Raw genomic sequence first — 43,276 nt, forward strand, 5'->3', positions numbered from 1 at the left:
ATTTACCCACTACAAATATTATAGAGCCAAAATAGCATGTATCAGCATTTCTAAGAGTTTTCAAGATGTAGTAAAATTACCGAAAGGGTTTGTCTACCTACTGAGAGCCGTGTGGTTCTTTTTCTATCACATTTTATCTGCGAATTTCTTACTCAGCGCTTGTCCAATAAGGGAACCGAGTAAAGCACCAATGAGGATGCTTGCTACAAAGAGAAGGATAGTACCAGGGTTAGGCGCGACCATGATGCGGTCAATATAGTCCTGAGATTTTCCGCGAGCTACGAGGGTTGCGATATAGGCTTGAGGAGTTAGCCACATAAGTAGGATGGGACCAGTAGTACCAAAAGCAAAAACTAGGAAGGAAAGAAGGTTCTTGACCTTATCTTTGTAGTGGCCAAGATGAGCAATGCCATCTGCTGCAAGACCGCATATGATTCCTGGAAGAAAGGCACCAGCACCATGCTTGCTTCCGAGGAAAAAGAGAGCAATTACAAGTCCAATCGTAGTAATCGCTCCAAAACGAGGCACTTTTGCTAAAAGGATCATATAGACGCTACCACCCACAAGGGCAGAAAAGGCAGGGGCGTAAAACATATTTCCAGTGTGGTCGACAAGGTTCCCTAGTAGAACCCCCACTCCGATGCAGAGAAAGTAGACAAGGGCAGCTACAAGGGTCGTCAAGATATTCTTTTTCATAAATTCTCCTTCGTATATCTGATGTTATTCATTGTATCATGCCTGTGGCAGATTGTAAATGCTGGTTTGGAACTAGTATTTATTAGGAAATGTGGTAAAATAGGAAAAAATAAAAGACGAGTGGTAAGAGGATGAAGAATTTAGGAAAAGTTTTTAAAGAGTTACGAGAATCAAGAAAAATTTCCTTGAGAAAAGCAACAGGTGGACGCTTTTCAGCATCCTTATTGTCGCGTTTTGAAAATGGTCAGAGTGAAATATCTGCTCCAAAGTTAATCGCAGCTTTGGAGAATATTCATGCGAGTATGGAAGAATTGTTATTTTTGGCGAGAGGTTTTCATCAGGATGCCTATTCTGAATTTAGAAACAGAATAGTTGAGGCTATTGACCCTCAAGATTTGACATCCTTGCGCACTCTCTACCAGAGAGAGTATCAACAACTTCCTTTTTCAAAAGATAGACAGCAACACATTCTCAATGCTATTTTAATAAAATCCTATATGAAAGCCATTGATGAGATGGTTACATTGACCGCTGAGGAAGAAAGAGTCCTACATGATTATCTATTTTCTGTCGAAATTTGGGGACACTATGAACTGTTGTTCTTTTCTTCCTGCTCTCCGCTTTTATCAGTCCAGCTTTTTACAAAGTACTCTCGAGAAATGTTGCGGAAGTCAGATTTCTTGCAAGGAGTTGGGAAAAATCGAAATATGATGCATACCTTGCTCCTCAATGCTTTTATGGCCTGTATTGAAGTTGATGATTTTACCAATGCCCTCTATTTTAAAAAACAAATTGAAAAGAACTTCTTTGAAGAAAATGAAACCTATTTTCGAATAGTCTACCTATGGGCAGAAGGTTTGCTTGATAGTAAGCAAGGAAGAGTAGAGGAAGGGCAGAGAAAGATGGAGGATGCTATTCGTATTTTTGAGATGATTGGTTGTAGCAGATCTGCTGACTATTATAGAAGTGCCATGGAGTGTTGAATATCTGCAACTAGATAAAATAACTTGAAACGATAGGACTGTGAAGATACTTATTAGTAGTAGAAAATTCTAGCGTTTTCGTTATTCGTTTAGTTTGTTGCATATATTCAAAAAAGTATTCTCGAGGGATTCTTGATGCTATACTAGAACTACCATAAAAGTAGAATGTGAGAAAGAAAGGAATCTATATGAAACTATTACTAAGAAATCAAGCATACAGAGTTTTGAGCTTATCACGCTTTTTCAATGCTTTTGGTGCTTCCATTTTTAATTTAGTATTCGTGGTCTATGCCTCGACTTTGCCAGAGGCTTCTGTTGCCGTTGCTATGGCGAATGTTGTGATGATGCTTCCAACTCTTTTTACAGTTTTTGTAGGAATTCGTGCAGATTATACCAAGGACAAGGTCAAATGGATGACCTATGTCGGTTTATTTCAGGCGGTTTTATTTTTTCTAGCAGCCCTAGTTGTTCAGCAAGCTAGTTTCTTTGCCTTTTCGACCCTTTGCCTCATCAATGTCCTTAGTGATGTAGCCAGTGATTTTGCTGGTGGCTTGCGAATGCCTCTCGTTAAAGAAAAGGTAGCAGAGTCAGATCTGATGGAGGCCTATTCCTTTTCGCAGTTTATTACCTACATCTCTGCGATTGGCGGCCAAGCTTTTGGAGTTTGGCTATTAGGGGTGTCAACACAGAACTTTTCGCTCGTAGCGGTAATCAATGCCATATTTTTCCTAGTGTCAGCTCTCGTTCTCTTTTTAGGAAGGGCTGAATTAAGCTTATCAACTCCACTTGTTGATAGTAAATCACTGAAAAATGAGAAACTCTCTATCAAAGATCAATTTTTAACGATTTACCGAAATTTACGTCTCGTTTTTCTTAAAAGTGGACAGAAAAACTTTGGTTTTATGCTCTTTGCTATCTTGCTTATCAATGCTTTGGGTGGTGCCTTAGGTGGTATCTATAACATCTTCCTTTTAAATCATTCCTTACTGAATTTTTCCTACAAGGATGCATTGTTTATCTTACAATTGATTACCTTATTAGCAGTTATCATCAGTAGTCTTACGGGAAATGACTATTTTGGGAAGCAATCTTTGCCTAGATTGATGATGTGGGTTACATTAGGAGCCAGTCTAGTTGGCCTATCTAATTTGTTAAACCAAGTTTTGCTCGGGATGCTTTTCGTCTTTTTTACCATGTATGTTTCTGGGAAAATTTCTCCAAAGATTAGTGCTCTGCTCATGAAAAATCTCGCTCCAGAGGTTCTATCTCGCACTAGTAATTTTTTAGGCTTGTTGTTTACTCTATCCATACCAGTGGGGACGGCCTGTTTTTCACTGGTGGCAGTATGGGATATACAGTTAACATGGGCTCTGTTTGTTGGTCTTTCCTTGATTGCGATTCTCCTAGCTAGTCTTAATCTGAAAAATGAAATTTAGGTGTTCGTCTTCTTTTCAGACTGTCCCAATCCCTTCATTTATGGTAAAATAGGACTATTAAGTTATAAAGAGGATTCCCTATGAAATTACAAAAGCCAAAAGGAACGCAGGATATTTTACCTGCTGAGTCTGCCAAATGGCAGTACGTTGAAGGATTTGCGCGTGAAATATTCAAACGCTACAACTATGCAGAAGTACGCACGCCTATTTTTGAGCACTACGAAGTCATCAGTCGTTCGGTTGGAGACACAACTGATATCGTAACCAAGGAAATGTACGACTTTTATGACAAGGGTGACCGCCATATCACTCTCCGTCCAGAAGGAACTGCTCCAGTCGTTCGTTCTTATGTGGAAAACAAACTCTTCGCCCCAGAAGTGCAAAAGCCAAGTAAGTTCTACTACATGGGACCTATGTTCCGTTATGAGCGTCCACAGGCAGGGCGTTTACGCCAATTCCACCAGATTGGTGTGGAGTGCTTTGGCTCTAGCAATCCAGCTACCGATGTAGAAACTATCGCTATGGCAGCCCACTTCTTGAAAGAAATTGGCATACAAGGTGTTAAATTGCACCTCAACACTCTTGGAAATCCTGAGAGCCGTGCGGCTTACCGTCAGGCCTTGATTGACTACTTAACACCGCTCAAGGAGACCTTGTCTAAGGATAGCCAACGTCGCTTGGAGGAAAATCCTCTCCGTGTCTTGGACTCTAAGGAAAAAGAAGACAAGGTGGCAGTGGAGAATGCACCATCTATCTTGGATTACCTGGATGAAGAAAGTCAAGCTCACTTTGATGCTGTTTGTCAGATGTTGGAAAATCTCGGAGTAGATTATATCATCGATACCAACATGGTGCGTGGTTTGGACTACTATAACCACACGATTTTTGAGTTTATCACAGAAATCGAGGGCAATGAATTGACAGTCTGTGCAGGTGGTCGCTATGATGGCTTGGTTGCTTACTTCGGCGGTCCTGAGACTGCTGGATTTGGTTTTGGACTTGGTGTTGAGCGTCTTCTTTTAGTCCTTGAAAAACAAGGTGTAGCACTTCCTATCGAAAACGCCCTAGATGTTTATATCGCAGTTTTGGGCGAAGGGGCAAATGTCAAGGCTTTGGAATTAGTACAGGCTCTTCGCCAACAAGGATTCAAAGCAGAGCGTGATTACCTCAACCGTAAGCTCAAAGCTCAGTTCAAGTCAGCTGATGTCTTTGCGGCTAAGACCCTCATCACCCTAGGAGAGAGTGAAGTCGAAAGCGGACAAGTGACAGTTAAGAATAACCAAACTCGAGAAGAAGTGCAAGTTTCGCTTGGTGCTATCAGTCAAAACTTCACAGAAATCTTTGAAAAACTCGGATTTTAATAACAGATAAACTGGTCGGGATCTTACTCCTGACCTTTTTCTTTTGCAAAATGACAAAAATCTTAAACTTTTTGACAAATATGATTGTCAAAAAGAAAAAGATGTGTTACAATGAAATCAAGTTAAGAAATAAATAAATAGGAGGGAGCCACATGTGGGTATGGATTTTTTTTCCTTTTCTCGTCTTGATTTATAGTAGTCAATCTAAAAAAATCAAGCGGTTAGAGAAAAGGTTAAAGGTAATCGAAAGAAAAGAGAAAGGAAATATAGATATGTCAAGATTATTGAAAGAATTAATTGGGAAAAGCCCAACAATCGTTGGACAAGTGTTTGGAACAAATTTATGGGAAGTTGTGGATGTTGATGAGGAATGGGTCAAACTACGTAGTGTTGATAAAAAGGGGAAAGAAAAATTTATGTTGCAACGTATTGAGGATATCCAAACTGTTGAATTTGACGGAGAGTAGGTGTGTAACATGCAACTAAAAAATCGTTTAAAAGAGCTTCGAGCTCGCGATGGTCTCAATCAAACCGACCTGGCCAAGCTAGCAGGGGTTTCCAGACAGACCATTAGCCTATTAGAAAGGGATGAGTACACCCCATCCATTATCATTGCCCTGAAAATATCTCAAATTTTCAACGAAACAGTCGAATCGGTATTTCGCTTAGAGGAGGATGAGTGATGAACAAGTATAGAGTGCTTTATCATATGAGTGTTCTTGCCCTTTATGTGAATGCTTTTGCTATGATTGGAACATTACTGGGGTGGTTTTATTTTGATGAAAGTAAGTATTTGTTTTGGCTTAATTTAGCCCTCTTGTCCATTTTCAATCGGTTGAAGAAAAAGGAGAAAAATGATGAACAAGTATAAAGTGATTTATTATGTAGTGGCCATAGCTTTATTAGTCAGCGTATTTCTACTGATTGGGATGGACCTAGGCTGGTTTAATCCATATCAAAGCGACCAATTTATTTGGACCTACTTTGCCCTCATCCCAGTAATTGAATGGATTGAAAAGAAATCCAAAAATCTAGCAAGTGAAAAAGGAGAATGAAAATGAAAGAGTTTTTAGCAGGATTTCAAGTAGATACAGAACAAAAAGAACTTGCAGGTGTCTGTGCAGGTTTAGGAAATTATTTTAATATCAAGACTAACGTCATCCGTTTAGTAGCCATTTTGCTGTTTCTTTGGTCAACAGAGTTTGGGATTTTAACAGTCATCCTATATGCTTATCTAGCAGGTTGGCTTGGGAGAAATCCTTTAGGAGAAGGGGCGAAAAAAGCCAGAAAGCAAGCTATTCTCTTGTTTGCTGTTTGTTTGATTTTAGTATCACTTGGAACAGAGGGCTTGACAGCAATTTATGAATCAGGTAAAGTCTTTGGTCAGTGGTTAGTTGGATTAGTTTAGAGGGGGATGAATATGAAAAAGAAACGAATTTTATACTTCTTAGCGATTGGTGTTTTAGGATATTTTACAGGTATGCTTGCAGGTCGTGCTTGGGCATTGGGCACAAGTTTTAATCTGAATACTCTAGTTCCTTGGATTTCAGCTTCCTGTTTATTGATAGCTTTGATTAGCATTTTTTTAACTATCTATTTCTTAAAAAAGAGTCGGAAATTCCATGCTTTATATCAAATGGAAATAGATGACGATGTGAATGAAACTTATTATGTACAAATGTATCGAAATCTCGAGTTTGGTACGATTGCTTTTAACATTGTGTCAGTTATGACTATATTAGCTTTATTCATCTCTATGAATGAAGTGGTGATACTCCGTACAAGTTTTATCGTTCTAGGACTTTCTGTTCCAGCTCTTATTTTAGCTGCAGTACTTCAAAAATATCTTTTCAAGACGATTTCGATTGTTCGTCAGTTTGATTTGGCATTTTTCTCTATTCCAAAGGATGTGCTAGATTATGTAAATTCTTACGATGAAGGAGAACGACAAGCTAATTTGGAACAGAGTTTTCGAATTTTATTTCAATTAAACCAATATGTTTTACCAGGTTTGTATATTTTGATTGATATCGTTTCTGTACTTACGGGAGAAATTCAGTTATTAGGTCTTTTAGCTGTAGCTATAATCCATATTTATATCAATATAATGCAGATACCTATGGTGAAACGTTATTTTAAATAGAAAAGATCACTGAAACTATTTAAGGTTATTGGCTAGTTTAGATAGAGGTCAGAAAATGAAAAATAATCGTAAATGGTTGAGAGTAGTAGTGTGTATGTTAAGTGCTTTTGTAGGAGCCTTTGCTTACACTCTTAGAGGTATAGCTGAACAGATTCAAATGTCACAAGTCTTACACACTGTTTATGGACTCGCTCTCGTTATTGGAGGAATTTCCTTCATCTTAGCCATGTATTATCTTGGCAAAAGTCGTGCAGTTTATACTCTTTATCAAAGGGTGGCAGAGGAAGAAGATAGTGATCAGACCTATGTAAGAGCCTATCGTTACTTAGATTATGGTTCGGTTTCTTCAAATGTTTTGATGATAGCAATGATGATCAGTGGGATCATACTGATTTCTCCGATATTTAAGAATACCTTGCTAATTCTTCCTGCTCTTATTCTATTATGCTTATACATTATTGTTGCCAATTACTTGTTGCGAACTATTTTTATCGTTCGACACTATAAACTGTCTGTTTATTACACTCCAAAAGATATTTTAGCATATCTTAACAGTTATGATGAGGGAGAAAAGCAGGCAGAGATGGAAAGTGCCTATTTAACTCTGTTTAGGTTGAATCAGATTTTACTGCCATCACTCTATTTTTTATTGATAGTATTATCAGTTGTTTTACGAGAAATACAAGTGGTTGCCTTAGTTCTTTTAGTCGTCATTCATTTTTATATAACTATCGCACAATTAAGAAAAACAAAACGTTATTTTAAATAGGAGTCTTTTATGAAAACACTTAAAAGCATTGGCTGGTTTGTTCTAGCTTTCTTATCATTTTTGTTTATCTACGGTTTTATTCAGACTTTACCTCTGATTGCTCTTGGTTCAGGTGCACCTATAGTCGGTGTTCTTCCGCTTTATATTCTATTAGCAGGAGCTTTTACCTTCTTAACATACAAGTGGTATAAGACAGGAACTGTTACGATAGAAAAAACGGGCCTTAACAAATACATCTGGTTGCCTGCCTTGGTATGGGTCCTTATCATTGTTGTACAAAATTTCTTACCAAATGATCCATCTGTCAGTCAACAGACGGCAGAACAATTGACTCATAATCAACCTCTCTTCTCTTTCTTCATGATTGTTGTCTTTGCACCCCTGACAGAAGAGTTGACCTTTAGAGGTCTGTTAGCTCGTTATGTCTTCCCTCAGCAGGATAACGTCAAGCAGACAGTACTCTTTCTTCTTGTAAGTACTATCATTTTTGCCCTTGTTCATTTCCCTGGCACTCCTCAACAATTCCTAGTGTATGGTTCCCTCGGTTTGAGCTTGGGCTTGGCATATATCAGCAAAGGTGGTTTGGCATACAGCATTGCTTTACATGCTTTAAATAATTTAATCGGATTTTTAATGATTCTCATGCTATAATAGACTCAGGAGGAAGTCATGAAACGAGTGATATTATTAGCAGTGATTCAGGCAGTTGTACTCTTCTTCATTATTGGAGCGCTTGCCTATGCTTTTAAAGGGGATTTCTTTTATAACCATCTAGCAGTTATCTTTGCACCAATCGCAGGTATTATGCGATTTGCGACAGCCTATGCAACGGAGATTGTTCTCCCTAAAAAGGCTGCAGAGATTGCTGAAAAGCGAAAAAAATAAAGAAATACCAAGTAAAATAAGGTCCAGCGAATGATTTTGCTGGATTTTTTCATTTATAGCAGGATTCTTCTCAACTTTTCTGATGATTTTCATGAAGAGCCTGCGCTTTTATGGTAAAATAGTAACAGAATAAAAGAGGAGAGAAAACATGAAACGTAGTATGTATGCTGGTCGTGTTCGTGAGGAACACATCGGACAAGAAATTACCTTGAAAGGATGGGTAGCCCGTCGTCGTGACCTTGGTGGTTTGATCTTTATCGATCTTCGTGACCGTGAAGGAATCATGCAGTTGGTTATCAACCCAGAAAAAGTATCTGCAGAGGTGATGGCAACAGCTGAAAGCCTTCGTAGTGAATTTGTCATCGAGGTGACTGGTCAAGTTGCTGCACGTGAGCAAGCCAATGATAAGTTGGCGACTGGTGCAGTTGAATTGAATGTAACAGCTCTTTCTGTACTTAACACAGCCAAAACAACACCATTTGAAATCAAGGATGGCATTGAAGCGAACGATGATACGCGTCTACGTTACCGTTATCTTGACCTTCGTCGTCCAGAAATGTTGGAAAATCTTAAACTTCGTGCCAAAGTAACACATTCTATCCGCAACTACTTGGATGAGTTGGAATTTATTGATGTGGAAACGCCATTCCTTTCTAAGTCAACACCAGAGGGGGCGCGTGACTATTTGGTGCCTTCTCGTGTCAATAAGGGTCATTTCTATGCCCTTCCTCAAAGTCCGCAGATTACAAAACAGTTGTTAATGAATGCGGGATTTGACCGTTACTACCAAATCGTCAAATGTTTCCGCGATGAAGATTTACGTGGAGACCGTCAACCTGAGTTTACACAGGTCGACTTGGAAACTTCATTCCTTACTGAGCAAGAAATTCAAGATATCACAGAAGGTTTGATTGCGCGCGTGATGAAGGAAACAAAAGGCATCGAAGTAACACTGCCATTCCCTCGTATGAAGTATGATGATGCCATGGCTCTTTATGGTTCTGACAAGCCTGATACTCGTTTTGAGATGTTGCTTCAAGACTTGACAGATCTTGTCAAGGGTGTAGATTTCAAAGTCTTCACAGAAGCTCCTGCGGTTAAAGCAATTGTAGTTAAAGGTGCAGCAGACAACTACTCTCGTAAAGATATTGACAAGATGACAGAGGTGGCCAAGCAGTATGGTGCTAAAGGTCTTGCTTGGGTCAAGGTGGTTGATGGAGAATTAAACGGACCAGTTGCCAAGTTCTTGACTGGTATCCAAGAAGAATTGACAACAGCGCTTGCTCTTGAAGATAAAGACTTGGTTCTCTTTGTGGCTGATACGCTTGAAGTAGCCAATGCAACACTTGGGGCTCTTCGTGGACGTATTGCCAAAGAGCTTGGCTTAATTGATAACGACAAGTTTAACTTCCTCTGGGTAGTTGACTGGCCAATGTTTGAATGGTCTGAAGAAGAAGGCCGTTATATGAGTGCCCACCATCCATTTACCCTTCCTCAAGCAGAAACTACTCATGAGCTTGAAGGTGATTTGGCTAAGGTCCGTGCCATTGCCTATGATATCGTCCTAAACGGTTATGAACTTGGTGGCGGTAGCCTTCGTATCAACCAAAAAGACCTTCAAGAACGTATGTTCAAGGCTCTTGGTTTCTCAGCCGAAGAAGCAAATGACCAGTTTGGTTTCCTTTTGGAAGCTATGGACTATGGCTTCCCACCACACGGTGGTTTGGCTATCGGTCTTGACCGTTTTGTCATGTTGCTCGCTGGAGAAGAAAATATTCGTGAAGTCATCGCCTTTCCTAAGAACAACAAGGCAACTGACCCAATGACGCAAGCACCATCAACAGTAGCTCTTAAACAACTAGAGGAACTTAATCTACAAGTAGAACAAGATGAAACAAACGAAACTAACTAAAAAGTGGTACCATTATCTTCGCCGCTTTGCTTATCGAGTAAAGATTTTGCGTGTTTTACAAAGTATTTCTCGAGAAAAATACGATGAAAAAATCTCAGCTTCTCTGGTATATGGTTTTCTATCAGCAGTAGCCGTTAATTTCTTTTTCCAACCAGGGCACGTTTATTCAAGTGGTGCGACAGGTTTGGCCCAAATTATATCTGCTCTAAGTAACCACTGGTTTGGGTTTCATTTCCCAATTTCAGTAGCATTTTACGCTATCAATATCCCGCTGATGATTTTAGCCTGGTACCAAATTGGACATAAGTTTACGATTTTTACCTTTATCACGGTATCCATGAGCTCGCTCTTTATCCAGTTTGTGCCTGTGGTGGTCTTGACAGAGGATCCAATCATCAATGCCCTTTTTGGGGGAGTCGTCATGGGATTGGGGATCGGCTTTGCTTTACGACATAACATCTCCAGTGGCGGAACAGATATTGTCAGCCTAACCATTCGTAAGAAGACAGGTCGCAACGTCGGAAGTATCTCTTTCTTGGTGAACGGTACCATCATGTTGATTGCTGGAGTGACCTTTGGTTGGAAATATGCCCTTTATTCCATGATTACCATCTTTGTCTCAAGTCGTGTGACAGATGCAGTTTTCACCAAGCAAAAACGCATGCAGGCCATGATTGTTACTAGCAATCCAGATGCCGTCATTGAGAAGATCCATAATAAATTGCACCGTGGCGCAACCATGATCCATGATGCTGAAGGAACTTATAATCACCAGCGTAAGGCTGTTTTGATTACGGTTATCACTCGTGCAGAGTTCAATGATTTTAAATTAATCATGAAGCAAGTTGATCCGACGGCCTTTGTTTCTGTTTCAGAAAATGTTCATATCCTAGGACGATTTGTCGAAGTCGAAAACTAAAGATTTCAGGACATCTTCAAATTCCATTAGTGATACCTTGCTCTAGTTTACTAATAGTTATTTATAACAATGAATAGAACGAAAAAACCAACTCTTGAACATATTGTCAGAGTTGGGCTTTTTTATTTTTCAACGATTTTGTGGGCAATCAACTGGCGGTAACAAATTTGTTTGTTGTTTTTAGCATCATTGATGATCTGGAGAATAGTTTCAAAGGAAACACGACCAAGCTCCAAACTATTGATATCGACATAGGCCGCCAAGTTGAGCTTGGGATTGACTGAGTCGAAGCTGAGGACAGGGACATCCAGTTGGTGTTTTGCGATGTAATCACAGACCCCTGCAGCAAGGAGACTATCAATGGTAATAATAGCGTCAATATTTGGATTGTGTTTGAAGAGAAGTCTACTAAAGCGATAACCATTATCTTCAAGAAATTCAGTAGCAAAGTAAGTCAGATTAGTATCGAGAGGAAGTTGGTATTGTTTGAGAGCTAGCTCGTAACCTGTCAGACGGTCTAGTGTTACGAAGAGTCGCTTAGTACCTCCGATAAAGGCAATTCGCTTGCATCCTTTTTTGATGAAATACTCTGTCGCATCAAAACCAGCTTGGACATTGTCATTATCGACAAGTGGAATGAAGGGAGATAGAGATTTACCTAAGATAAGGAAAGGAAATTGCTCGTCTACTACTAACTTAACCAAAGGGTCCTCTTCTTGGGCATAGAGGAAAATCAAACCGTCTACACGCTTACCATAGACCATCTGAGAAATAGCTTTAAGACGCTCTTTGGCATCTTTACCTGTCGCAATCTGAATGGCGTAGTGGTTTTCAGAGGCGACTTGGGCGATACCACGGAGGACAGATGGGAAGAAAGGATTTTGATAGAAGGCATCTGAGTCGTCAGGAAGCACCAAGCCAATAACTTGGGTATAACTGCTTACCAAGCTACGAGCGTTGAGGTTGGGGTGGTAATTGAGCTCCTTCATAGCCTTGCGAACGCGTTTTTTTGTTTCATCGCTAATGGTTGATTTATTTTGAATAACACGGGTTACGGTTGAAGGTGAAACACCAGCAGCCTTGGCCACGTCTTTAATCGTAACAGGCATAATAATCTCCTACTTATGGTAGTCTGGATCACGGAAATGCGTTTTGTAAAAGATAGTGACCAGGTATAGAACAAATAAAATATTTTGAACAGTAATTAAAGTGGCCATATTTTGGCCTAGGAGACCTAGAATCATAGCAAGTAAGGTTGGTAATCCTAAACAGTTCAAAATGAAATGATAGCACTCTTTGTAGCTTTTAAATGAAAAGAGACGCGATTTTTTCGTGAAGTAGAGCAAGAGGCTAGCACCTAAAGCAACAATAAAAAAATTAAGTCCAAAGAGGAAGCTAGAACCTAGCACAAGAAAGAGACTAATATAGACGCGATTCTGTTGATACCAGTCTTTAGAAATGGCTTGTGTTAAGCTTTCCTTGCTTTGGAAGCTCTCAGTCGTTATCGCGTGATAGCGAATGCTGGTCAATTCTTTTCCTTGCTTACTGATGATGAGTTTCTCAGGTTCAAAGTTCAGAAGTAATTCCTCAGGGAAGTTTGAACTAGAAGGGTCTCCGATTTGGATAGAAGCTTGATGAGGAGATGAACCTGCATAGCTCAACTTACCATCTACAATCTTTGCATTGGCAGCCAAATCCTGAACCACACTATCCGTCAAAGGAGTGTAGACATCATTGATGAAAGTTTCTAAAGGATAAGTTTCCTGAGAACTGTTTTGGATAGCAATAGGGATCATCGACAAGCTAATCAAGAAGATACTGGTAAAAATCAGTTGGAACCAGTTGAGACCAAAACGTTGAGATAGGGGCTTACGGAATCCCCAGATACTATTAAAATAAGAAAATGGATATGGCAACATAATTCTCTTTCTAAGGCATTTTTCTATATGAGTATTATATAGAGAAATGTGTTTAATTTCAAGTGGGTCAGGTACAATGCTGGTTGAAAGTAGGCTTTTGCTTTAAATTGTTCACAAACAAGAAGCCTTACCTTAAACTTTTATTTCTCATCAGATTATCTAAGTAAGGACAAGTTCCAAAATGAAAAAGGGTGGCGGGGGGTATATTACCCCTTGTCGCCACCGCTTGTAAGTCCTGAAACAAAGTTCTTTTGCAAGAAGAAGAAAAGTGTACAGATTGGAAGAGCGATGAGGATAGCACCTGCTGAGAAGTAGGCAATCTTCAAGTTCTTCGCATTGCTAACGAAGGTTTGTAGACCAACGGCAACTGTAAAGTATTCTTTCTCACGAAGCAAGAAACTAGAGAGGATGTAGTCTCCGAAAGGTCCCATGAAGGCCCAGAGTGCTTGTACCGCCACCATTGGGCGAACAAGAGGGAGAACGATTTGCCAGAAGCGGCGGAAGTGTCCTGCACCATCAAGTTTTGCAGACTCATCAAGAGACATTGGCACGGTGTCAAAGTAACCTTTCATCAACCATGCATTCATAGGGATACCACCACCGACGTAGAGGAAGATGAGGAACCAGCTATGATTAAGGGCGTTCAACATGAGGGCCATAACGAAGAAGGCAGTCAAAGCGGCCATTGTTGGCACCATTTGGATAATCAAGAAGAAGACCAAACTTTGTTTACGAGCCAAGAAGTTGTAACGGCTGTAAGCATAACCAGCAAGCACGATAATACTTGTCTGAACGACCATAGTGATCAAAGCGATGATCAAAGTATTAAGGTACCAGGTACCGTACAAGGTTTCTGTAAAGAGCCCTTTGAAGTTATCAAGACTAAAGTTGACATTGCTGTCGAGTTTAAAGGCCACAACGTTACCAGCCTTGAAGGCAGACATAATCGTGATTAAAAGAGGATAGATAATGACGATTGAAAGTCCGATCAAGTAGAGGTAAGTGAGGGTTTGAGTCAGTCTACGTTTTAGTTTGATTGAGTTATTCATCTTAGACGTCCTCCATATCAAATGCGTGTAGTTTCTTGAAGGCAATCATAGAAATAGAGATGACGATGATTGAAATAATCAAGGTAACAGCTGCCGCCATAGAGTATTGTGGAGCTGTACCTGTTGTCAAACGGTAAATCCATGAGATCAAGATATCGGTTGAACCAGCTCCACCACCGACACTACCAGGACCACCACCATTGAAGAGGTACATGATAGAGAAGTTGTTGAAGTTGAAGGTGTATTGGCTAATCAAAGTAGGTGCCGCAACAGCCAAAATCATTGGGAAAGTAATGTTGCGGAATTTTTGCCAAGCGTTTGCACCGTCGATATAAGCTGCTTCATACAAGTCGTTTGGAATAGACTGTAGGATACCGAGAGTAAGGACATAGATATAAGGGAATCCAAGCCAACCTTGCATCATAATCAAGGCAACCTTAGTCCAAGTAGGGTCTGTTTTCCAAGGGATGAGTGCCCCATCGAGGAATGGAAGAACTTTAGCAAAAAGTGGTAAAACTTGAGTATTGATAGCACCAACACTATCGTTAAACATGTTTGAGAATGTCAAGATAGTGATGAAGGCTGGAACTGCCCAAGGCAGAAGGAAGATAACACCAAAGATACGTTTTCCTTTGATGAATGGTTGGTTAGCAATAATAGCTGTGAAGATACCGATTACAATCTGTAAAGTTGATGCAGACAAAGCCCAGATAATAGTCCAAGAAAGAACGGCACCAAAGGCTGAACGGAAGGTACTCAAGCTCCAGATATTTGTGAAGTTGGTCAATCCAACCCAGTCCAACAATTTATTAGGTGGTAAATGTTGGAAATCATAGTTAGTAAAGGCGATCATCAAGGTTACAATAACTGGGAAGATGATGGCAAATGTCATGGCAACGTAAGATGGGATAATGAGCAAGTATGGGAATCCATTTTCATAGATACCTTTAATCATATCCTTAAGTGTCAATGGGACAGGAATGCCATTATTGATACGTTTTGCAATGGTATGAGCATCTTTAATATTGAGAATATAAAATGCTAGATAAACAATTACAAAAATAGAGTGAAATGCACCACGAATCAACATAAAGAGAGAGTTGTCACGGCCAGGTTTTTCACCGAGTGTGATCAAGTTGCTCAATTCAGGTGCTGCAAGTACTATAAAATAGAGGACAAAAGCTAATGTTACAGCAAGGAAGATAAAACCTTTGGCTTTTTGTTTGTTATAGATTTGCCCCAACCCAGGAATCAATGAAAGCAAGGCTGCTTTTCTTGGTTGTTGTTCCATGAGTACTCCTTTCATAAGATGTGAACGTCAAGCTGAGTTCTGTTAATATCTAAAAATCAAGGGGGATAAGTTTTAAATCCCCCTTGAATCAATCAATTAGTTACCAAATTTTTGTTGGATTGTTTCTTTAATCAATGTTACAGCATCATTTGCAGCTGTTTTAGCATCTTTCTTACCGCTTACAGCGTCAAAGAGCATTGTTTTAGCTGGGTCCCAAACTGTTGACATTTGAGAGATGTTTGGCATTGGTTGAGCGTTCTTGAACTGTTTGATAACAGCAGTAGTCAACTCATCGTTTTTACCTTCAGCGTAAGTACGAGCTTCAGTGTTAGCTGGGATTTCGTTTGTTGCATCGTAGAATGCTTTTTGTTGGTCAGTTGAAACAAGGAAGTCTACGAATTTTTGAGCTCCTTCAAGGTTCTTAGTGCTTGATGGGATGATCCAAGCTTTACCACCACCAAAGGCTGCGTAGTTTTTACCGTTTGGAAGAGTTGGGATAGTTGCAACACCGTAGTTTACTTTAGCATCTTTGAATGCTTGAGCTTTCCAAGGTCCATCAATGATAGCAGCTGTTTTACCTTCTTGGAATTGAGTTTGGATCAAGTTTCCAGCACCTTCAGTATCTTGCATACCTTTAGGCCATTTGTCATACCAAGTTTTAGCATAGTTGATACCTGCAATAGCACCATCGTTAGCAAGACCAATATCTTTAGGGTCTTTACCGTTTTGTCCAAACACGTAGGCACCGTTACCAGCAAGAAGTCCATATGCGTAGTAGAAGTTAGTCCAGTCAGCTAGGAAAGCAGTAGTTTTTCCGTCTTCACCAGCGAAGGCATATTTGCTATCTTTAGCAAGTTCTTCCAAGTCAGCAAATGTCTTAGGAGCTTCTTTCACTAAGTCTTTGTTATAGTACATAACAAGTGACTCGATAACGGCTGGAGCCCCATAAACTTTACCACCAACAGTTACAAGAGATTTAGTAGTATCGTCTGTTTTAGCACCGTCACTCAAAGTAACTTCTGAAAGTTGTCCGTCAGTACCAAGGCTACCTACACGGTCGTATGGTGCCATCATGACGTCAGCAGCTTTACCTGATTGGTTATCAAGTGAAAGATTGTCAAGTCCACCTAATTGGTCCCCTGTTTTAATAGTAACTTTTACACCAGCTTCTTTTTCGTAAGCTTTGGCAGCTGATTCTGCAAAAGCTTTATATTGATCTTCAACGTAGAAAGTGATTTCTTTCGCTTCTGATGAACCAGAGTCAGCAGTTTTATCAGCAGTTTTGCTTCCACAAGCTACTAAAAGTAAGCTAGCAAGAGTAGCAGTACCAAGTACAGCTGCGCTCTTCATGAATTTAGTTGACATAGTGTATTCCTCCTAAAGAATAACAAATTTTGATTTCAAGGAAACGCAAACGTTTTCTCTTATGAACTTAGTATAGCACAAACAGAAAACGGTTGCAAGCGTTTTTTGAAAAAAATTTAAAAAGCTTGTAACTGGTTAATCTCTAAAATTGGTTATATAATAGGAAGGAAAGGATGAAATCATATAAATTTCAATTCAAAAATAATTGAAGGGAAACGTTTGCATAGTTTGTAGATGTTTTTGTAGAGGTGAAAAAATAAGAATATAGTTTTTTAAAAAAGCTATAAAGTAAATAAATTGAAAAGTTTTTTGTTGAAACGCTTGCATTTCTTTTTGAAATGGGTTATACTTTACTTGGCGCAAACGTTTGCGCTTGTAAAAATGAAATATTTAACTACAAACACTTGAGGTGCTATTATGAAAAAACGTCAAAGTGGTGTGTTGATGCACATCTCATCACTTCCAGGGGCTTACGGAATCGGATCATTTGGTCAAAGCGCCTATGATTTCGTTGACTTCTTGGTTCGCACTAAGCAACGCTACTGGCAAATCCTTCCATTGGGAACAACTAGCTATGGAGATTCTCCTTACCAATCATTCTCAGCTTTTGCAGGTAATACTCACTTTATCGATCTTGATATCTTGGTGGAGCAAGGTCTGTTGGAAGCAAGTGATCTTGAAGGTGTGGACTTTGGTAGCAACCCAACTGAAGTTGACTACGCTAAAATCTACTATGCACGTCGTCCACTTCTAGAGAAAGCTGTCAAACGTTTCCTTGAAGTCGGAGATGTCAAAGACTTCGAAAAATTTGCTCAAGAAAATCAATCATGGCTTGAACTATTTGCAGAGTATATGGCTATCAAGGAGCATTTTGATAATCTTGCTTGGACAGAATGGCCAGATGCAGATGCCCGTGCTCGTAAAGCTTCAACTCTTGAAAGCTACCGTGAGAAATTAGCTGACAAGCTTGTTTACCACCGCGTAACCCAATACCTTTTCTTCAAACAATGGTTGAAATTGAAAGCATACGCTAACGAAAACCACATCGAGATTGTCGGTGATATGCCAATCTATGTAGCGGAAGATTCAAGCGATATGTGGGCAAATCCACACCTCTTTAAAACAGATGAAAACGGGAAAGCAACTTGCATCGCAGGATGCCCACCAGATGAGTTTTCTGCGACTGGTCAGCTTTGGGGTAACCCAATCTATGACTGGGAAGCAATGGATCGCGATGGTTACAAATGGTGGATTGAACGCTTGCGTGAAAGCTTTAAGATTTACGACATCGTGCGTATCGACCACTTCCGTGGATTTGAGTCTTACTGGGAAATTCCTGCGGGTTCTGAAACAGCGGCACCTGGTAAATGGGTGAAAGGACCTGATTACAAACTCTTTGCAGCTGTTAAAGAAGAACTTGGTGACTTGAACATCATCGCAGAAGACCTTGGATTCATGACTGATGAAGTCATCGAGCTTCGTGAGCGCACTGGATTCCCAGGAATGAAAGTCCTTCAATTTGCTTTCAATCCAGAACACGAAAGTATCGACAGCCCACACTTGGCACCAGCAAACTCAGTTATGTATACAGGAACACACGATAACAACACTGTTCTTGGTTGGTACCGTGATGAGATTGATGATCCAACTCGTGAGTATATGGCTCGCTACACAAACCGTAAAGAGTACGAAACAGTGGTGCATGCTATGCTTCGTACAGCCTTCGCATCAGTAAGTTTCATGACGATTGCCACTATGCAAGATTTGCTAGAGTTGGATGGTTCAGCTCGTATGAACTTCCCATCTACTCTTGGTGGAAACTGGTCATGGCGTATGACAGAGGAACAATTGACTCCTGCTGTCGAAGAAACTTTGCTTGACTTGACTACAATTTATCGCCGTATCAATGAAAATTTGGTAGAATTAAAGAAATAAGACAATAATCAGGAGACAACTAAACATGTTATCACTACAAGAATTTGTACAAAATCGTTACAATAAATCTATCGCAGAATGTAGCAATGAAGAGCTCTACCTTGCTCTTCTTAACTACAGCAAGCTTGCAAGCAGCCAAAAACCAGTGAACACTGGTAAGAAAAAAGTTTACTATATCTCAGCTGAGTTCTTGATTGGTAAACTCTTGTCAAACAACTTGATCAACCTTGGTCTTTACAACGATGTTAAAAAAGAACTTGCAGCTGCAGGTAAAGACTTGATTGAAGTTGAAGAAGTTGAATTGGAACCATCTCTTGGTAATGGTGGTTTGGGACGTTTGGCTGCCTGCTTTATCGACTCAATTGCTACTCTTGGTTTGAACGGTGACGGTGTTGGTCTTAACTACCACTTTGGTCTTTTCCAACAAGTTCTTAAAAACAACCAACAAGAAACAATTCCAAATGCATGGTTGACAGAGCAAAACTGGTTGGTTCGCTCAAGCCGTAGCTACCGAGTACCATTTGCAGACTTTACTTTGACATCAACTCTTTATGATATTGATGTTACTGGTTATGAGACAGCAACTAAAAACCGCTTGCGTTTGTTTGACTTGGATTCAGTTGATTCTTCTATTATTAAAGATGGTATCAACTTTGACAAGACAGATATCGCTCGCAACTTGACTCTCTTCCTTTACCCAGATGATAGTGACCGTCAAGGTGAATTGCTCCGTATCTTCCAACAATACTTCATGGTTTCAAACGGTGCGCAATTGATCATCGACGAAGCAATCGAAAAAGGAAGCAACTTGCATGACCTTGCTGACTACGCAGTTGTCCAAATCAACGACACTCACCCATCAATGGTTATCCCTGAATTGATCCGTCTGTTGACAGCACGTGGTATCGAGCTTGACGAAGCAATCTCAATCGTTCGTAGCATGACTGCTTACACAAACCACACAATCCTTGCTGAAGCCCTTGAAAAATGGCCTCTTGAATTCTTGGAAGAAGTGGTTCCTCACTTGGTACCAATCATCAAAGAATTGGACCGTCGCGTGAAAGCAGAATACAAAGATCCAGCTGTTCAAATTATCGATGAGAGCGGACGTGTTCACATGGCTCACATGGATATCCACTACGGATACAGTGTTAACGGGGTAGCGGCACTTCATACTGAAATCTTGAAAAATTCTGAGTTGAAAGCCTTCTATGACCTTTACCCAGAAAAATTCAACAACAAAACAAACGGTATTACTTTCCGTCGTTGGCTCATGCATGCTAACCCAAGATTGTCTCACTACTTGGATGAGATTCTTGGAGATGGTTGGCACCATGAAGCAGATGAGCTTGAAAAACTCTTGTCTTATGAAGATAAAGCAGCTGTCAAAGAAAAATTGGAAAGCATCAAATCTCACAACAAACGTAAATTGGCTCGTCACTTGAAAGAACACCAAGGTGTAGAAATCAATCCAAACTCTATCTTTGATATCCAAATCAAACGTCTTCACGAGTACAAACGCCAACAAATGAACGCTTTGTACGTGATTCACAAATACCTTGATATCAAAGCTGGTAACATCCCTGCTCGTCCAATCACAGTCTTCTTTGGTGGTAAAGCAGCTCCAGCCTACACAATCGCTCAAGATATCATCCACTTGATCCTTTGCATGTCAGAAGTGATTGCTAACGATCCAGCAGTAGCTCCACACTTGCAAGTAGTTATGGTTGAAAACTACAACGTTACTGCAGCAAGCTTCCTTATCCCAGCATGTGATATCTCAGAACAAATTTCACTTGCTTCTAAAGAAGCTTCAGGTACTGGTAACATGAAATTCATGTTGAACGGAGCTTTGACTCTTGGTACTATGGACGGAGCTAATGTGGAAATCGCTGAGTTGGTTGGCGACGAAAACATCTACATCTTCGGTGAAGATTCAGAAACTGTTATCGACCTTTACGCTAAATCAGCTTACAAATCAAGCGAATTCTACGCTCGTGAAGCTATCAAACCATTGGTTGACTTTATCGTGAGCGACGCTGTTCTTGCAGTTGGTAAGATTGAACGCTTGGAACGTCTTTATAACGAATTAATCAACAAAGACTGGTTCATGACTCTTCTTGACTTGGAAGATTACATCAAAGTGAAAGAGCAAATGCTTGCTGACTACGAAGACCGTGACGCATGGTTGGATAAAGTTATCGTTAACATTTCTAAAGCAGGATTCTTCTCATCTGACCGTACAATCGCTCAGTATAATGAAGATATCTGGCACTTGAACTAAGATATACAATTTAATAGTTATTACACTATCTAGCAAAAAAGCGAGTTTCAATTGAAATTCGCTTTTTTTAATGTTGTGGATTTGAGGGTGACTGGTCTCAAAAGAAAAAATAATTTGTCAATAATTTCTAGACTTAAAAATCAGACCTAGAGAACACTAAGAAGGCTGGTTGTATTACCTTTAAACCTCAGGTTCTTATTAGCTGTTACCTCAAATTTCTTGTATTCGTTTACAAACAGTATTATAATAGTATTATAGTAAAGAAAGAAGGTGTTCTTATGTGGAAAAAATATTTTTCAAAATATAAATGGACTGATTTATTTTGGATTCTTCTTGTAATTTGGTCATGCCTTTATGTGGGTAATAGTTCTTCGTTTCCACTGACTCATCAAGAAATCTCTTTTCATGGATGTTGTTATGGGGCATCACTTGCCTTATATCACTTGCTATTTATTGATAAATTTGTCATTTCAAATCGAAAATAAATGGAGAGGTCAAAATTTTTTATACTTTTCGGAAAGACAGTGAAAAATCGTGTTTTAAACCCGCATCTCAAGAAGAGGTGCGGGCTTGGTTTTATCTCATAAACTAGTTTACAGGGCTTTCCCGACAAGAATCTCTGCTTCGATGGTGATCTCTGTCAGTTGGCTCCAATCAATCTTGCTTTGGTTAACGTGAAAGAGGAGGGGTGTCATGCTGAGCAGGGCTTGGCGTTGCTCTGCTGTGATAGACTTGGTCAAGGAAGCAATCTGACTAGATTGGATGCTGAAGTGTTCTTGGAAGTGTTTTTTGATATCTTGGTTTGAATAATCCTTCTTTGTCAGCTGGTCTTGTACCTTCTGACGGATTTCCTTGAGGTGATTTTTAGTTGGAATAACCTTTATCAAGATACCGTCTTTGGATAAAACGCGACGAAATTCTCCGTAATTGGCAGGGGAAAAGAGATCAAGTAAGATATCCATACTGGCATCTTGCAGAGGAAGGCGAGAAAGGTCCCCAACGAACCAATTGACTGCCCAGTTGGGTTCACTCTTGGCAGCGATTTGGACGGAATCTTTGGAAATATCAAAGGCATAGAAGGTTTTGTCAGGATGACTTTCTTGGAGTTTGCGAGAATAGAATCCTTCGCCACAACCGATATCTAAAATTGTTTTGGCATTTTTTGAGTTTGAAAGTAAATCAGAGACGGCCTCTAAAATAGCTTGATAAAAGCCAGCTTCTAGGATTCGTTGACGGTTTTGAAAATTTTCCTTGTCGTAATTAGCGGATTGCTTGATTTGAGGGGCTAGATTGACATAGCCGAATTTTGCCAGGTCAAAAGAATGCCGATTCTCACATTTAAGACTAGATTCTACCAAGGTCAGATTTTCTCGACAGATAGGACAGGCAAAGGCAGTCGCAGAAGCGAAGCGCTGGAGTTTAGGTTTGAGGTTTGTATTCATAGTTTAAGTGTATCAAAAGAGGCAAATGAAAGCAACTTTAGGAATAAGTAGATGGGAGATTCAGTAGAAATAAAACTAATTCTCCAATTTATAGAATAAAATTGCTTTTATATCTAAATTGCTATATAATAATGATAAGGAGGAAATAAGTATGTTAAAAGAAGTATTAAGCGTTGCAAAAGTTGCGAAAAAATCATCACTCTTTTTGGGTGGTGTCGCATTTGGTACCCTTGGTTTGAAAATCTTAGCAAGTAAGGAAGCTAAAAAAGGTTATTCTAAAGCTTTGGCTAAGGCTTACAAGTTGAAAGACGGGCTAGATGCATCTGTTTCTGTCGTGAAGCAACATGGAGACGATGTCTTGCAAGATGCTAAATATTTGTACGAGCAAGAGAAAAAAGAAGAGCAATTAGATAGCCTTATAGGAGAATAATATGTCTTTTAAAGTGCTACATAGAGGATACCAACATATCCGACTATCATCTTCTTTTTCACTCACCTTGGATATTCAAGACTATCTTCGTTCCTTGGCGAGAGATGAAAAGGGGATTGAGTCTATCCAGTTTTACATGGATCAACAGCACTTTACTCTACGTATAAAAGAAGGCTTTTCTGTATTAGATAATGCAGAAGCCTTTTTAAAAAGAATTGATAAAGGGAAAGTTTCTGAGTTGATGACTCTTCCCATTCGTAGAGAAGAGAGTGCTTATTCTATTGTTTCAGGTGCAGCGATTAAGCGTATACTTTTTCGTAGTTTTGTGCCGTATCCTATTCGCTATATATGGACTTGTTATCAGGCCTTTGGCTATATTAGAGAAGCCTATCAAACACTAGCGCGTAAGGAACTAACAATGGAAGTCTTGGACTGTTCGGCGATTTTATTGTCCTTGTTTATGAACCAATCCAAGACGGCTAGCAATATCATGTTTATGCTTGATTTGGGGAATCATTTAGATCAGTGGTCCTTGAAAAAAACTGCAACAGATTTAGAACAGAGTCTTCTTGCAAAAGAGAGCGATGTATTCCTAGTACAGGGCGATACGGTTGTTAGTATCAAGAGTTCCGATGTTCAAATAGGAGACGTCTTGGTCCTATCTCAAGGAAATGAAATTCTGTTTGATGGACAAGTAGTTTCAGGTTTAGGTATGGTCAATGAAAGTTCCTTGACGGGAGAGAGTTTTCCAGTTGAAAAAAGAGAGTCTGATTTGGTTTGTGCAAATACAGTATTAGAAACTGGAGAGTTACGCATTCGTGTAACCGATAATCAGATGAACAGCCGGATTTTACAACTGATTGAGTTGATGAAGAAATCTGAAGAAAACAAGAAAACGAAACAACGCTATTTCATCAAAATGGCGGACAAGGTCGTCAAATATAATTTCTTGGGGGCTGGGCTGACTTACCTATTGACAGGTTCTTTTTCGAAGGCTATTTCTTTCCTATTGGTCGATTTCTCCTGCGCTTTGAAAATCTCTACTCCTGTAGCTTATTTGACAGCTATCAAGGAAGGGTTGAATCGTGAAATGGTGATTAAGGATGGGGATGTTCTGGAGAAATATCTGGAAGTTGATACTTTCTTGTTTGATAAGACGGGAACAATCACAACTAGTTATCCTATAGTTGAAAAGGTGTTACCTTTTGGGAACTATAGTGAGGAAGATATTCTCAGAATCAGTGCCTGTCTTGAGGAACACATTTATCATCCTATTGCTAATGCTATCGTCAAGCAAGCTGAGATAGAGGGAATTGAACATGAGGAAATGCATGGGAAACTCCAATATATCGCAAGCAAGGGGATCAAATCTCATATAGATGGCCAACCAGTTCTTATTGGGAATTATGTCTTGATGCAGGATGAGCAGATTCATATCAGTTCAGAACAAAATGCTTTAATTGAAGAGTACAAGAGTCACTACAATCTCTTATTCTTGGCTTATCAGAATGAATTGATTGGAATGTTCTGTATTCATACTCCTTTGAGAAAAGAAGCAAAAGCAGCCTTGGAGAAACTTAAGGCACAAGGGAAAAAATTGATTCTGGCAACAGGGGACACCTTGGTTAGAACAGAGGAATTAGTCAAAGATTTGCCCTTTGATCAGGTCTATACAGACTTGAAACCTGATGGAAAATTTGAGTTAGTAGAGGAACTGCAGAAAGCAGGTCACACTATTTTGATGGTTGGAGATGGCTTGAATGACTCAGCTGCTCTAACCCTATCAGATATCGGTGTGGTGATGAATGAGAGTGCAGATATTTCTAAGCAGATGAGTGATATCTTATTGTTAGATAATCGTTTGGATTTCTTCCAAGAGTTGGATTCGCTATCATCATCTTTGCAAACACTCATCAAGAAGAATATTCAAGATACCGTTGTCGTAAATAGTAGTTTGATTGGCTTTGGCTTATTTAATTGGCTCAGTCCTTCAAATCTCTCTATCTTACATAATCTAACAACCTTGCGCATTGTACTGCGTAGCCTGTCTATTAAGGGATAGGTGGGGGACTATTCACAGCAAAAAGGAGTTACCTTTCTCGAGGGTAACTCCTTTGTTTATAGGTAAATGTTTAACAATTTAGTAAGTCAATACAAAGTATTTCTTCTTACCGCGGCGGATAACAGTGAGTTCGTTCTCTAATTTATCGTTATCCCCTAAGACATAGTCAAGGTCTTGGATACGGTCGCCGTTGACGTAGATAGCTCCATTTTGTACGTCTTCACGGGCTTGGCGTTTTGAGTTAACCACGCCAGAAGATACAAGAAGTTCAACGATGTTGTGATTTTCATCTGCTTGTACTTGATAGTTTGGTACACCACGAAGTCCTTGTTTAAGCTCTTTGACAGAAAGGTTTTTGATGTTTCCTGCAAAGAGTTGCTCAGTGATGTTGAGAGCTTCTTTGTAGGCTTCTTCTCCGTGGACAAGTGTTACGACTTCACGAGCGAGGACTTTTTGAGCCAAGCGTTCGTGTGGTGCTGCTTCAAACTGTTTACGGATCTCTTCAATCTCATCCAGTGACAAGAAGGTAAAAATCTTCAAGAAGCGAACAGCATCAGCGTCCATAACATTCATCCAGAATTGGTACATTTCGTATGGAGAAGTCTTTTCAGGGTTAAGCCAAACAGCGTTCCCTTCAGATTTACCAAATTTCTTACCAGTTGCGTCTGTGATGAGTGGAACAGTGATTACGTGACCAGTTTTGTCAGCCTTACGACGAAGCAATTCTGTACCAGCTGTCATATTTCCCCATTGGTCAGATCCACCGATTTGGAGGGTTACATTGTGCTCTTGGTTAAGGACAAAGAAGTCGTAACCTTGCATGATTTGGTAGGCAAACTCTGTGTAAGAAATCCCTGTTTCAATCCGTTTTTTAACAGACTCCTTGCTCATCATGTAGTTGACAGTGAAGTATTTTCCGATATCACGGAGGAAGTCAATGAAGCTGATGCTGCCAAACCAGTCGTAGTTGTTGACCATGACAGCTTTATTTTCACCATTTTCAAAATCAAGAAAGCGAGAAAGTTGTCCTTGGATAGACTTGACCCAGCCATCTACTGTGTCTTTTGTTTGGAGACTACGCTCAGCATCTTTGAAGGACGGATCTCCGATGAGACCTGTAGCACCGCCAACGAGCGCATAAGGTTTGTGACCTGCTAACTGCAAGCGACGACTTGTCAAGATTGCGACAAGGTGGCCTAGGTGAAGGCTGTCAGCAGTTGGATCGTAGCCAGTATAATAAGAAACTTGACCTTCTTCTAGGGCTTTACGCAAAGCTTCTTCATCAGTCGTTTGAAAAATCAAACCACGCTCTTTTAGCTCATCAAAAATGTGCATGTGTCTTTTCTCCTTTATAAAATATTGTTTCTACCTATTGTACCACAAACTTGGTAAATAACCTAGTAAAATCGGGAAGAAAGTTGCTGCTTGGACTTTTTTGGAAACGAGTGAAATATGGTATAATAGCACTAGCTTATTTTCAGAGAAATAGATAAAAATAGTTAAGAAAGGGGCTGAAAGATGTCTCATATTATTGAATTGCCAGAAGTATTGGCCAACCAGATTGCAGCAGGAGAAGTCATCGAACGTCCTGCTAGCGTTGTCAAAGAATTAGTTGAAAATGCTATCGATGCTGGCTCTAGCCAGATTATCGTTGAGATTGAAGAAGCTGGTCTTAAGAAAATCCAAATAACAGATAATGGTCACGGGATTGCCCACGATGAAGTCGAGTTGGCTCTCCGTCGTCATGCCACTAGTAAGATAAAGAATCAAGCGGATCTTTTTCGGATTCGGACCCTCGGTTTTCGTGGTGAAGCTCTGCCTTCTATCGCATCTGTCAGTGTATTGACTTTGTTGACAGCGGTGGATGGTGCCAGTCACGGGACCAAGCTAGTGGCTCGTGGGGGAGAAGTTGAGGAAATCATTCCAGCGACCAGTCCTGTGGGGACTAAGGTTTGTGTGGAAGACCTCTTTTTCAACACACCGGCTCGTCTCAAGTATATGAAGAGCCAGCAGGCAGAGTTGTCTCATATCATTGATATTGTCAATCGTCTGGGGCTAGCCCATCCGGAGATTTCTTTTAGCCTGATTAGCGATGGCAAGGAAATGACACGAACAGCTGGTACGGGTCAACTGCGTCAAGCCATTGCTGGGATTTATGGTTTAGCTAGTGCCAAAAAGATGGTTGAGATTGAGAATTCTGACCTAGACTTTGAAATTTCTGGTTTTGTGTCCTTGCCGGAATTGACGCGGGCTAATCGTAACTATATCAGCCTCTTCATCAATGGCCGTTATATCAAGAACTTTTTACTCAATCGTGCTATTCTTGACGGTTATGGCAGTAAGCTCATGGTGGGGCGTTTTCCACTGGCTGTCATTCATATCCATATTGACCCTTATCTAGCGGATGTCAATGTGCATCCAACCAAGCAAGAGGTGCGAATTTCCAAGGAAAGAGAGCTGATGGCACTGGTTTCAGAAGCTATCGCAAAGAGTCTAAAGGAACAGGCCTTGATTCCAGATGCCTTGGAAAATCTTGCAAAGTCTACCGTACGCAATCGTGAAAAAGTAGAGCAAACCATTCTCCCACTTAAAGAAAATAATCTTTACTACGAGCAAACGGAGCTGACAAGACCGCCTCAAGCTGAGGTGGCAGACCATCAGGTGAACCTGACGGAAGAAAGACAGGATTTGACCTTGTTTGCTAAGGAAACTTTGGATCAGATGACTAAACCAGCTAAACTGCATTTTGCAGAGAGAAAGCCTGCTAGCTATGACCAACTAGACCATCCAGAGCTAGACCTAGCTAGTCTGGATAAGGCTTATGATAAGCTGGAGCGAGAAGAATCTTCAAGCTTCCCAGAGTTGGAATTTTTCGGTCAGATGCATGGAACCTATCTCTTTGCCCAAGGTCGAGATGGGCTCTACATCATAGATCAGCACGCGGCTCAGGAACGGGTTAAGTATGAGGAGTACCGTGAGAGCATTGGCAATGTTGACCAGAGCCAGCAGCAACTCCTAGTGCCTTATATTTTTGAATTTCCTGCGGATGATGCCCTTCGTCTCAAGGAAAGAATGTCTCTTTTAGAGGAAGTAGGCGTCTTTCTAGCAGAGTACGGGGAGAATCAATTTATCCTACGGGAACATCCTATTTGGATGGCAGAGGAGGAAATCGAGTCTGGAATCTATGAGATGTGCGACATGCTCCTTTTAACCAAGGAAGTTTCGATCAAGAAATACAGAGCAGAGTTGGCCATTATGATGTCCTGCAAGCGGTCTATCAAGGCCAATCATCGTATCGATGACCACTCAGCTAGGCAACTCCTCTATCAGCTTTCCCAATGTGACAACCCCTACAACTGTCCACACGGACGCCCTGTTTTGGTCCACTTTACCAAGTCAGACATGGAAAAGATGTTCCGTCGCATTCAGGAAAATCATACTAGCATCCGAGAGCTAGGAAAATACTAATACTCTTCGGCAATCTCTCTAAACTGCGTCAGCCTTACCTTGCCTGACTCAAGTTATGCCTACGGTTAGCTTCCTAGTTTAGATTTGATTTTCATTGAGTATAAATTGAAGGGAAAATTATGTACGAATATCTAAAGGGTATTATTACCAAAATTACTGCTAAATACATCGTTCTAGAAGCTAACGGTATCGGCTACATCCTGCACGTAGCTAACCCTTATGCCTACTCAGGGCAAGTCAACCAAGAAGCACAAATCTATGTGCATCAAGTCGTTCGCGAAGATGCTCATCTCCTTTACGGTTTTCGCTCGGAAGATGAGAAGAAACTCTTTCTCAGCTTGATTTCTGTATCAGGCATTGGTCCTGTTTCCGCTCTTGCCATCATCGCAGCTGATGACAATGCAGGGCTTGTTCAAGCTATCGAGACCAAGAACATCACCTACTTGACCAAGTTCCCTAAAATCGGTAAGAAAACAGCCCAACAGATGGTATTGGATCTAGAAGGTAAGGTGGTTGTGGCAGGGGACGACCTCCCTGCTAAGGCTGCAGTTCCATCTGGCAGCGACAACCAAGAACTGGAAGAAGCTATGGAAGCCATGTTGGCACTGGGCTACAAGGCAACAGAGCTCAAGAAAATCAAGAAATTCTTTGAAGGGACGACGGATACAGCAGAGAACTATATCAAGTCAGCTCTTAAGATGTTGGTGAAATAGGAGATTTCTATGCCAAAACGTTGTTCGTGGGTTAAGATGACCAATCCGCTATATGTAGCCTACCACGATGAGGAGTGGGGCCAGCCCCTTCATGATGACCAAGCACTTTTTGAGTTGCTCTGTATGGAGACTTATCAGGCGGGGCTATCTTGGGAAACGGTACTCAATAAACGCCAAGCCTTTCGTCAAGCTTTTCATGACTATCAAGTTCAAGGTGTTGCAGACATGACTGATGAAGAATTGGAAGCTTTGATGGATAATCCATCCATCATCCGCAATCGTGCCAAGATATTTGCGACGCGGGCCAACGCTCAGGCCTTTCTACAAGTTCAGGCAGAATTCGGAACTTTTGATGCTTATCTTTGGTCTTTTGTCGGTGGGAAGACGATTGTGAATGATGTACCTGACTATGCTCAAGCACCAGCCAGAACAACCTTGTCTGAGACATTATCTAAGGATCTCAAAAAACGAGGTTTCAAGTTTACAGGTCCCGTAGCAGTTTTGTCATTTCTACAAGCTGCAGGGCTAGTTGATGACCATGAGAATAATTGTGAATGGAAGGGAAATGATGTCTAACAAAAATAAGGGAATTCTGATTTTTGCGATATTCTATACAGTTCTCTTTGTTTTTGATGGTATACGAGTATTTGATGCTCCATTGCCTTCTTCTGCAGGGACTTATTTGGTCTATACCATCATGTTTGTGTATGGTTGCTTCTTATTTAAGTTCCTATTGCTCCAAAAGTGGGAAGAGGTTAGAAATTCTAAAAGAAAATTTTTCTTTGGCGTTTTAAAAGGCTGGCTCTTTCTTATTCTGATGACTGTTGTCTTTGGTTTTGTATCAGAGATGTTGAGGCAGTTTTTGGGGCTGGTCGGACAAGGTCTAAACCAGTCGAATATTCAAAGCACCTTTCAAGAGCAACCAATACTGATAGCGGTTTTCGCCTGTATCATTGGACCTTTGGTGGAAGAGCTCTTTTTCCGTCAAATTTTATTGAAATATTTGAGGAAAAATCTGCCAACTTGGCTGAGTGTCTTTTTGGTCGGCCTTGCCTTTGCGCTTACTCATATGCACAGTTTGTCTTTATCAGAGTGGATCGGTGCAGTCGGTTACCTAGGTGGGGGCCTTGCCTTTTCTATTATTTATGTGAAAGAAAAGGAGAATATTTACTATCCCCTACTTGTTCACATGTTAGGGAACAGTCTTTCCTTGATCATTTTAGCTATCAGTAGTATGTGATGAAAATGCCAGTAATGATAATGAGAAAAAGCTGAGAAATTCATCTCAGCTTTCTTTGTTATAGTCAAAGCGAATGACTTGCTCCGTTGCGTCCACATACGCGTGAACTCCAAAGGGAACAATTGCTCTTGGTGTGGCATGGCCAACGTTTAGATTATAGACAATCGGGATATTGCTATCAATGGTGTCCATTAAAGCCTCCTTATAGTCGTCATAGAAGGTTTCATCCATAGGTTTTCCGACCAAGAGTCCACTAATGACTTCAAATATCCCGGTTTCTTTTATAGCCTGCAACATTTTTTTGAAATCATCAGGTTCAGGCTTTTCTTCACTTGTTTCTAGCAATAGGATTTTTCCTTTCCAGTCGGATAAGTCAGGAAAAAGTTTGTATTTTTGGCAAAGGTCTGTGCTATCTGCGTGTAGAGAGTTGTCAAAGATATCGTAGAGGGATTCGAGGCAACCGCCGAGGATTTCCCCCTCGAACTTAGCATTGCCTTGTAACAAGTCAAAACCTGTATTTGCATGGCTGACACGAGGAGTTCCCAAAGCTTTGGGACTGAAGTCAGTTCTTTCCTCATACCAAACGTCACTAGGGCGAATTTCCGAGATTCTTCCCGTCTCAATCAATTCTTTGAAGTAGTGGAGGCTATATGGCAACATTTCTTTGTCTAACTCACAAATGTCTGCTAGAAATGATTGGCCGTAAAAAGTCTTGATTCCCAGTTTATGCAACATGAGATGGTTCATGGTTGTATCTGAGAAGCCAAGAAACATTTTTTGATTGATAACCTTTTGTAGTTGGTCATTTTCAAAAAGATAAGGTAGTAAGCGATAGGTATCGTCTCCACCGATGGCGCATAGGATCATGTCGATACTATCATCAGAAAAGGCTTGAATCAAATCCTCTGCACGAGCTTCAGGATGTTCTTTTACAAAGTCTAAGCCTTTTAGTGAATTAGGTAAAAAGATAGGCTTGAGTCCTAAGTCCTTGAGACGTTGGATACCCAAGTCCACTTCATGTTTGACAAAGTCCTCTCCGATAATGCCACTAGATAAACTAATAATACCAATAGTAGAAATCATATCTCATCCTCCTAGAAATAGATTGAGCTTATTTTATCACAAAAGATGAGGGGGAACAACAAGAATTAGAGCCAGAAGAAGGCTTTTAGATCAAGAAAGTAAGCAAAAAGCAACCAATCGTGTGGTTGCTTTTTATAGTAGTTGTATTCTTATAGAGCAGTAAGGAAAGTCAGTCCGCCAAGGATAACCCCGGCTGAGTTTGGAATGATTAGAATCCAGTCTTTCTTAGGCTCTTTTGTCCATCCATAAATGACCCAGATTAAGCAAGAGACTGCTGCTGATAAAGGTTGGAATGGTTGAGCTTTGTTCCCTTGTAAATTGGCAAAAATTTGGGGGATGTAGGCTATAAATACAATAATCCCGATAAAGGCACCAATTGAACCAACAATTTGATTAATTCTCTGTTTAGTCATATATATTTCTCCTTATTACTTTATTAGCATAACAGAAAAACAACTTGAATTCAAGGATAAAACCTTGGGATTCTAAGGGAAGCCTTTACATTAGAACGTTTTTAGAAAATGTAGCTACTTTTCTTTGGAGAATCAAAAAATACTTTGGAGCCATAATAAAAGTAGTCTGTCTACAAAACACACTACTTTTTTGTTTATCTTAATATCTAGCAGGTCCTGCACTTGCACTCTTAATGTTGAAGCGTTTTTTGAGGTAGAAACGGAGGGCAAGGAGAGCTCCTCCGATGACCAACAAAACAAGAGGTGGTAGACTGATGTTGATGGCTTGTGGAAGGAAGTTACTCAAGAAGAGGATAAAGACCCATGCAAACATGGTTGCTAACATAACCAAAAGTGATTTCCAGAATGGAGGACGTTGGCTACGGTCAGTATCTGGTCCGTAGTAGCGGTAGATGAAGTGGTAGAGCAGGTAAAAGGCAACTCCACCAAAGGCTCCTACACTGATAAGTGTTACCAATCCGTAGGCCACAGGTTGGTTTGAGAAGAAGCTCATCAAGGCGCTAACTACTGCAAATAGTCCTGTGATGAAAAGGGCTGAATCCAACATCATCAATTTTGGATCGTCGTTTTCTTTTGGATGTTCTTTTTCGTACTGCTCTTTTTCGCTGAAACTATGAGCCCAGTGAGTTGGTGCTCCGTAGATAGAACGAGCTGTCACTCCTTTTGGTTGTTCTTCAAGGATATGAGGAATGACTTCTTCAAGGATAGCCTTGATTTCAGCATCTGTTTTTCCGTCCTTGAGAAATTGCTGGGTTGCAATATGGATAAATTCCTGGTTTTTCTTTGTTAATTCTTTTAAATCAATCTGTGACATAATAACTCCTGTTTAGAACCATTTTTTATGGATGAGGTAAAGAGTGAGAGAAACACTCATAGCAAAGGCGATAAAGACGATGAGCCAGAAAGCATGCGGTTCTCCGTTTAAAGGAATTTCATTATCCTTAAAGTTCATTCCGTAGGCTGAGAAAATCATGGTCGGGATGGACATAACGATAGTCACAAGTGCCAAGGTTTTCATGATATTGTTCTGGTTGTTTGAAATGATAGAAGCGAAGGTTTCTGTCATAGAGTGAAGGACGTTTCCATAGATGTCCGCCATCTCGATGGCCTGTTGCGTTTCAATCAAGGTATCTTCCAGTAAGTCTTCGTCTTCGAGATATTTCTTGATATTGCTAGTTGCGCTGGTCAATTTTTTAATCACGCGCTCATTTGTCTTAAGTGAAGCTTTGAAGTAGACGATAGTCTTTTCCAACTCCATGAGTTCAATCAATTCTTCGTTTCGAGTAGATTTATGAAGTTGGCTCTCAATCTGCTCACTCTTACGTTCGATTGAACGAAGGGCGGTTAGGTAAATCTCCGCATTGCGGTAGAGGATTTGGAAGATGAAGCGCGAACGCATGAAGGTATAGAAATTTCGAAGCCTACGATTGATAAAGACATCAAGAAGTGGGAGAGGCTCCAAGCAAGTGGTAATAATAGCCTCTTCTGTGATGATAATCCCCAAGGGAATAGTCACATAGTAGGTCTGGTTATTTCTTTCCTCTGTTATTGGGACGTCTACGATAATCAAGGTGTACTCATCTTCGATGGTGATACGTGACATCTCTTCCGCATCGAGCGGTGCACGGAGATCGGCGATATCAATATCAAAGGCCGAGGCGATTTCCATCGATTCGCTTTGTGTAGGATTGACGAGATTGATCCAAGTGCCCGGCTGGAGCGTATCAATCTCTTTAAATTCAGTTGTTGTTGAGATAAAGACTTGCTTCATATCTCTTATCCTTTCCTAATCTAATCCGTGTTTCAGTGATTTTTGACACCGTACTATTATACTATAAAATCGGCTTTTTTGGTAATAGAATTTCACTTTTTTTGGTATAATGGAAAGCAACAATGGACTAGAAAGAAGTAACATGCAAGATAAGATTGTCATCCATGGGGCTCGCGCCCATAATTTAAAAAATATAGATGTGGAAATTCCGCGTGACAAACTAGTTGTGGTGACGGGACTATCTGGATCTGGGAAGTCTAGTTTGGCCTTTGATACCCTTTATGCAGAAGGGCAACGTCGCTACGTTGAGAGTCTGTCAGCCTATGCTCGTCAGTTCTTGGGCAATATGGAAAAGCCAGATGTGGATTCTATCGATGGTCTCAGCCCTGCCATTTCCATTGACCAGAAAACGACCAGTAAAAATCCTCGTTCGACGGTTGGAACAACGACGGAAATCAACGATTATCTACGTCTTCTCTATGCTCGTGTAGGAATACCCTACTGTATCAATGGACATGGGGCTATCAAAGCTTCGTCTGTCGAACAGATCGTAGACAAGGTTTTGGAATTGCCAGAGCGCCAGCGTCTGCAGATTTTGGCTCCTGTTATTCGTAAGAAAAAGGGGCAGCATAAGACGCTGATTGAAAAAATTCAAAAGGATGGTTACGTCCGTGTCCGTGTCGATGGAGTTGTCTACGACGTGACTGAAGTTCCTGAACTTGAAAAGAATAAGCAACACAACATCGATGTGGTGGTAGACCGTATCATTATCAAAGAAGGTATCCGTAGTCGTCTCTTCGATTCGATTGAAGCAGCCCTTCGTATCGCAGAAGGTTATGTGGTTATCGATACTATGGATGATTCAGAGTTGCTCTTCTCAGAACACTATGCTTGTCCAGTCTGTGGTTTTACAGTTCCAGAGTTAGAACCTCGTCTCTTCTCCTTCAATGCACCGTTTGGTTCATGTAGTGAGTGTGATGGTTTGGGAATCAAGCTAGAGGTTGATACGGACTTAGTCGTACCAGATGCTAGTAAGACTCTTCGTGAGGGAGCCTTAGCGCCCTGGAATCCGATCTCTTCTAACTATTATCCAAATATGCTGGAACAAGCCATGACAGCTTTTGGAGTGGATATGGATAGGCCTTTTGAGGACTTGTCTGAGGCGGATAAACATCTCATCTTCTATGGTTCAGATGGGAAAGAATTCCATTTCCACTATGAGAATGAATTTGGTGGAGTTCGTGATATCGATATTCCATTTGAAGGAGTGATTGGTAATATCAAGCGTCGCTATCATGAAACCAATAGCGACTACACTCGTACACAGATGCGTCTCTATATGAACGAGCTGACTTGTGGCACTTGTCATGGTTATCGTCTCAATGACCAAGCCTTATCTGTTCGTGTAGGGGGAGAGAAAGGACTCCATATCGGAGAAATTTCAGACCTATCCATCGCAGACCATTTGGAAGTTATTGACCAGCTAACCTTATCTGAAAATGAAGCTATCATCGCTCGTCCTATCCTGAAGGAAATCAAGGACCGCTTGACCTTCCTCAATAACGTGGGCCTTAACTATTTAACGTTATCCCGCTCGGCAGGAACCCTATCAGGTGGGGAGAGCCAACGTATTCGCTTGGCAACCCAGATTGGTTCCAATCTCTCAGGAGTTCTCTATATTCTTGATGAGCCGTCTATCGGTCTTCACCAGAGGGACAATGACCGTTTGATTGCCAGTCTGAAAAAAATGCGTGACTTGGGTAACACTCTCATCGTGGTAGAACATGATGAAGACACCATGCGAGAAGCCGATTATCTGATTGACGTTGGTCCTGGAGCGGGTGTCTTTGGTGGAGAAATTGTCGCGGCAGGAACACCTAAGCAGGTAGCTCGCAACAGCAAATCCATTACGGGACAGTATCTATCAGGAAAACGCGCGATTCCAGTGCCGTCAGAACGCCGTGTAGGCAATGGTCGCTTTATCGAAGTGACAGGTGCGCGTGAGAACAACTTGCAAAATATCACCGCTCGCTTCCCACTCGGGAAATTCATTGCGGTGACAGGGGTGTCTGGTTCAGGGAAGTCGACACTCATTAACAGTATTCTCAAAAAAGCCATTGCTCAAAAGCTCAATCGCAATTCAGACAAGCCTGGTAAGTTTAAAACCATTACAGGAATCGAGCATATCGACCGTCTGATAGATATTGATCAGAGTCCAATTGGACGAACTCCGAGGTCCAACCCTGCGACCTATACAGGTGTCTTTGATGACATTCGAGACCTCTTTTCTCAGACAAATGAAGCCAAGATTCGTGGCTACAAAAAGGGTCGTTTCAGTTTCAATGTCAAGGGTGGGCGCTGTGAAGCCTGCTCGGGTGATGGGATTATCAAGATTGAGATGCATTTCTTGCCAGATGTTTACGTAGCCTGTGAAGTCTGCCATGGAACTCGTTACAATAGCGAAACCCTGGAAGTTCACTACAAGGAAAAGAATATCTCGCAAGTCTTGGATATGACCGTCAACGATGCGGTGGAATTTTTTAAACACATTCCGAAAATTCAACGCAAACTCCAGACTATCAAGGATGTAGGTCTAGGTTATGTGACCTTAGGACAACCAGCTACGACACTTTCTGGAGGGGAGGCCCAGCGTATGAAGTTGGCTAGCGAACTCCACAAGCGTTCGACAGGTAAGTCCTTCTACATTTTAGATGAACCGACAACTGGTTTGCATACCGAGGACATTGCTCGCCTACTCACCGTTTTGTCTCGCTTTGTCGATGATGGAAATACAGTTCTGGTCATTGAGCACAATCTGGATGTCATCAAAACAGCAGACCATATTATCGACTTAGGACCAGAAGGTGGTGTCGGTGGCGGAACTATTATCGCAACAGGAACACCAGAGGAAGTAGCTGCTAATGAAGCTAGCTATACAGGACAGTATTTGAAAGGAAAGTTACATCATGAATAAACGTGTGCAAGCATTTTTAGATAAAATGCAAGAAAAAGAACTAGATGGAATCATTATCAATAACCTTAAAAATGTCTACTATTTGACAGGATTTTGGGGTTCAAATGGGACAGTCTTTATCAGTCGTGACCGTCAAGTCTTGGTAACAGATGCCCGCTATATTATCGCTGCTAAGCAAGAAGTTACCGGCTTTGAGATTTTTGCAGAACGTGATGAGTTGGCAACTATCGCAAAGATTGCAAAAGATATGGGCCTTTCTCGTATCGGGTTTGAAGATGAGATTTCAGTTTCTTATTACCATCGCATGCAAACCGCCTTTGAAGGTCTGGAATTGCTCCCTCAAACTCAGTTTGTTGAAGCCCTTCGTATGATTAAGGACGAGACAGAAATTGCGACTATTCGCAAGGCATGCTCTATCTCTGACCAAGCTTTCCACGATGCTCTTGACTTTATCAAGCCAGGGAAGACAGAAATTGAAATTGCCAACTTCCTTGACTTCCGCATGCGTGAGTTGGGAGCATCTGGCTTGTCTTTTGACACTATTCTAGCTAGCGGTATCAACTCTTCCAAACCCCATGCCCATCCTATGCACAAACCAGTGGAGCTGGGAGAAGCTATTACCATGGACTTCGGTTGCCTTTATGACCACTATGTCAGCGATATGACCCGGACCATTTATCTCGGTCATGTCAGTGACGAGCAAGCAGAGATTTACAATACGGTTTTGAAGGCCAACCAAGCTCTGATAGACCAAGCTAAGGATGGCTTAGGTTTCCGTGATTTTGATAAAATCCCTCGTGATATCATTGTGGAAGCAGGCTATGGAGAATATTTTACTCACGGTATCGGGCATGGTATCGGACTTGATATTCACGAAGAACCTTACTTTAGCCAAACTTCCAAAGAAGTTATCAAAACTGGTATGGTCTTGACTGATGAACCAGGTATTTATATTGAAGGTAAATACGGGGTTCGTATCGAAGATGATATCTTGATTACAGATACAGGTTGTGAGTTATTAACCCTTGCTCCAAAAGAATTAATCGTAATCTAAGAAAAATGAGATAAATCGTTGACTTTTACTAGTTAAAGGTTTATACTGAAAGGCGGAAACGGTAGGTGAGGCTACCATAGGGATACGGATGACTACCGCAAAGCAGTGGAGACACTACTCGTTGGTCAACAGTCCTGGTCGCGAAGGTCAAGACTAAGCTCATTACATCGCCCTATGGAGTTAAAGCTTGAACGAAAACGGATAATAAGTTTTTTAGTCCTGCCATTTTATGGCAGGATTTTCTGCTATTTTAGAACAAAGAAAGGAGACAAACGATGCAAATTGACGATCATCCAGAACCGCACATACACAGCCAATCGCTGATTTGTGTCGTTTTGTCCTTATAAAGTGATTGGACTCTGTGTATGAAATCACCATTCATACAGATAGGAGAAACCAATGAAAACTACAAAAGAAAGACTAGCAGCAGCTATTCAAACTCCATTTAAAGAGAGTCTAGCTTTTTACCATACAAGTCTAAAGGGCTTAGATTCTGAACAGGTCGAAGAAAACCGTGACTTATATGGTGAAAATACCATCACTAAGGGTCAAGAGGATTCCATCTTAAAAAAGATTTATGAGTCCATTATCAATCCTTTCACAATCATTTTGCTTGTGATTGCCTTTATCTCTCTCGTTACAAACGTCTGGCTTGCCAAACCTGGCCAAGAGGATCCAACGACTTCTATCATTATCGTTGTCTTGGTTTTGATTTCAGGAGGTATCCGTTTTGTCCAAGAATTGCGGAGTGACAAGGCGACAACCAATCTTTCAAAAATGATTGTCAACACTGCAACTGTCATTCGTGATGGTCTCGAACAAGAGTTACCAATCGATGAGTTGGTTGTGGGAGATCTCGTGAAATTGAGTGCGGGAGACATGATTCCAGCAGATGTTATCTTATTTGAATCACGTGACTTTTTCGTTCAACAGTCAGGCTTGACTGGAGAAAGTGATGCAGTTGAAAAACTTGCCTTAAATAAAGCTACTAATCAAAATGTAGAGAGTCTTTTAGAAGCAGAATCTTTGGCATTCATGGGGACAAACGTTATCTCAGGAAGTGCGATAGCTATGGTTCTAGCAGTTGGTGATGACACCATGATGGGAGCCATTGAGCAGACTCTCAACACCTACGATGAACCAACTTCTTTTGAACGTGAAATGAACAGCATTTCTTGGCTCTTGATCCGCTTGATGCTTGTCATGGTCCCAATCGTGTTTTTCGCAAATGGTTTGACCGATGGAGACTGGCTAGAGGCTGGAGTATTTGCCTTGAGTGTCGGTGTCGGACTGACACCAGAAATGCTTCCGATGATTATCACAGCTAGCTTAGCCAAAGGTTCCATTATCATGGCCAAGGAAAAAGTGGTCATCAAAAAACTCAATGCTATCCAGGACTTAGGAGCAATCGATATCCTATGTACGGACAAAACTGGAACTTTAACGCAAGATGAGATTGTTTTAGAATACCCATTAGATATCCATGGCGATTTGGATATGGCAGTCTTAAGAAGAGCCTATCTAAATTCACATTTCCAAACAGGTTTGAAAAACTTGATGGACCGTGCCATTATCAGTAGAACAGAAAAAGAAGCCAAAGAACATGCTATTCTACAAAATTTGGATAAAATTTTCCAAAAAATAGATGAACTGCCTTTTGATTTTGAGCGTAGACGCATGAGTGTTATCGTCAAAGATGACAGCAATGTTGTTAGTATGGTGACCAAAGGCGCTTTGGAAGAAATGTTGAACATTTCAACATATGTAGAATACCGAGGAGAAATGATTCCTCTTACTGAAGACATTCGTCAAGAAGTACTGGCAGAAGTTGGTCAATTAAACCGTCAAGGTTTACGTGTATTAGGTGTTGGTTACAAGTCAGGTCTACGTGAAGATTATGCCTATGCTGTGACTGATGAAAGTGACATGATCCTTACAGGTTACCTTGCCTTTTTGGATCCACCAAAACCATCTGCAGCACCCGCTATCCAAGCCCTACTTGAACATGGTGTCAGAACAAAAATTTTAACTGGAGATAACGAAAAAGTAACCCAAGCTATCTGCGAAAAGGTTGGATTGGACGTTGAACATATGCTCTTAGGTGCTGACATTGATCAAATGACAGACCAAGAATTGGCAGAAGTGGTTGAAAAAGTAACAGTCTTTGCCAAATTATCTCCTGACCAAAAAGCCCGCATCATTCTACAGTTAAAGAAAAATGGTCACGGTGTTGGTTATATGGGGGACGGTATTAATGACGCTCCATCCATGAAGGTGGCAGATGTCGGTATTTCTGTAGATACAGCAGTCGATATCGCCAAGGAAACAGCGGATGTTATCTTGCTAGACAAGGATCTCATGGTTCTGGAAAAGGGTATCGTTGAAGGCCGGAAGGTCTACGCTAACATGACCAAATATATTAAGATGACCGTTAGTTCAAACTTTGGGAATATCTTCTCACTATTGGTTGCAAGTATTTTCTTGCCATTTTTACCAATGGCTCCTGTTCATCTCATTGTCCTAAACCTAGTCTACGATTTATCTTGTGTGGCATTGCCATTTGATAATGTGGATCAAGACTTCCTAAAACAACCCCATACATGGGAAGCAAAATCCATTACTAGATTTATGGTTTGGATGGGCCCAATCTCATCTGTCTTTGATATTTTAACCTTTATCTTCCTCTACTTTATCATTGTTCCTATGGTAACAGGTCATCACTATGTTCATGGGTCAGAATCTGCCCTTCAGTTTATTATCTTGTTCCAAACAGGATGGTTCATCGAATCTATGTGGTCTCAAACCATGGTTATCCATATGCTTCGTACAGCAAAAGTTCCTTTTGTACAAAGCAGACCAGCTTGGCTTGTGATTTTGATGACAGTGGTTGCAGCCTTTTTCGTAACCAGTCTACCTTATGGACCACTAGTAAATATCCTTCGTCTAGCACCCTTAGGGCTTCCTTACTTCTTGTTCTTAATCTGTATTATTTTCTTGTATATGTTTAGCGTCACAGTTATAAAGAAATTTTACATTAAGAAGTATAAAGAATGGTTATAGTTCGTATTTTGTCAAGAAAAAAGTTCAAAAATTGCCAAAAAAGTTAAAATTTTTTAAAAATAGGTCGCAAGTCCGATGTTTTTTATGGTATAATAGTCTAAACTGATAGTAACATGTAGCGAAAGGGGTAGGTACATGATCAAAATTTATACAGTCTCAAGTTGTACTAGCTGTAAAAAAGCGAAGACCTGGCTCAATGCCCACCAGTTAAGTTATAAAGAACAAAACCTCGGTAAGGAAGGAATTTCGAGAGAAGAACTACTTGATATTTTGACAAAAACAGACAATGGAATTGCAAGTATCGTATCATCGAAAAATCGTTATGCAAAGGCCCTTGGTGTTGATATCGAAGATTTGAGTGTGAATGAAGTGCTCAACCTGATTATGGAAACACCACGTATCTTGAAAAGTCCGATTCTTGTAGATGAGAAACGCCTACAAGTCGGCTATAAAGAAGACGATATCCGTGCCTTTTTGCCACGCTCTGTCCGTAATGTGGAAAATGCAGAAGCGCGTTTACGTGCGGCTCTATAAAACATCAAGGCTGGGAGCGACTCCTGGCCTTCTCTAATATTTAAATTGGATAACATGTGAGGATTTATGAAAAAGTTAGTCATTGGAACATTCGCAGCACTATTTTTGCTCGTTGGATGTGGTCAGAAAAAAGAAACAGCAGCTTCAACTACTGAGAGTTCTCAAGAAGCTCTACAGTCTACCTTGCCTGTATTAGAAAATGCAACCAAGAATACAGTTGTTACCAAGACCTTGGTTTTGCCAGCTGATGAGAGTGGAGCACAGCAAACTCAAATCATTACTTACAAAGGCAATCAATTTTTAAGCTTGACCATTCAGCAGAAACGTCCTGTATCAGAAGATTTAAAAAATTATATTTCTGAGCGAGGATTAGATGAAGCTAAAAAAGCTCTTAAAGAAGCTGAGGACAAGGATGAGTCTGTTCAAGCAGCTCGAAAAATTTCAGGCTTTACCATTGAAACGACTCTTTTAAATGAGAAAGAAATGGAAACCAAGACTAGCTATGATTTCCAAACACTGGATCTCAAAAAAGCGAGTGAAAACGAATACTTGAAGAATGTTGGACTGGAAAATCTATTGAAAAACGAACCAGAGGACTATATTGCTAATCGTGTTGCAAATGGGGCAACAGTCCAGTAAAAAGTCAGAGAAAATCAGCAGAATCAGACTGTGTGATTTGTAGAACGACCGCGAATGTGCTATAATAGTACTATTCTAAGGAAAGAGGGTGTTAGAATGGGATTTACTGAAGAAACCGTACGTTTTAAATTGGACGATTCCAATAAAAAAGAAATCAGCGAAACATTGACAGATGTCTATGCTTCTTTGAATGAAAAGGGCTATAACCCTATTAACCAGATCGTGGGCTATGTTCTCAGTGGAGACCCAGCTTACGTTCCTCGTTATAACAATGCACGAAATCAAATCCGTAAGTATGAGCGAGATGAAATCGTTGAAGAACTGGTGCGCTACTACCTTAAAGGACAAGGAGTCGATCTATAATCTATGAGAATTATGGGATTGGACGTTGGCTCCAAAACGGTAGGAGTAGCGATTAGCGACCCGTTAGGTTTTACGGCACAAGGGCTTGAAATCATCCAAATCAATGAAGATCAAGGTCAGTTTGGTTTTGAACGCCTCAAGGAACTCGTTGAAACCTATAAGGTAGACCGTTTTGTTGTTGGTTTGCCTAAAAACATGAACAATACCAGCGGACCGCGGGTAGAAGCCAGCCAAGCCTATGGGGCCAAACTAGAAGAACTCTTTGGTCTACCGGTAGAGTATCAAGATGAACGCCTAACTACGGTCGCTGCAGAGCGTATGTTGATTGAGCAAGCGGATATTAGTCGCAATAAGCGTAAAAAAGTTATTGATAAATTAGCAGCTCAATTGATTTTGCAAAATTATTTAGATAGAAAATTTTAAGACAGAGGAGAAACTATGTCACACGATCACAACCACGATCACGAAGAACGTGAACTTATTACACTTGTAGATGAGCAAGGAAACGAAACTTTATTTGAAATTCTTTTGACTATTGACGGAAAAGAAGAATTTGGTAAAAACTATGTCCTTCTTGTACCAGTTAACGCAGAAGAAGATGAAAACGGCGAAGTTGAAATCCAAGCTTACTCATTCATCGAAAACGAAGATGGAACAGAAGGCGAATTGCAACCAATCCCTGAAGATTCAGAAGATGAATGGAACATGATTGAAGAAGTCTTCAACAGCTTTATGGAGGAGTAAAAACGTTCGGGGAACGTTTTTACCCTTGCGATAGAAATGAAGACCGCAAGTCAGTCCAGTGGACGTTTTAGCCTGATGCTAAAAATAAAAACCGTCAGTAAGTTCGGTGGATGTTTTTAGCCCAGCGCTAGAAATTAGACACGCAGGTAGTCTGGGAGACTGTATCAGCCCAACTCAGAAATTGGGAAGAGTTGGAATGTTCAGTGAACATTTTTACCTTTACGCTAAAAATAAAAACCGTCAGTAAGTCCGGGGAACGTTTTTAGCCTGACGCTAAAA

General features: G+C 40.6%; 43 protein-coding genes and 1 riboswitch. Of the genes, 31 read left to right on the forward strand and 12 right to left on the reverse strand.

Annotation, left to right across the window (positions count from 1 at the left end):
- Positions 1-126: 126 nt before the first annotated feature.
- Positions 127-696 (reverse strand): MptD family putative ECF transporter S component, encoded by a 570-nt coding sequence (locus tag HMPREF2805_RS09500; RefSeq protein WP_075232312.1) that lies wholly within the window; start codon positions 694-696, stop codon positions 127-129.
- A gap of 131 nt (positions 697-827) precedes the next feature.
- Between HMPREF2805_RS09500 and HMPREF2805_RS09505 the strand changes: the two genes are divergently transcribed.
- From HMPREF2805_RS09505 to HMPREF2805_RS09570, 14 genes are all read left to right on the forward strand, one after another.
- Positions 828-1,679, forward strand: a complete 852-nt coding sequence (locus tag HMPREF2805_RS09505) for an Rgg/GadR/MutR family transcriptional regulator (RefSeq protein ID WP_075232313.1) — start codon at positions 828-830, stop codon at positions 1,677-1,679.
- Positions 1,680-1,867: 188 nt separating this feature from the next.
- Positions 1,868-3,115, forward strand: a complete 1,248-nt coding sequence (locus HMPREF2805_RS09510) for an MFS transporter (RefSeq protein ID WP_075232314.1) — start codon at positions 1,868-1,870, stop codon at positions 3,113-3,115.
- An 80-nt stretch (positions 3,116-3,195) separates the two neighbouring features.
- The gene (gene hisS / locus HMPREF2805_RS09515) at positions 3,196-4,476 is read left to right on the forward strand and encodes a histidine--tRNA ligase (RefSeq protein WP_075232315.1); all 1,281 of its coding nucleotides are present in this window, start codon (positions 3,196-3,198) and stop codon (positions 4,474-4,476) included.
- A 152-nt stretch (positions 4,477-4,628) separates the two neighbouring features.
- Positions 4,629-4,943 carry a hypothetical protein gene (locus HMPREF2805_RS09520; protein ID WP_075232316.1) on the forward strand — a complete coding sequence of 105 codons (315 nt, stop codon included), beginning with the start codon at positions 4,629-4,631 and terminating at the stop codon, positions 4,941-4,943.
- A gap of 9 nt (positions 4,944-4,952) precedes the next feature.
- Positions 4,953-5,159, forward strand: a complete 207-nt coding sequence (locus tag HMPREF2805_RS09525) for a helix-turn-helix transcriptional regulator (RefSeq protein WP_001176227.1) — start codon at positions 4,953-4,955, stop codon at positions 5,157-5,159.
- Positions 5,159-5,347, forward strand: coding sequence for a hypothetical protein (locus HMPREF2805_RS09530; RefSeq protein WP_075232317.1), 189 nt, complete (start codon positions 5,159-5,161; stop codon positions 5,345-5,347). The genes HMPREF2805_RS09525 and HMPREF2805_RS09530 overlap by 1 nt, the downstream gene beginning before the upstream one ends.
- A complete protein-coding gene (locus tag HMPREF2805_RS09535) occupies positions 5,334-5,531 on the forward strand; it encodes a hypothetical protein (RefSeq protein ID WP_075232318.1) in 198 nt (65 codons plus the stop codon). The genes HMPREF2805_RS09530 and HMPREF2805_RS09535 overlap by 14 nt, the downstream gene beginning before the upstream one ends.
- A 2-nt stretch (positions 5,532-5,533) precedes the next feature.
- A complete protein-coding gene (locus HMPREF2805_RS09540; protein ID WP_075232319.1) occupies positions 5,534-5,884 on the forward strand; it encodes a PspC domain-containing protein in 351 nt (116 codons plus the stop codon).
- 12 nt (positions 5,885-5,896) lie between these two features.
- Positions 5,897-6,619 carry a DUF3169 family protein gene (locus HMPREF2805_RS09545; RefSeq protein ID WP_075232320.1) on the forward strand — a complete coding sequence of 241 codons (723 nt, stop codon included), beginning with the start codon at positions 5,897-5,899 and terminating at the stop codon, positions 6,617-6,619.
- A gap of 55 nt (positions 6,620-6,674) precedes the next feature.
- Positions 6,675-7,388: a DUF3169 family protein gene (locus tag HMPREF2805_RS09550; RefSeq protein WP_261676375.1), complete on the forward strand. Its 714-nt coding sequence runs from the start codon at positions 6,675-6,677 to the stop codon at positions 7,386-7,388.
- Positions 7,389-7,397: 9 nt separating this feature from the next.
- Positions 7,398-8,039 (forward strand): CPBP family intramembrane glutamic endopeptidase, encoded by a 642-nt coding sequence (locus HMPREF2805_RS09555; RefSeq protein WP_075232321.1) that lies wholly within the window; start codon positions 7,398-7,400, stop codon positions 8,037-8,039.
- Positions 8,040-8,057: 18 nt separating this feature from the next.
- Complete coding sequence (locus HMPREF2805_RS09560) at positions 8,058-8,273, forward strand: hypothetical protein (RefSeq protein ID WP_060955102.1); 216 nt, start codon at positions 8,058-8,060, stop codon at positions 8,271-8,273.
- A 148-nt stretch (positions 8,274-8,421) separates the two neighbouring features.
- Complete coding sequence (gene aspS, locus HMPREF2805_RS09565) at positions 8,422-10,185, forward strand: aspartate--tRNA ligase (protein ID WP_075232322.1); 1,764 nt, start codon at positions 8,422-8,424, stop codon at positions 10,183-10,185.
- Entirely contained in the window at positions 10,163-11,104 is a 942-nt protein-coding gene (locus HMPREF2805_RS09570; protein WP_075232323.1) for a YitT family protein, read from the forward strand. Before aspS ends, HMPREF2805_RS09570 begins: the two co-directional genes overlap by 23 nt.
- A 122-nt stretch (positions 11,105-11,226) precedes the next feature.
- On the opposite strand, the gene HMPREF2805_RS09575 is transcribed toward HMPREF2805_RS09570, so the two are convergent.
- From HMPREF2805_RS09575 to HMPREF2805_RS09595, 5 genes are all read right to left on the reverse strand, one after another.
- A complete protein-coding gene (locus HMPREF2805_RS09575; protein WP_075232324.1) occupies positions 11,227-12,213 on the reverse strand; it encodes a LacI family DNA-binding transcriptional regulator in 987 nt (328 codons plus the stop codon).
- A 9-nt stretch (positions 12,214-12,222) separates the two neighbouring features.
- The gene (locus HMPREF2805_RS09580) at positions 12,223-13,023 is read right to left on the reverse strand and encodes a DUF1189 domain-containing protein (protein ID WP_075232325.1); all 801 of its coding nucleotides are present in this window, start codon (positions 13,021-13,023) and stop codon (positions 12,223-12,225) included.
- A 206-nt stretch (positions 13,024-13,229) separates the two neighbouring features.
- Positions 13,230-14,072 (reverse strand): sugar ABC transporter permease, encoded by an 843-nt coding sequence (locus tag HMPREF2805_RS09585; protein WP_006149616.1) that lies wholly within the window; start codon positions 14,070-14,072, stop codon positions 13,230-13,232.
- A 1-nt stretch (position 14,073) separates the two neighbouring features.
- Positions 14,074-15,363, reverse strand: coding sequence for a carbohydrate ABC transporter permease (locus HMPREF2805_RS09590; RefSeq protein WP_282434658.1), 1,290 nt, complete (start codon positions 15,361-15,363; stop codon positions 14,074-14,076).
- 96 nt (positions 15,364-15,459) lie between these two features.
- On the reverse strand, positions 15,460-16,728 hold the full coding sequence (locus tag HMPREF2805_RS09595) for an extracellular solute-binding protein (RefSeq protein ID WP_075232327.1): 1,269 nt from the start codon (positions 16,726-16,728) through the stop codon (positions 15,460-15,462).
- Between the two features lie 417 nt (positions 16,729-17,145).
- On the opposite strand from HMPREF2805_RS09595, the gene malQ reads away from it, so the two are divergent.
- The 3 genes from malQ (at position 17,146) to HMPREF2805_RS11635 (ending at position 21,432) form a co-directional block, all read left to right on the forward strand.
- On the forward strand, positions 17,146-18,663 hold the full coding sequence (malQ, locus tag HMPREF2805_RS09600; protein WP_075232328.1) for a 4-alpha-glucanotransferase: 1,518 nt from the start codon (positions 17,146-17,148) through the stop codon (positions 18,661-18,663).
- A 25-nt stretch (positions 18,664-18,688) separates the two neighbouring features.
- Positions 18,689-20,947, forward strand: a complete 2,259-nt coding sequence (gene glgP / locus HMPREF2805_RS09605) for a glycogen/starch/alpha-glucan family phosphorylase (RefSeq protein WP_075232329.1) — start codon at positions 18,689-18,691, stop codon at positions 20,945-20,947.
- Between the two features lie 278 nt (positions 20,948-21,225).
- Positions 21,226-21,432 (forward strand): hypothetical protein, encoded by a 207-nt coding sequence (locus tag HMPREF2805_RS11635; RefSeq protein WP_083301321.1) that lies wholly within the window; start codon positions 21,226-21,228, stop codon positions 21,430-21,432.
- 108 nt (positions 21,433-21,540) lie between these two features.
- Here the strand turns inward: HMPREF2805_RS11635 and HMPREF2805_RS09610 are convergent, their stop codons facing one another.
- On the reverse strand, positions 21,541-22,389 hold the full coding sequence (locus HMPREF2805_RS09610) for a putative RNA methyltransferase (RefSeq protein WP_075232330.1): 849 nt from the start codon (positions 22,387-22,389) through the stop codon (positions 21,541-21,543).
- A 151-nt stretch (positions 22,390-22,540) separates the two neighbouring features.
- On the opposite strand from HMPREF2805_RS09610, the gene HMPREF2805_RS09615 reads away from it, so the two are divergent.
- Positions 22,541-22,819: a DUF6110 family protein gene (locus HMPREF2805_RS09615; RefSeq protein WP_000910904.1), complete on the forward strand. Its 279-nt coding sequence runs from the start codon at positions 22,541-22,543 to the stop codon at positions 22,817-22,819.
- Between the two features lies 1 nt (position 22,820).
- Positions 22,821-24,881 carry a heavy metal translocating P-type ATPase gene (locus tag HMPREF2805_RS09620; RefSeq protein WP_075232331.1) on the forward strand — a complete coding sequence of 687 codons (2,061 nt, stop codon included), beginning with the start codon at positions 22,821-22,823 and terminating at the stop codon, positions 24,879-24,881.
- 78 nt (positions 24,882-24,959) lie between these two features.
- On the opposite strand, the gene tyrS is transcribed toward HMPREF2805_RS09620, so the two are convergent.
- Positions 24,960-26,216: a tyrosine--tRNA ligase gene (gene tyrS / locus HMPREF2805_RS09625; protein ID WP_075232332.1), complete on the reverse strand. Its 1,257-nt coding sequence runs from the start codon at positions 26,214-26,216 to the stop codon at positions 24,960-24,962.
- Between the two features lie 183 nt (positions 26,217-26,399).
- Between tyrS and mutL the strand changes: the two genes are divergently transcribed.
- The 4 genes from mutL (at position 26,400) to HMPREF2805_RS09645 (ending at position 30,302) form a co-directional block, all read left to right on the forward strand.
- Complete coding sequence (mutL, locus tag HMPREF2805_RS09630; protein WP_075232333.1) at positions 26,400-28,349, forward strand: DNA mismatch repair endonuclease MutL; 1,950 nt, start codon at positions 26,400-26,402, stop codon at positions 28,347-28,349.
- A 119-nt stretch (positions 28,350-28,468) separates the two neighbouring features.
- A complete protein-coding gene (gene ruvA, locus HMPREF2805_RS09635) occupies positions 28,469-29,062 on the forward strand; it encodes a Holliday junction branch migration protein RuvA (protein ID WP_075232334.1) in 594 nt (197 codons plus the stop codon).
- A 9-nt stretch (positions 29,063-29,071) separates the two neighbouring features.
- Complete coding sequence (locus tag HMPREF2805_RS09640; RefSeq protein WP_075232335.1) at positions 29,072-29,638, forward strand: DNA-3-methyladenine glycosylase I; 567 nt, start codon at positions 29,072-29,074, stop codon at positions 29,636-29,638.
- The gene (locus HMPREF2805_RS09645; RefSeq protein ID WP_075232336.1) at positions 29,628-30,302 is read left to right on the forward strand and encodes a CPBP family intramembrane glutamic endopeptidase; all 675 of its coding nucleotides are present in this window, start codon (positions 29,628-29,630) and stop codon (positions 30,300-30,302) included. Before HMPREF2805_RS09640 ends, HMPREF2805_RS09645 begins: the two co-directional genes overlap by 11 nt.
- A gap of 45 nt (positions 30,303-30,347) precedes the next feature.
- On the opposite strand, the gene HMPREF2805_RS09650 is transcribed toward HMPREF2805_RS09645, so the two are convergent.
- From HMPREF2805_RS09650 to HMPREF2805_RS09665, 4 genes are all read right to left on the reverse strand, one after another.
- Positions 30,348-31,385, reverse strand: a complete 1,038-nt coding sequence (locus tag HMPREF2805_RS09650; RefSeq protein ID WP_075232337.1) for a S66 family peptidase — start codon at positions 31,383-31,385, stop codon at positions 30,348-30,350.
- Between the two features lie 149 nt (positions 31,386-31,534).
- The gene (locus tag HMPREF2805_RS09655) at positions 31,535-31,798 is read right to left on the reverse strand and encodes a SemiSWEET family transporter (RefSeq protein ID WP_004250486.1); all 264 of its coding nucleotides are present in this window, start codon (positions 31,796-31,798) and stop codon (positions 31,535-31,537) included.
- 199 nt (positions 31,799-31,997) lie between these two features.
- Positions 31,998-32,672, reverse strand: a complete 675-nt coding sequence (locus HMPREF2805_RS09660; protein ID WP_006146142.1) for a DUF1129 domain-containing protein — start codon at positions 32,670-32,672, stop codon at positions 31,998-32,000.
- 12 nt (positions 32,673-32,684) lie between these two features.
- The gene (locus HMPREF2805_RS09665) at positions 32,685-33,629 is read right to left on the reverse strand and encodes a magnesium transporter CorA family protein (protein ID WP_075229634.1); all 945 of its coding nucleotides are present in this window, start codon (positions 33,627-33,629) and stop codon (positions 32,685-32,687) included.
- Between the two features lie 142 nt (positions 33,630-33,771).
- Here HMPREF2805_RS09665 and uvrA point away from each other — a divergent pair, with 142 nt between their 5' ends.
- The 8 genes from uvrA (at position 33,772) to HMPREF2805_RS09705 (ending at position 42,997) form a co-directional block, all read left to right on the forward strand.
- Positions 33,772-36,603, forward strand: a complete 2,832-nt coding sequence (uvrA, locus tag HMPREF2805_RS09670) for an excinuclease ABC subunit UvrA (protein WP_075232338.1) — start codon at positions 33,772-33,774, stop codon at positions 36,601-36,603.
- Positions 36,596-37,657, forward strand: coding sequence for a M24 family metallopeptidase (locus HMPREF2805_RS09675; protein ID WP_075232339.1), 1,062 nt, complete (start codon positions 36,596-36,598; stop codon positions 37,655-37,657). The genes uvrA and HMPREF2805_RS09675 overlap by 8 nt, the downstream gene beginning before the upstream one ends.
- Positions 37,658-37,710: 53 nt before the next feature.
- Positions 37,711-37,864: riboswitch (M-box (ykoK) riboswitch) on the forward strand.
- A gap of 192 nt (positions 37,865-38,056) precedes the next feature.
- On the forward strand, positions 38,057-40,717 hold the full coding sequence (gene mgtA / locus HMPREF2805_RS09680) for a magnesium-translocating P-type ATPase (RefSeq protein WP_075232340.1): 2,661 nt from the start codon (positions 38,057-38,059) through the stop codon (positions 40,715-40,717).
- A gap of 135 nt (positions 40,718-40,852) precedes the next feature.
- A complete protein-coding gene (gene spx, locus HMPREF2805_RS09685; RefSeq protein WP_000591164.1) occupies positions 40,853-41,251 on the forward strand; it encodes a transcriptional regulator Spx in 399 nt (132 codons plus the stop codon).
- A gap of 66 nt (positions 41,252-41,317) precedes the next feature.
- Positions 41,318-41,890, forward strand: a complete 573-nt coding sequence (locus tag HMPREF2805_RS09690) for an SP0191 family lipoprotein (RefSeq protein WP_000737513.1) — start codon at positions 41,318-41,320, stop codon at positions 41,888-41,890.
- A 96-nt stretch (positions 41,891-41,986) separates the two neighbouring features.
- Positions 41,987-42,253 (forward strand): IreB family regulatory phosphoprotein, encoded by a 267-nt coding sequence (locus HMPREF2805_RS09695; protein ID WP_000507060.1) that lies wholly within the window; start codon positions 41,987-41,989, stop codon positions 42,251-42,253.
- Positions 42,254-42,256: 3 nt separating this feature from the next.
- Positions 42,257-42,676: a Holliday junction resolvase RuvX gene (gene ruvX / locus HMPREF2805_RS09700; protein ID WP_049502846.1), complete on the forward strand. Its 420-nt coding sequence runs from the start codon at positions 42,257-42,259 to the stop codon at positions 42,674-42,676.
- Between the two features lie 15 nt (positions 42,677-42,691).
- Positions 42,692-42,997 (forward strand): DUF1292 domain-containing protein, encoded by a 306-nt coding sequence (locus tag HMPREF2805_RS09705; RefSeq protein WP_000017624.1) that lies wholly within the window; start codon positions 42,692-42,694, stop codon positions 42,995-42,997.
- The last annotated feature ends 279 nt before the right edge of the window (positions 42,998-43,276 follow it).

Source organism: Streptococcus sp. HMSC034E03 (assembly GCF_001811505.1).
Taxonomy (GTDB): Bacteria; Bacillota; Bacilli; order Lactobacillales; family Streptococcaceae; genus Streptococcus.

What these genes read in the sequence shown, in the direction of transcription:
- HMPREF2805_RS09500 (WP_075232312.1), bottom strand. Translation starts at nt 696, where the DNA reads ATGAAAAAGAATATCTTGACGACCCTTGTAGCTGCCCTTGTCTACTTT.
- HMPREF2805_RS09505 (WP_075232313.1), top strand. Translation starts at nt 828, where the DNA reads ATGAAGAATTTAGGAAAAGTTTTTAAAGAGTTACGAGAATCAAGAAAA.
- HMPREF2805_RS09510 (WP_075232314.1), top strand. Translation starts at nt 1,868, where the DNA reads ATGAAACTATTACTAAGAAATCAAGCATACAGAGTTTTGAGCTTATCA.
- hisS (WP_075232315.1), top strand. Translation starts at nt 3,196, where the DNA reads ATGAAATTACAAAAGCCAAAAGGAACGCAGGATATTTTACCTGCTGAG.
- HMPREF2805_RS09520 (WP_075232316.1), top strand. Translation starts at nt 4,629, where the DNA reads ATGTGGGTATGGATTTTTTTTCCTTTTCTCGTCTTGATTTATAGTAGT.
- HMPREF2805_RS09525 (WP_001176227.1), top strand. Translation starts at nt 4,953, where the DNA reads ATGCAACTAAAAAATCGTTTAAAAGAGCTTCGAGCTCGCGATGGTCTC.
- HMPREF2805_RS09530 (WP_075232317.1), top strand. Translation starts at nt 5,159, where the DNA reads ATGAACAAGTATAGAGTGCTTTATCATATGAGTGTTCTTGCCCTTTAT.
- HMPREF2805_RS09535 (WP_075232318.1), top strand. Translation starts at nt 5,334, where the DNA reads ATGAACAAGTATAAAGTGATTTATTATGTAGTGGCCATAGCTTTATTA.
- HMPREF2805_RS09540 (WP_075232319.1), top strand. Translation starts at nt 5,534, where the DNA reads ATGAAAGAGTTTTTAGCAGGATTTCAAGTAGATACAGAACAAAAAGAA.
- HMPREF2805_RS09545 (WP_075232320.1), top strand. Translation starts at nt 5,897, where the DNA reads ATGAAAAAGAAACGAATTTTATACTTCTTAGCGATTGGTGTTTTAGGA.
- HMPREF2805_RS09550 (WP_261676375.1), top strand. Translation starts at nt 6,675, where the DNA reads ATGAAAAATAATCGTAAATGGTTGAGAGTAGTAGTGTGTATGTTAAGT.
- HMPREF2805_RS09555 (WP_075232321.1), top strand. Translation starts at nt 7,398, where the DNA reads ATGAAAACACTTAAAAGCATTGGCTGGTTTGTTCTAGCTTTCTTATCA.
- HMPREF2805_RS09560 (WP_060955102.1), top strand. Translation starts at nt 8,058, where the DNA reads ATGAAACGAGTGATATTATTAGCAGTGATTCAGGCAGTTGTACTCTTC.
- aspS (WP_075232322.1), top strand. Translation starts at nt 8,422, where the DNA reads ATGAAACGTAGTATGTATGCTGGTCGTGTTCGTGAGGAACACATCGGA.
- HMPREF2805_RS09570 (WP_075232323.1), top strand. Translation starts at nt 10,163, where the DNA reads ATGAAACAAACGAAACTAACTAAAAAGTGGTACCATTATCTTCGCCGC.
- HMPREF2805_RS09575 (WP_075232324.1), bottom strand. Translation starts at nt 12,213, where the DNA reads ATGCCTGTTACGATTAAAGACGTGGCCAAGGCTGCTGGTGTTTCACCT.
- HMPREF2805_RS09580 (WP_075232325.1), bottom strand. Translation starts at nt 13,023, where the DNA reads ATGTTGCCATATCCATTTTCTTATTTTAATAGTATCTGGGGATTCCGT.
- HMPREF2805_RS09585 (WP_006149616.1), bottom strand. Translation starts at nt 14,072, where the DNA reads ATGAATAACTCAATCAAACTAAAACGTAGACTGACTCAAACCCTCACT.
- HMPREF2805_RS09590 (WP_282434658.1), bottom strand. Translation starts at nt 15,363, where the DNA reads ATGGAACAACAACCAAGAAAAGCAGCCTTGCTTTCATTGATTCCTGGG.
- HMPREF2805_RS09595 (WP_075232327.1), bottom strand. Translation starts at nt 16,728, where the DNA reads ATGTCAACTAAATTCATGAAGAGCGCAGCTGTACTTGGTACTGCTACT.
- malQ (WP_075232328.1), top strand. Translation starts at nt 17,146, where the DNA reads ATGAAAAAACGTCAAAGTGGTGTGTTGATGCACATCTCATCACTTCCA.
- glgP (WP_075232329.1), top strand. Translation starts at nt 18,689, where the DNA reads ATGTTATCACTACAAGAATTTGTACAAAATCGTTACAATAAATCTATC.
- HMPREF2805_RS11635 (WP_083301321.1), top strand. Translation starts at nt 21,226, where the DNA reads ATGTGGAAAAAATATTTTTCAAAATATAAATGGACTGATTTATTTTGG.
- HMPREF2805_RS09610 (WP_075232330.1), bottom strand. Translation starts at nt 22,389, where the DNA reads ATGAATACAAACCTCAAACCTAAACTCCAGCGCTTCGCTTCTGCGACT.
- HMPREF2805_RS09615 (WP_000910904.1), top strand. Translation starts at nt 22,541, where the DNA reads ATGTTAAAAGAAGTATTAAGCGTTGCAAAAGTTGCGAAAAAATCATCA.
- HMPREF2805_RS09620 (WP_075232331.1), top strand. Translation starts at nt 22,821, where the DNA reads ATGTCTTTTAAAGTGCTACATAGAGGATACCAACATATCCGACTATCA.
- tyrS (WP_075232332.1), bottom strand. Translation starts at nt 26,216, where the DNA reads ATGCACATTTTTGATGAGCTAAAAGAGCGTGGTTTGATTTTTCAAACG.
- mutL (WP_075232333.1), top strand. Translation starts at nt 26,400, where the DNA reads ATGTCTCATATTATTGAATTGCCAGAAGTATTGGCCAACCAGATTGCA.
- ruvA (WP_075232334.1), top strand. Translation starts at nt 28,469, where the DNA reads ATGTACGAATATCTAAAGGGTATTATTACCAAAATTACTGCTAAATAC.
- HMPREF2805_RS09640 (WP_075232335.1), top strand. Translation starts at nt 29,072, where the DNA reads ATGCCAAAACGTTGTTCGTGGGTTAAGATGACCAATCCGCTATATGTA.
- HMPREF2805_RS09645 (WP_075232336.1), top strand. Translation starts at nt 29,628, where the DNA reads ATGATGTCTAACAAAAATAAGGGAATTCTGATTTTTGCGATATTCTAT.
- HMPREF2805_RS09650 (WP_075232337.1), bottom strand. Translation starts at nt 31,385, where the DNA reads ATGATTTCTACTATTGGTATTATTAGTTTATCTAGTGGCATTATCGGA.
- HMPREF2805_RS09655 (WP_004250486.1), bottom strand. Translation starts at nt 31,798, where the DNA reads ATGACTAAACAGAGAATTAATCAAATTGTTGGTTCAATTGGTGCCTTT.
- HMPREF2805_RS09660 (WP_006146142.1), bottom strand. Translation starts at nt 32,672, where the DNA reads ATGTCACAGATTGATTTAAAAGAATTAACAAAGAAAAACCAGGAATTT.
- HMPREF2805_RS09665 (WP_075229634.1), bottom strand. Translation starts at nt 33,629, where the DNA reads ATGAAGCAAGTCTTTATCTCAACAACAACTGAATTTAAAGAGATTGAT.
- uvrA (WP_075232338.1), top strand. Translation starts at nt 33,772, where the DNA reads ATGCAAGATAAGATTGTCATCCATGGGGCTCGCGCCCATAATTTAAAA.
- HMPREF2805_RS09675 (WP_075232339.1), top strand. Translation starts at nt 36,596, where the DNA reads ATGAATAAACGTGTGCAAGCATTTTTAGATAAAATGCAAGAAAAAGAA.
- mgtA (WP_075232340.1), top strand. Translation starts at nt 38,057, where the DNA reads ATGAAAACTACAAAAGAAAGACTAGCAGCAGCTATTCAAACTCCATTT.
- spx (WP_000591164.1), top strand. Translation starts at nt 40,853, where the DNA reads ATGATCAAAATTTATACAGTCTCAAGTTGTACTAGCTGTAAAAAAGCG.
- HMPREF2805_RS09690 (WP_000737513.1), top strand. Translation starts at nt 41,318, where the DNA reads ATGAAAAAGTTAGTCATTGGAACATTCGCAGCACTATTTTTGCTCGTT.
- HMPREF2805_RS09695 (WP_000507060.1), top strand. Translation starts at nt 41,987, where the DNA reads ATGGGATTTACTGAAGAAACCGTACGTTTTAAATTGGACGATTCCAAT.
- ruvX (WP_049502846.1), top strand. Translation starts at nt 42,257, where the DNA reads ATGAGAATTATGGGATTGGACGTTGGCTCCAAAACGGTAGGAGTAGCG.
- HMPREF2805_RS09705 (WP_000017624.1), top strand. Translation starts at nt 42,692, where the DNA reads ATGTCACACGATCACAACCACGATCACGAAGAACGTGAACTTATTACA.